The 57,671-nt window shown below is 66.8% G+C and carries 49 protein-coding genes (2 of these 49 only partly in view); 28 read left to right on the top strand and 21 right to left on the bottom strand.

Going from position 1 to position 57,671, the window contains the following annotated elements; genetic code table 11:
- The 8 genes from GTH33_RS02945 to GTH33_RS02910 all read right to left on the bottom strand — a co-directional run.
- Positions 1-812, bottom strand: the 5' portion of a protein-coding gene (locus GTH33_RS02945; RefSeq protein WP_163957025.1) for a hypothetical protein. The gene continues 67 nt to the left of window position 1, outside the view; only the first 812 of its 879 coding nucleotides appear in the window; the start codon lies at positions 810-812; its stop codon lies off the left edge, out of view.
- A gap of 32 nt (positions 813-844) precedes the next feature.
- Positions 845-1,060 carry a CsbD family protein gene (locus tag GTH33_RS02940; protein ID WP_163957024.1) on the bottom strand — a complete coding sequence of 72 codons (216 nt, stop codon included), beginning with the start codon at positions 1,058-1,060 and terminating at the stop codon, positions 845-847.
- Complete coding sequence (locus GTH33_RS02935) at positions 1,057-2,580, bottom strand: PAS domain S-box protein (RefSeq protein ID WP_163957023.1); 1,524 nt, start codon at positions 2,578-2,580, stop codon at positions 1,057-1,059. The genes GTH33_RS02940 and GTH33_RS02935 overlap by 4 nt, the downstream gene beginning before the upstream one ends.
- A 5-nt stretch (positions 2,581-2,585) precedes the next feature.
- On the bottom strand, positions 2,586-2,951 hold the full coding sequence (locus tag GTH33_RS02930; protein ID WP_163957022.1) for a CsbD family protein: 366 nt from the start codon (positions 2,949-2,951) through the stop codon (positions 2,586-2,588).
- 146 nt (positions 2,952-3,097) lie between these two features.
- Positions 3,098-3,304, bottom strand: coding sequence for a hypothetical protein (locus GTH33_RS02925; protein WP_163957021.1), 207 nt, complete (start codon positions 3,302-3,304; stop codon positions 3,098-3,100).
- A 76-nt stretch (positions 3,305-3,380) separates the two neighbouring features.
- On the bottom strand, positions 3,381-3,881 hold the full coding sequence (locus GTH33_RS02920; protein ID WP_163957020.1) for a hypothetical protein: 501 nt from the start codon (positions 3,879-3,881) through the stop codon (positions 3,381-3,383).
- A gap of 31 nt (positions 3,882-3,912) precedes the next feature.
- Positions 3,913-5,688 (bottom strand): SLC13 family permease, encoded by a 1,776-nt coding sequence (locus tag GTH33_RS02915; RefSeq protein WP_163957019.1) that lies wholly within the window; start codon positions 5,686-5,688, stop codon positions 3,913-3,915.
- 105 nt (positions 5,689-5,793) lie between these two features.
- On the bottom strand, positions 5,794-6,597 hold the full coding sequence (locus GTH33_RS02910) for a glycerophosphoryl diester phosphodiesterase membrane domain-containing protein (protein ID WP_163957018.1): 804 nt from the start codon (positions 6,595-6,597) through the stop codon (positions 5,794-5,796).
- A gap of 196 nt (positions 6,598-6,793) precedes the next feature.
- On the opposite strand from GTH33_RS02910, the gene GTH33_RS02905 reads away from it, so the two are divergent.
- From GTH33_RS02905 to GTH33_RS02880, 6 genes are read left to right on the top strand one after another with little or no spacing between them, the layout of a single operon-like run.
- Positions 6,794-7,465 (top strand): DUF4129 domain-containing protein, encoded by a 672-nt coding sequence (locus GTH33_RS02905; RefSeq protein WP_249054984.1) that lies wholly within the window; start codon positions 6,794-6,796, stop codon positions 7,463-7,465.
- Complete coding sequence (locus tag GTH33_RS02900; RefSeq protein WP_249054983.1) at positions 7,453-8,676, top strand: hypothetical protein; 1,224 nt, start codon at positions 7,453-7,455, stop codon at positions 8,674-8,676. Before GTH33_RS02905 ends, GTH33_RS02900 begins: the two co-directional genes overlap by 13 nt.
- A complete protein-coding gene (locus tag GTH33_RS02895; RefSeq protein ID WP_163957017.1) occupies positions 8,673-9,629 on the top strand; it encodes an AAA family ATPase in 957 nt (318 codons plus the stop codon). Before GTH33_RS02900 ends, GTH33_RS02895 begins: the two co-directional genes overlap by 4 nt.
- Positions 9,626-10,942: a DUF58 domain-containing protein gene (locus GTH33_RS02890; RefSeq protein WP_163957016.1), complete on the top strand. Its 1,317-nt coding sequence runs from the start codon at positions 9,626-9,628 to the stop codon at positions 10,940-10,942. Before GTH33_RS02895 ends, GTH33_RS02890 begins: the two co-directional genes overlap by 4 nt.
- Positions 10,939-11,961 carry a stage II sporulation protein M gene (locus GTH33_RS02885; protein ID WP_163957015.1) on the top strand — a complete coding sequence of 341 codons (1,023 nt, stop codon included), beginning with the start codon at positions 10,939-10,941 and terminating at the stop codon, positions 11,959-11,961. The genes GTH33_RS02890 and GTH33_RS02885 overlap by 4 nt, the downstream gene beginning before the upstream one ends.
- Positions 11,939-12,793 (top strand): RDD family protein, encoded by an 855-nt coding sequence (locus tag GTH33_RS02880; RefSeq protein ID WP_163957014.1) that lies wholly within the window; start codon positions 11,939-11,941, stop codon positions 12,791-12,793. The genes GTH33_RS02885 and GTH33_RS02880 overlap by 23 nt, the downstream gene beginning before the upstream one ends.
- Here GTH33_RS02880 and GTH33_RS02875 read toward each other — a convergent pair.
- Together GTH33_RS02875 and GTH33_RS02870 are read right to left on the bottom strand one after the other, a co-directional pair.
- Positions 12,790-14,175, bottom strand: coding sequence for a sensor histidine kinase (locus GTH33_RS02875; RefSeq protein ID WP_163957013.1), 1,386 nt, complete (start codon positions 14,173-14,175; stop codon positions 12,790-12,792). The genes GTH33_RS02880 and GTH33_RS02875 overlap by 4 nt on opposite strands.
- Positions 14,147-14,818, bottom strand: coding sequence for a response regulator transcription factor (locus GTH33_RS02870; RefSeq protein WP_163959551.1), 672 nt, complete (start codon positions 14,816-14,818; stop codon positions 14,147-14,149). Before GTH33_RS02870 ends, GTH33_RS02875 begins: the two co-directional genes overlap by 29 nt.
- 107 nt (positions 14,819-14,925) lie before the next feature.
- Here GTH33_RS02870 and GTH33_RS02865 point away from each other — a divergent pair, with 107 nt between their 5' ends.
- From GTH33_RS02865 to GTH33_RS02835, 7 genes are all read left to right on the top strand, one after another.
- Positions 14,926-16,002: an ABC transporter substrate-binding protein gene (locus GTH33_RS02865; RefSeq protein ID WP_163957012.1), complete on the top strand. Its 1,077-nt coding sequence runs from the start codon at positions 14,926-14,928 to the stop codon at positions 16,000-16,002.
- Positions 15,999-17,492, top strand: coding sequence for an OprO/OprP family phosphate-selective porin (locus GTH33_RS02860; protein WP_163957011.1), 1,494 nt, complete (start codon positions 15,999-16,001; stop codon positions 17,490-17,492). Before GTH33_RS02865 ends, GTH33_RS02860 begins: the two co-directional genes overlap by 4 nt.
- 25 nt (positions 17,493-17,517) lie before the next feature.
- Positions 17,518-18,822 carry a CitMHS family transporter gene (locus GTH33_RS02855; protein WP_163957010.1) on the top strand — a complete coding sequence of 435 codons (1,305 nt, stop codon included), beginning with the start codon at positions 17,518-17,520 and terminating at the stop codon, positions 18,820-18,822.
- A gap of 26 nt (positions 18,823-18,848) precedes the next feature.
- A complete protein-coding gene (locus GTH33_RS02850) occupies positions 18,849-19,496 on the top strand; it encodes an alpha/beta fold hydrolase (protein WP_163957009.1) in 648 nt (215 codons plus the stop codon).
- A gap of 382 nt (positions 19,497-19,878) precedes the next feature.
- Positions 19,879-20,862, top strand: coding sequence for a LacI family DNA-binding transcriptional regulator (locus GTH33_RS02845; RefSeq protein ID WP_420877066.1), 984 nt, complete (start codon positions 19,879-19,881; stop codon positions 20,860-20,862).
- Between the two features lie 348 nt (positions 20,863-21,210).
- Positions 21,211-21,900 (top strand): response regulator transcription factor, encoded by a 690-nt coding sequence (locus GTH33_RS02840; RefSeq protein ID WP_163957007.1) that lies wholly within the window; start codon positions 21,211-21,213, stop codon positions 21,898-21,900.
- On the top strand, positions 21,897-23,207 hold the full coding sequence (locus tag GTH33_RS02835) for a HAMP domain-containing sensor histidine kinase (RefSeq protein WP_163957006.1): 1,311 nt from the start codon (positions 21,897-21,899) through the stop codon (positions 23,205-23,207). Before GTH33_RS02840 ends, GTH33_RS02835 begins: the two co-directional genes overlap by 4 nt.
- Positions 23,208-23,243: 36 nt before the next feature.
- On the opposite strand, the gene GTH33_RS02830 is transcribed toward GTH33_RS02835, so the two are convergent.
- The 9 genes from GTH33_RS02830 to GTH33_RS02790 form a co-directional block, all read right to left on the bottom strand.
- Complete coding sequence (locus GTH33_RS02830; RefSeq protein ID WP_163959550.1) at positions 23,244-25,739, bottom strand: TonB-dependent receptor; 2,496 nt, start codon at positions 25,737-25,739, stop codon at positions 23,244-23,246.
- Positions 25,740-26,036: 297 nt separating this feature from the next.
- Positions 26,037-27,716: a GMC oxidoreductase gene (locus GTH33_RS02825; RefSeq protein WP_163957005.1), complete on the bottom strand. Its 1,680-nt coding sequence runs from the start codon at positions 27,714-27,716 to the stop codon at positions 26,037-26,039.
- Between the two features lie 23 nt (positions 27,717-27,739).
- Entirely contained in the window at positions 27,740-28,573 is an 834-nt protein-coding gene (locus GTH33_RS02820) for a sugar phosphate isomerase/epimerase family protein (RefSeq protein ID WP_163957004.1), read from the bottom strand.
- A complete protein-coding gene (locus tag GTH33_RS02815; RefSeq protein WP_163957003.1) occupies positions 28,570-29,136 on the bottom strand; it encodes a gluconate 2-dehydrogenase subunit 3 family protein in 567 nt (188 codons plus the stop codon). The genes GTH33_RS02820 and GTH33_RS02815 overlap by 4 nt, the downstream gene beginning before the upstream one ends.
- 55 nt (positions 29,137-29,191) lie before the next feature.
- Complete coding sequence (locus GTH33_RS02810; protein WP_163957002.1) at positions 29,192-30,103, bottom strand: hydroxypyruvate isomerase family protein; 912 nt, start codon at positions 30,101-30,103, stop codon at positions 29,192-29,194.
- Positions 30,100-30,489 (bottom strand): c-type cytochrome, encoded by a 390-nt coding sequence (locus GTH33_RS02805; RefSeq protein WP_163957001.1) that lies wholly within the window; start codon positions 30,487-30,489, stop codon positions 30,100-30,102. Before GTH33_RS02805 ends, GTH33_RS02810 begins: the two co-directional genes overlap by 4 nt.
- Positions 30,486-31,637 (bottom strand): Gfo/Idh/MocA family protein, encoded by a 1,152-nt coding sequence (locus GTH33_RS02800; RefSeq protein ID WP_163957000.1) that lies wholly within the window; start codon positions 31,635-31,637, stop codon positions 30,486-30,488. The genes GTH33_RS02805 and GTH33_RS02800 overlap by 4 nt, the downstream gene beginning before the upstream one ends.
- Positions 31,634-32,713, bottom strand: coding sequence for a sugar phosphate isomerase/epimerase family protein (locus GTH33_RS02795; protein ID WP_208403912.1), 1,080 nt, complete (start codon positions 32,711-32,713; stop codon positions 31,634-31,636). The genes GTH33_RS02800 and GTH33_RS02795 overlap by 4 nt, the downstream gene beginning before the upstream one ends.
- On the bottom strand, positions 32,710-33,957 hold the full coding sequence (locus GTH33_RS02790; protein ID WP_243848175.1) for an MFS transporter: 1,248 nt from the start codon (positions 33,955-33,957) through the stop codon (positions 32,710-32,712). Before GTH33_RS02790 ends, GTH33_RS02795 begins: the two co-directional genes overlap by 4 nt.
- A 113-nt stretch (positions 33,958-34,070) precedes the next feature.
- Here GTH33_RS02790 and GTH33_RS02785 point away from each other — a divergent pair, with 113 nt between their 5' ends.
- The 6 genes from GTH33_RS02785 (at position 34,071) to GTH33_RS02760 (ending at position 44,365) form a co-directional block, all read left to right on the top strand.
- Positions 34,071-35,093 (top strand): LacI family DNA-binding transcriptional regulator, encoded by a 1,023-nt coding sequence (locus tag GTH33_RS02785; protein ID WP_163956999.1) that lies wholly within the window; start codon positions 34,071-34,073, stop codon positions 35,091-35,093.
- Positions 35,094-35,755: 662 nt separating this feature from the next.
- On the top strand, positions 35,756-37,903 hold the full coding sequence (locus GTH33_RS02780) for a type I secretion system permease/ATPase (protein WP_163956998.1): 2,148 nt from the start codon (positions 35,756-35,758) through the stop codon (positions 37,901-37,903).
- Positions 37,900-39,294 (top strand): HlyD family type I secretion periplasmic adaptor subunit, encoded by a 1,395-nt coding sequence (locus GTH33_RS02775; protein ID WP_163956997.1) that lies wholly within the window; start codon positions 37,900-37,902, stop codon positions 39,292-39,294. The genes GTH33_RS02780 and GTH33_RS02775 overlap by 4 nt, the downstream gene beginning before the upstream one ends.
- Before the next feature lie 173 nt (positions 39,295-39,467).
- Positions 39,468-40,115, top strand: coding sequence for a hypothetical protein (locus GTH33_RS02770; protein WP_163956996.1), 648 nt, complete (start codon positions 39,468-39,470; stop codon positions 40,113-40,115).
- Positions 40,112-44,098 (top strand): calcium-binding protein, encoded by a 3,987-nt coding sequence (locus GTH33_RS02765; protein ID WP_163956995.1) that lies wholly within the window; start codon positions 40,112-40,114, stop codon positions 44,096-44,098. Before GTH33_RS02770 ends, GTH33_RS02765 begins: the two co-directional genes overlap by 4 nt.
- Positions 44,099-44,191: 93 nt before the next feature.
- Positions 44,192-44,365 carry a hypothetical protein gene (locus GTH33_RS02760; protein ID WP_338054398.1) on the top strand — a complete coding sequence of 58 codons (174 nt, stop codon included), beginning with the start codon at positions 44,192-44,194 and terminating at the stop codon, positions 44,363-44,365.
- Positions 44,366-44,369: 4 nt separating this feature from the next.
- Here the strand turns inward: GTH33_RS02760 and GTH33_RS02755 are convergent, their stop codons facing one another.
- The gene (locus tag GTH33_RS02755) at positions 44,370-44,936 is read right to left on the bottom strand and encodes a TetR/AcrR family transcriptional regulator (RefSeq protein ID WP_208403910.1); all 567 of its coding nucleotides are present in this window, start codon (positions 44,934-44,936) and stop codon (positions 44,370-44,372) included.
- A 126-nt stretch (positions 44,937-45,062) separates the two neighbouring features.
- Between GTH33_RS02755 and GTH33_RS02750 the strand changes: the two genes are divergently transcribed.
- From GTH33_RS02750 to GTH33_RS02740, 3 genes are all read left to right on the top strand, one after another.
- Positions 45,063-45,458 carry a (2Fe-2S)-binding protein gene (locus GTH33_RS02750; protein ID WP_338054397.1) on the top strand — a complete coding sequence of 132 codons (396 nt, stop codon included), beginning with the start codon at positions 45,063-45,065 and terminating at the stop codon, positions 45,456-45,458.
- Between the two features lie 88 nt (positions 45,459-45,546).
- Entirely contained in the window at positions 45,547-46,605 is a 1,059-nt protein-coding gene (locus GTH33_RS02745) for an FAD binding domain-containing protein (RefSeq protein ID WP_163956993.1), read from the top strand.
- Positions 46,598-48,847 carry a xanthine dehydrogenase family protein molybdopterin-binding subunit gene (locus GTH33_RS02740; RefSeq protein WP_163956992.1) on the top strand — a complete coding sequence of 750 codons (2,250 nt, stop codon included), beginning with the start codon at positions 46,598-46,600 and terminating at the stop codon, positions 48,845-48,847. Before GTH33_RS02745 ends, GTH33_RS02740 begins: the two co-directional genes overlap by 8 nt.
- A 122-nt stretch (positions 48,848-48,969) precedes the next feature.
- On the opposite strand, the gene GTH33_RS02735 is transcribed toward GTH33_RS02740, so the two are convergent.
- Positions 48,970-50,367, bottom strand: coding sequence for an oligogalacturonate lyase family protein (locus GTH33_RS02735; RefSeq protein ID WP_249054981.1), 1,398 nt, complete (start codon positions 50,365-50,367; stop codon positions 48,970-48,972).
- A gap of 185 nt (positions 50,368-50,552) precedes the next feature.
- On the opposite strand from GTH33_RS02735, the gene GTH33_RS02730 reads away from it, so the two are divergent.
- From GTH33_RS02730 to GTH33_RS02705, 6 genes are all read left to right on the top strand, one after another.
- Positions 50,553-53,552, top strand: a complete 3,000-nt coding sequence (locus GTH33_RS02730; RefSeq protein WP_163956991.1) for a TonB-dependent receptor — start codon at positions 50,553-50,555, stop codon at positions 53,550-53,552.
- Positions 53,553-53,616: 64 nt separating this feature from the next.
- A complete protein-coding gene (locus GTH33_RS02725) occupies positions 53,617-53,823 on the top strand; it encodes a TOBE domain-containing protein (protein WP_163956990.1) in 207 nt (68 codons plus the stop codon).
- A 1-nt stretch (position 53,824) separates the two neighbouring features.
- Complete coding sequence (locus GTH33_RS02720; RefSeq protein WP_163956989.1) at positions 53,825-54,196, top strand: winged helix-turn-helix domain-containing protein; 372 nt, start codon at positions 53,825-53,827, stop codon at positions 54,194-54,196.
- Positions 54,197-54,288: 92 nt separating this feature from the next.
- Positions 54,289-56,679 carry a TonB-dependent receptor gene (locus GTH33_RS02715; RefSeq protein ID WP_163956988.1) on the top strand — a complete coding sequence of 797 codons (2,391 nt, stop codon included), beginning with the start codon at positions 54,289-54,291 and terminating at the stop codon, positions 56,677-56,679.
- 47 nt (positions 56,680-56,726) lie between these two features.
- Positions 56,727-57,182, top strand: a complete 456-nt coding sequence (locus GTH33_RS02710) for a MarR family winged helix-turn-helix transcriptional regulator (protein WP_163956987.1) — start codon at positions 56,727-56,729, stop codon at positions 57,180-57,182.
- Between the two features lie 5 nt (positions 57,183-57,187).
- Positions 57,188-57,671, top strand: partial view of an FUSC family protein gene (locus tag GTH33_RS02705; protein ID WP_163956986.1) — the 5' portion only. It continues 1,439 nt past the right edge of the window; only the first 484 of its 1,923 coding nucleotides appear in the window; it begins with the start codon at positions 57,188-57,190; its stop codon lies beyond the right edge, outside the window.

Here is a 57,671-nt window from a genome sequence, read left to right as displayed (position 1 = left end):
AGCACGATCACGAACGACGTGCCGGCCGCTGCGCCCGCGGCGTTGTCGGTAGCCGACTTGGCGGTGGCGATAGCCTCGTTCTTGCCGCGGACGAACTGCTGCTTGGCGCGTGTCACCTGAGCCTGGGCCTCGGGACGGCTGATCTTGCGCTGGGCGGCGACGATATCGGCGATGCGGCTTTCTGCCTCACGTCCGTCGGTGCCGCCACGAGCCAGTGCGGGCAATTCCCTGGCGATTTCCTTCTGCGCCTGTTCCGGCGTCATCTGCGCCGGATCGACGGGGGCGTCGGACAGATAGGCGGCGACCTCATCGCGCACATCGCCCTGATCGATGCCGGCGATCGATGCGACCTTCGGCGCCGCTGCGCCGACGCTCGACCCGGCGGCCCCTGCGACGGCACCGACGGTACGGAACGCGCCGCCGATGATGCCACCGACCGCCGAGGTAAGCAGGTAGAGGGTGAGGATCAGCGTTACGCCCCATACGACCAGGCCGTGGACGAGCGCGTCAAACCGTTCGTGCACGCCGGCGACGCGTGCGGCGGCATAGCCGCCCGCGCCGAGTGCCACCACGGTGGTGACCAGCCAATACAGGCCGGCACCGATGCCGAAGCCGGTCGCAGCGGGCGTCGTCCCCTCGACCGGGTCGACCATGGTGAGGCCGATGCCGGTGCCAAGGATGCCAAGGACCAGCTGCACGGCGACGGCGATCACCACGCCGGCGAAGATCGCCCCCCAGGACAGTCGCGTGGGCGTCTTGCCCGGATGCAGGTCGTCGATCGGCAAAACGCCGTTGGTCACATTGGTAGCCATGTTCACTCCTGTTGAAATCAAACGGTTCGCGGTCAGTCCCGTGGTGTCGGGTCGGCGGCGGCACCTTCGGCGGCGCCGGCATGCTTTTCGGTCTTGCCGTGCGCGCTGGCCGCATCGTCGCCGATCAGCTTGCCGATCGCCTCGTGCACCGATCCGCGCGCCTCGCGAGCGGCGGCCGTGTCACGTGCGGGTGTTTCACGTGCTGGCGGGGCGCCCTGCTCAGGCGGCACGTTCCTGCGCCGGCTCATGCCGCGTGCTCCTGTTCGGTGCGCCCGATTGCCGCGCCTTCGCCATCGAAACCGCGCGCCCGCGCCCACGCGACGGCAGCAATGCGGCGGTTTACGCCGATCTTGGCGTAGATGCGGGCGACGTGGTTGCGCACGGTGTTGCCGGCGACGTCCAGGCTGCGCGCGATGCGCTTGTCGTCATAGCCGCGGCAGATCAGCGCCAGCACGTCGCGTTCGCGGGGGGTCAGATCGTCCAGTCCGGCGCCGTCCTGTTCGGTCTGCGGCGCGCGTAACCGGGCGAGCTTTTCCATGATCGAACGGCTGAACCAGCTTGTGTCCTTCATCACCGCCTCGATCGCCTCGACCAGCTCGATCTCGGTGGCCTTGCGATGGGTGATATCCTGGAATGCCCACAGGACGCAGGCATCACCGCCAAGCTGGATCGCCTCGGTCGAAACCAGGCAATCGATCTGGGCCCCGTCCTTGCCGCGAATGCGCGCCTCATGGCCGCGCAGATCGTGGCCGCCATCGATCGCCGCCTCGATCTCGCGGCGCATGTCGATGGTGCCCCACAGTTCGACATCGCCCAATGGCCTGCCGATGATCTCGGTCGTCGCATATCCGGTCAGGTCGACGAAACTCGTGTTTACCTCGCACAGCAGGTGACCGTCGCGCGCGCCGATCGCCATCGGCACCGGTGCCATCTGGAAGGTGCGGGTGAAGCGTTCCTCGCTGTGGCGCAGCGCGCCCTCCGCCTTACGGCGGGGTTCCAGGTCGGCGAACGTGAACAGCATGCATGGCTGATCGCCCATGTCGATGGGTTGTCCGGCGACGATGACCAGCTTCGTACCGCCATCCGGCAATTCCAGTTCCGCTTCCATTTGGGGGATGGTCCGCCCCTCGGCCAGCCGTTCCTTGGCCAAGTCGCGACGATCGCCCTCGCGCAGCACATCGATGTCGTAGACGGTCTTGCACAGCACCTGATCGCGCTGATGCCCGGTCATTTCGAGAAACCCCTGGTTGACCTTGACGAAGCGCAGGTCGTTCAGGCGACAGATCACCGCCGGCGCCGGATTGGCGTTGAACGATTGTTCGAACCGGTCCTCTGCCTCGTAGCGGGCCGAGACATCCTGGATGATGAGCACCAGGCATGACGGTTCGTCGTCGTCGGCGTCATTGAGCACCAGACTGCGCACCTGGTGGACCCAGCGTGGTTCATCCTCCCCCGCAACGGTCACTTCGACCACCACTTCGGAAAACGAATCGCCCGCGACCACGCGGTCGATCGGATAATCGTCGGCCTCCAGCCGATGGTTGTTGCGATACCGCAACTGAAAGCGTGCACGATATTCATCGACGGTCCCGCCCAGATCGGCGAGGTCGCCGACGCCGTGCATGGCAAGGGCGGCGGCGTTGGCCCACAATAAACTCTGGTCGGGATCGATCAGGATCACGCCCTCGTCGAGGCCGACGATGATCTGGCGCAGGTGGCGCAGATCCGCCGTCTCGCGCAGCGTCTTGAACGAGGTGCTCGGCACCATGCGGCTCAGGCGCGACGCCCGTGGACGAACCAGGCGAGCGCATAGCCGCCAAGCGCCGCCGCAAGCGCCCAGAGCGCGGGGGTGTCGCGCACCGTCTCCGCTGCCGCCTTGCCCTGCTTCTGAGCGACGTCGGCAACCTGCTCGCTCGCGGCCTTCAGCCGGTCGCGCGCCTCTTCGGCCAGTTCCGGTGCGCCGTCGATGGCCTCGCCGACGATCGATCTGGCCCGGCCGTAGCCGTGCTGTACGCCGCCCGCTACCTGATCGACGACGCCGTCCACCTGCCAGTCGCGGCTGTTCACCGTATCGCCGACGGCCTTTTCGATCTTGCCGCCGATATAGCGTGCGCCGCCCTTGATTTCGTCTTCGTTCATGTCGTTCCTCTCGCGAAATGAAGATACGCGATCGTGCGCGGCATGGATGCTCCGGGCGGAGCATGCAGCGGCGCGACGACACGACCATTTCGGCCGCATCAACCGATCGTCAGAACAGGCGTTCCTGGTATTTTTGCGCCGGGCCTCTAGTCCTGCTGCGCTAACGTGATGGCGGCGGCGCGTTCCTCATAGAGGTGGCGCAGTCTCCCGTGGATATCGCGAGAGAGATTATCGTGAGCGATTGCAGCCAGTTGCTGGTGATCGGCGGCACGTTTCAACAGATAGTCCCGCTCCTCGGGGCCATTGCGCTGAATGGGCTCGGACGGTGTCGCGGCGTGCGTGAAAACTGGCATGGCACGGCAATATCACTCACCGGCGACGCCCCCTATCCTGCCGATCTACCAATGGCTTGGTAGATCGGCGTGGCAGTCAGGCCCGGGCGCCTTCGATAGCCTTCGCGGGCGGGCTATCCAGGGAGGCGAGGGTTTTGGCGGTGGCGTAGCAGTCTTCGATGTGCGCGTTGCCGGCGAGCTTCATTGCGCCGAAATTGATGGTTGCGGCGACCGCGGAACCGATGAGGGGGACGTAGCGCGCGGCCGATGCGGTGGCGACGCGGACGCCCATCCGGCGCAGCAGGGCGATCACGACACGCTTGGTGACGGCGCGGCCGATGACGTTGTTGCCCATGCCGGCGGCGATCGCCAGCACCTGCTGCGCGCGCGTCGCGTCCATCGTTTCGACCTGATCCTCGCGCAGGCCGAAGCGTTCGCTGATCGCAGGCAGCATGGTCCTGAGGATGCCGACGTCCGCGATGAGGTCGGCACCCGGCACCGGCACCACCGCGGCACCGGCGGACATGGCGGCGCGCCGGGTGACCATGCGGCGGCAATCGTCACGGATGGCGTCGAGTTCGGCGAGGGTATGGGGCATGTCGGCAAAGCTCCTGAAGAAGGGGGGCGGGTCAGTGCAGCGGCCAGGTCCAGATCACCAGCGGGGTGCCGATCAGCACCACCAGCACGGACAGCGGCGCGCCGAGGCGGGCATAATCCCCGAAACGATAGCCGCCGGGGCCGAACACCAGGGTGTTGCACTGATGGCCGATCGGGGTGAGGAAATCGCAGCCGGCACCGATCGCGGTGGCGATCAGGAAGGCTTCGGGCCGGTAGCCGAGGTCGTGTGCGAAGACCGCGGCGATCGGGGCCATCACCAGCACGGTGGCGGCGTTGTTGAGGAACGGCGTCACCGCCATCGCCGCGACCAGGATGAGCGCGACGGCGCCCCACGGCGGCAGCGATGCGGCGACATGCGCCAGCCAGGTCGCCAGCACATCGGACGCCCCGGTGGTGCGCAAGGTGTCGCTGACCGGGATCAGCGCGCCGAGCATGATGAGGATCGGCCATTCGACGCCCTCATACGCTTCCCGCAGCGGCAGCGCGCCGCTCGCCATCATCAATCCGGCCGCGGCGAAGAAGGCGACCGCGACCGGGACGTAGCCGGTCGCGGTCACGATCATCGCGGTGGCGAGGATGGCCAGCGGCAGCCAGCGCCGTTTCGAACTGCCCAACCGCAACGCCCGTTCCGCCAGCGGCAGCGTGCCGAGGTCGCGCATCCGTTCGGGCAACAGGCCGAGCGGACCTTGCAGGACGATGACGTCGCCGGCGCGCAGGCTCGTTTCGCCCAGCTTGCGGGTCAGGCGCTGGCCGGCGCGCGACACCGCGATCAGGTTGACGCCATAGCGCTGCTGCAGGCGCAGGCGGCCGGCGGACTGGTGGACCAATGGCGAACCATCGGTCACCACCGCCTCGATCACCCCGATCTCGTCGTTTTCGCTGCCCTCCGGCGGTAGGCGCTCCTGCCCGGCGAGCGCCAGATAATCGCGGGCGATCACCCGTTCGAGCATGTCGGGATCGCCGCCGAGGATCAGCGTGTCGCCGCCGCGCAGGACGAGGTCGGTCCCCACCAGCGTGCGGATGTCGGCGCGCAGGATGCCGGTGATCGTCACGTCATGATCGTGGCGGGCGACGAAGGCGGCGACGGTTTCGCCGACCGCGGGGGAATCGTCGCAGATCGTCGCTTCGGTCACATAGTCCTTGATGTTCAGCGCCTCGCCCATCGTCGGTGCCGCCCGCCGTTCGCGCGGCAACAGGCGATAGCCGAAGCGCAGGAACACGAGCCCGACGACCAGCAGGCCAAGGCCGGTCGGCAGATAGTCGAACATGCGGAACGGCTGGCCCGTCATCTCCTGCCGCACGCGGCTGACGATGATGTTGGGCGAGGTGCCGACCAGCGTCATGAGCCCGCCGAGCAGCGAGGCGAAGGACATCGGCATCAGGAACACCGACGGACTGCTGTCCGTCTTCTTGGCGGTCTGCACCGCCGCGGGCATCAGCATGGCGAGCGCGCCGACGTTCTTCACCAGCGCAGAGGCGACGCCGACCGAGGCGGTGAGCACCAGCAGGTGCGAGCGGACCCGCGTCACGCGCCGCGCCACCGCGCCCAGGCCGATTTCGATCAGGCCGGATCGCTGCATCGCCGCCGAGATCACCAGCGCCGAGCCGACGATGATGACGATATCGTCGGAAAAACCGGTGAAGGCCTGTTTCGGCTTCACCAGCCCCAGCGCCAGACCGGCGAGCAGCGCAAGGATCGCGGTCACGTCATAGCGGAAGCGGCCCCACAGGAAGAGGCCCATCATCCCGACCAGCAGCGCGACCGACAGGATCTGCGGCGTCGTCATGCCGCCCGGCTCAAGCGCACCGAACCCCGGTGCCTATCGCCATATCCTGCAAGCTCGCATCGTCGGTCATCGTTGCATAACGCCGCGGCCGCGGAAAAGGCTACGTCAGGCGAAGATGTCGGCGAGGCGATCGGCGTCGGGGCCGTCCTTCCAGTGGCGCAGCTCGACGAACAGCGATGTGCCGACCGTCGTGAACCAGGTGAGCACCACCGTCGACACCGCCGCCTGGAGCAATTGCGCGAGCAGGGGCAGACGCGGCGCGGCCACCCGCGCGCCGCTGGCGATGGCGGCATACGTGCCGTTACCCGCGATGCTCGCCACGCCGACCGTGGCGGAGGCCAGGGTGTAGATGACGACCGCCAGCAGCATGATGCCGAACACCGGCCAGCGCGCGCCCTTCGTCAGCGCGCGGCTGCGACCGAAGGCGCCGTACACGCCGGTTCTTTCGGCGACGATGGCGGGCAGCGCCACCGACCACATCACCGCCAGCATGACGCCCGGCACGAACAGCAGCAGCGTGCCGATCGACACGCCGATCGTGAACAGCAGGTAGACGGCGAACAGCGGCAGCGCCCGCGTGGCGCCGACACGCAGCACCTCCGCCAGATCCGCCTTGCGCCCCCGATCGTGCGCTATGGTCGCATGGACGAGCGCGCCGCTTGCGACCAGCCACAAGACGCCGATCACCAGGCCGCCGAGGCCGGCGGTGACGTATAAGCCCAGGCGGGGGGTGTTGGCGAACGTCGTACCCGTTCCGATCAGCCCGAACAGAAGCTGGGGCAGCGCCATCACGAGGAAGCTGGTGCCGAGCGTCGCCACCGGATTGCTGCGGATGACATCGAAGCTGCGTCCGAACACGCTGCCGACCGAAATGCCACGTCCGCGATCGAACGCCGTGTTGCTGGCCATGCCCTTCATTCCCCCCGGATTAGCTGCAGCGATGGTGGCGGGCCGGCGCGCCGCTGTCCAGCACGAACCCGGGAGATGCGGATTCGGCGATTGCGCGCCCGGCCGATCCGGCTAAGTTCGCAGGCGGGGAGCGCCTCATGCCGCGGGGCAGTTGGGCTGGGAGGGTGACATCGCGGCGTCAGCACAGGATCAGGCGGTGGCCGACCGGCTCGCCGCAGCGCATGCCGCGCTGCGCGCCGATCCGTCGATCCAGTTCACGCTGACACGGCCACCTCCGCCGCCCAAGATGCCGGAATGGCTGGAGACGCTGGGCCGATGGATAGAGGCCCTGTTCCGGCCGGTCGGGCGCCTGTTGCGATGGATCGCCGGCCTGATGCCCGATGCGCCTTATGCCCGCATCCTGCTGTGGACATTGCTCGCCGCGGTCGTGGCGGCCGTGATCTGGATGGTGGTGGAGCGCATCCGTTCCGGCGAATGGCGCCTGCCCCGACGGCGCCGTCGCACGGTCGAGACGGCTGTCGCCGAGGACGAGAGCTGGCGTCCCGATGCGGCACCGGCGCGCGCATGGCTGCGCGAGGCGGACCGGCTTGCCGCGGCGGGACGCTTTGCCGAGGCGATCCATTACCTGCTGTTCCATTCGATCGACGACATCGCCCGCCGGCGTCCGCAATTGCGCCGCCCGTCGCTGACGGCGCGCGAACTGGCCTCTGCCACCTTGTTGCCCGTCGCCGTGCGGCCGTCGTTCGCAAGCATCGCCGCGCTGGTCGAACGCAGCCTGTTCGGGGGCCGGCCGGTGGACGATGCCGACTGGCAGGCGGCACGCACGGCCTATGCCGACCTGGCGCTGCCGCAGTCGTGGCGGTCGTGAGCGAGGTCGCGATCGGCAGGCGGGCACGCGCCGACAGCGTCTTCGCGCCGATGACGGTGGCATTGCTGCTGGTCGTCGGTGTGCTCGGGTTCGCCGGATCGCTGCTGCTCGGCGCCTATGCGCCCGACCTGACATCCGGACGCAACGCGGGCGCCCATGCGCTGTCGAACGCCGCGACGGGCTATGCCGGGATCGTCGACCTTGCCCGCGCCACGGGGCGCAATCCCCGGATCATCCGCGCGGAACCGGCCTGGAACACCGAAGACCTGGTCGTGGCCACGCCCGAACACGGCACCGTCGACGTCGGCAAGTTCCTGGACATGCGCCGCAATCGTGCGACGCTGATCGTCCTGCCGAAATGGACGACATCGGCGGACCCAGCCGTCGACGGCTGGGTCGACATCACCGGACTGCTGCCGACCGGGGACCCGGCGGCGATGCTGGCGCCGCAGACGCCGATGGCCGTCACGCGCTGGCGAAGCGGCGCGCGACGCCTGCGCGCGGTATCCTGGGCCCCCCGTTCGCTCGCGGTGGCGGCGCCGCGCCCGTTACAGGCGGTGACATCCCCGTCGCTGACGCCGCTCATCACCAGCGACACCGGGCGGATCGTGCTGGCGCAGGTCAACGGCACCAACACCTATATCCTCGCCGATCCCGATCTGCTCAACAATCACGGCATCCGGCGGCTGGATCGCGCCCGTGCCGCGCTCGACCTGCTCGACTTCGTCAATGCGACCGGGGCGAGCGGCATCGCGTTCGACGTCACGCTGAACGGATTGGGCCGGGGGCGCAGCCCGTTGAAGCTGGCCTTCGAGCCGCCCTTCCTGGCGATGACGCTGGCGATCGTCGTCGCGCTCGTGCTGGTCGGGTGGCAGGCGCTGGTGCGCTTCGGCGCCGCCCAGCCGCAAGCCCGCAGCATCGCGTTCGGCAAGACGGCGCTGATCGACAACAGCGCGATGATCGTGCGCAAGGCCGGGCGGGAGGGCGCGCTCGGCGCGCGATATGCGGCGCTGGTGCGCGAACGCGCGCGATCGATCTTCGGCGTGCCGGCGGGCCTGTCCGACGATGCCGCCGATCGCTACCTCGACACGCTGCGCGGCGCCGGCACGTTCAGCACGCTGGTCGCCGATGCGGCCAGCGCCGAACATCGCGACGACATGCTGGCCGCCGCACGGGCGCTGCACCAATGGCAGATGGAGAAGACACGGTGACCGTTGATGAGGTTCAGGCACTGGGGCGGGCGATCCGTGCCGAGATCGGCAAGGCGGTGGTCGGCCATGACGGCACCGTCGACCTGCTGCTGGTGGCGCTGTTCGCGGGCGGCCACATCCTGCTGGAAGGGCCGCCAGGCACGGCCAAGACGCTGATCGCCCACAGCTTCGCCCAGACGGTGGGGCTGGATTTCGGTCGCATCCAATTCACCCCCGACCTGATGCCCGGCGATATCATCGGTGCGAATCTGTTCAATTTCCAGACATCGACGTTCACGCTGACGCGCGGGCCGATCTTCACCGAATTGCTGCTGGCCGACGAGATCAACCGCACCTCGCCCAAGACGCAGGCGGCGCTGCTGGAGGCGATGCAGGAACGCACCGTCACCATCGATGGCGAAAGCCTGGCGCTGAGCAACCGGTTCATGGTGGTGGCGACGCAGAATCCGATCGAACAGCAGGGCGTCTATCCGCTGCCCGAGGCGCAGCTCGACCGTTTCCTGTTCAAGCAGACGGTCTCCTATCCCAGTGCCGGGGAAGAACGACGGATCGTCGCGACGCATGGGGCGCGGCAGGCGGCGATGTCGCCCGCCGACTGGGGCGTCGCGCGCTGCGCCGATGCGGCGACGATCGATGCCGCGGTGGCAAGCGTCGCGGCGGTCCGGCTGGTCGACGAGGTCACCGACTATATCGTCGCGCTGATCCGCGCCACGCGCGATGTCGCCGATCTGGAAAGCGGCGCATCGCCGCGGGCGGGCGCGATGCTGGCGGGCGCGGCCCGCGCGCGGGCGGCACTCGACGGGCGCGATTTCGTCATTCCCGACGACGTCAAGACGCTGGCGCCGGCCTTGCTGCGCCACCGCCTGATCCTGTCCCCCGCCGCGGAGATCGGCGGTCGCGGGATCGAGGACGTCGTCGCGCAGATCATCGAGACGGTCGAGGCGCCGCGTTGATCTATCCGACCCACATGGCGGTGCTGGCGGCGGCGATCGGGGCTCCCGTCGCGCTGCTGGTCGCCATGCTGTTTCCGGGCAGCTGGTATGCCGGGCTGGGCTGGCCGCTCGCGGTGCTGCTGCTCGTGGGCGCCGATGCGCTGCTCGGGCGGGGCCGGGCGAGCGCGACGCTGGCGCTGCCGCATGCCGCACCGGTGGGCGTGCCGCTGTCCGTGCCGGTCGCGGTGTCGATCGTGGGGCCGATCTCGGGGCAGGCCCGCGCGCCTGTCGCGCAGGTGGCGCTGGCGCCCGACCCGCTGGTGGCGGGGGACCTGCGCATCGACGTGGCGATCGAGGAGGGGCGTGGGGAGGGCGCCGTCGCGCTGACGCCGGTGCGGCGCGGCACTGCGCGGCTCGATACCCTGTGGGTGCGCTGGGCGGGGCCGCTGGGGCTGGCGTGGCGACAGGCGCGGATCGAAGCGGAGCGCGCGCTGCCGATCCTGCCCGACGTCGAGGCGATCCGCCGACAGGGCGCGCAGGTCTTCCAGCGCCACGCGGTGCAGGGCCTGCTGGCGCAGAGCGACCGCGGCGACGGCACCGATTTCGACGCGCTGGTCGAGTTCCGCTCGGGCATGGACCGGCGGGCGATCGACTGGAAGCAGTCGGCGCGGCACAGGAAGCTGCATGCGAAGGAATATCGCACCGAACGCAACAGCCAGATCGTGTTCGCGATCGACTGTGGACGCCAGATGTCGGACCCGGTCGGCGGGATACCGCGCGTCGACCGGGCGGTGTCCGCGGCGCTGCTGACCGGCTGGGTGGCGCTGAAGCTGGGCGACCGGGTCGCTCTCCACGCCTTCGATTCGCGACCGCGCGTGACCAGCGGGTTCATCGGCGGGGCGGCGGCGTTTCCCGAACTGCAGCATCTGGCGGCCGGCATCGATTACAGCGGCGACGAGACCAACTACACCTTTGCGCTGACGATGATGGCGGCGCGGCTGACGCGGCGGTCGATGATCGTGCTGTTCACCGAATTCACCGATCCGACCTCTGCCGACTTCATGGTGCGGGCGGTCGCACGCCTGCTCAAGACGCATCTGGTGCTGATCGTCGTGTTGCGTGACGAGGAACTGGAAACGATCGTCGATGCAGCGCCGCAGCGCCCCGCCGACGTCACCCGCGCGGTCACCGCCGCGGCCCTGCTCCGCGACCGGCGGCTGGTGCTGCTGCGGCTGCGTCATCTGGGCGTGCACGTCATCGAAAGCCCGCACGATGCGGTGCCGGAGCGGCTGGTCGAGGGCTATGTCGACCTCAAGCGCAGGAGCCTGTTGTGACCGCATCCGCCGGGCTCGCGCCGCCGCTGCTCAACGCCAGCCGGTTCCGCGCCGCGCATGCCGCGGAGTGGGAAAGGCTGGAGGGATTGCTGACGCGGATCGAGAAGCGTTCGGTGCGGGTGCTCTCGGACGACGACCTGCTCGCGCTGCCGCTATTGTACCGCGCGGCGCTGTCGTCGCTGTCGGTGGCGCGCGAGACGTCGCTCGACCGCGCGCTGGTCGCGTATCTGGAGCAATTGTGCGCGCGGGCCTATTTCCAGGTGTACGGCGTGTCGGATTCGGCGTGGCGCGACCTGGCGCGGTTCTTCGCCCGGGGGTGGCCGTCGGCGGTCGCGTCATTGTGGCGCGAAACGCTGGTGATGGCGTTCCTGACGCTGGTGGGGACGATCGCGGCCTATGCGCTGGTGCGATCCGATCCGTCCTGGTTCTTCGGCATCATCCCCGAAGGATTGGCCGGCGGACGCGACCCCAGCGCTTCGGCGGCGATGCTGCGCGATACGCTCTATTCCACCAAGCAGGACGGGTTGGGCGTCTTTGCGAGCTTCCTGTTCGGCCATAACGCGCAGATCGCGATCTTCGCCTTCGCGCTCGGCTTTGCGTTCGTCGTGCCGACCGCGTTGCTGGTGGTGTATAACGGGCTGACGCTGGGCGCGATGATCGCGGTGTTCGCGGACAAGGGCCTCGGCCCCAATTTCCTCGCCTGGCTGGCCATCCATGGCACGACCGAGATGTTCGCGATCATGATCGCCGGCGCGGCGGGCATGCGGATCGGCACCGCCATCGCCTTTCCGGGGCAGCAGGAGCGGATGGCGGCGGTCGTCGCGGCCGGACGGACCGCGGCGATCGCCATCGCCGGGGTCGTGCTGATGCTGGCGGTCGCGGCGATCCTGGAAGGGGTGGGCCGACAGGTGGTGACGTCCGACGTCGCACGGCTGGCGATCGGGGGTGCGATGCTGGCGGCATGGCTGGTCTATTACTACGGGATCGGGAGGCGGCATGCGCCTGGTTCGCCGCACTAAGGCGCCCGCGACGCTGCACCGCGGCTTCGTCACCCCCGAAGGCGTCGACCTGCGGCTGGAGCTTGGCGGCGCCGGCACGCGGGCGGCGGCGTTCCTGATCGATCTGGGCGCCATGCTGATCGTGTTGATCCTCGCGACGATCGCGCTGGCCTATATCGACCGGTCGACCGGCGCGGACATCGCCAAGATCCTGTGGCTGATCGGCGCGTTCCTGCTGCGCAACGGCTGGTTCGTGCTGTTCGAGATGGGCGGCCGCGGCGCGACGCCGGGCAAGCGGCTGATGGGCCTGCGCGTGGTGGCACGCGACGGCGCGCGGCTGACCGCGGGGGCGGTGCTGGCCCGCAATGCGATGCGCGAGATCGAAGTGTTCCTGCCGCTGTCGTTCCTGGGGGCGCAGGCGGCGGCGGGAACGGCGGATGCATTCCTGACGATCTTTGCATTGCTGTGGACCGGTATCTTCCTGTTCTTTCCCCTGTTCAACCGCGACCGCTTGCGGGTCGGGGATCTGGTGGCGGGAACCTGGGTGGTGCAGACCGCGATCCGCGCGCTTGCCATCGACCTCGGCACCGCGACCGAGCGTCCGCGCGCCATGTTCCCCGAAGCGGCCCTGGCGCTGTACGGCGTCTACGAACTGCAGACGCTGGAGGACGTGTTGCGCGGCGGCGACCCGGTGGCGATCGGCGCGGTGGCCGCGACGATCCGGCGCAAGGCGGACCTGCCCGACCATGGCGACGACGCCGCGTTCCTGGCCGATTACTACACCGCCCTGTGCGCCCGGCTGGAAAGCGGCCTGCTGGTCGGACGCCACCGCCGGGACAAGTTCGCCGGCTAGAACCGCAGGCGGACGATCAGTCCGGGCGCGGCATCCTCCAGCGCCACGGTCGCGCCGATCCGGGCTGCGGCGGATCGCACCACCGCCAGGCCCAGCCCGCTGCCGTCCGGGCCATGGGTGTCGCCGAGCCGGACGAAGCGTTCGAACACCCGTTCGCGGTCGGCGGCGGCGATGCCGGGGCCATCGTCGCGCACCGACAGCATCGTGGCACCACCGTCGGCTGTGTCGATCGCCACCGTCACCGTCCCCCCGGCCCGGTTGTAGCGGATGCCGTTATCGACAAGGTTGCCGAGGATTTCGACCAGCAGGGTGCGATGCCCGGTGACCGGCACCGCCGTGTCGGGGGCGTCGAGTTGCAGTTCCACCCCGGCCTCGATCGCTTCGCCGATACGGCGGCTGATGACGCGCACTGCCACTTCGCGCAGGTCGACGCGTTCCAGCGGCGGTGCGACGCCGGCCTCTTCGGCGCGGGCGAGCGCGAGGAGCTGGATGAGCAGGCGTTCGAGCCGGGCGACCGCGGTCGCGATCTCGTCCAGCGCCTCGCGCGATCCGCGGCGGGCGAGTTCGATCTGCACCTTCAGCACCGACAGCGGCGTGCGCATCTGGTGCGAGGCGTCGGCGGTGAAGCGCCGCGTCGCCGCGGTCGCCACGTCGAGCCGCGCAAGCAGCCGGTCGAACGCCGCGGCGAGCGGGCGCAGTTCCAGCGGCAAGGGGCCGGCGTCGATCGGCGACAGGTCGGGCGCGGCAGGTCCGTCGCGCGCGGCGACCGCGCCGCGCAGCCGGGCGAGCGGGCGCAGGCTCCATCCCAGCGCCGGCCGCAGCACCAGGATGGCGATGCCGACCAACGCGACCTCTCCGCCGAACAGCGCGATCAGCAGGCGGCGGGTGAGGGCGCTGCGATTGTCCAGCGTCTCGGCGACCTGCACTACCACCGGCCGGTCGATCGCGGGTAACGCACGCCGCACCTCGGCGATGCGGATGCGCTGGCCGCGATAGTCGGCGAAGCGGAAGTGCGGCTGGTCGACCACCAGCGCATCGGGTGCCGGCGCCGGCAGGTCGGCATAGCCGGTCAGCAGGTCGCCGCCGACGGCGATGCGGTAATAGACGTTGTCGCGCTCGCTATTCTCCAGCATGCCGAAGGCAGCGGGCGGCAGGTCCAGCGTCACCTCGCCGCGTTCGACCTGCACCGTTTCCGCGATCGCGCCCAGCGCCCCGCCGAGCACGCGGTCGTTGGTGCGGCGCACGACATCGGCGATCAGTGCCGCGCCGGCGATGCCGAGCAGCACCGCCACGCCGAGCAAGGGCCCGAGCATCGCGACCAGCAATCGCGTTCGCAGCGCGATGGCGCGGCCTTCACCCATCGCGCGTCGGACCGGCGGCATCCAGCAGATAGCCGACGCCGCGGATCGTGCGGATCTGCGGGCCATCGGGGGCGAGCTTGCTGCGCAATCGGGTGACGTTGACCTCGATCGCATTGGGGCCGACCGGTTCGTCATAGCCGAACACCTCGGCCAGCAGCAGTTCGCGCGGCACCACCTGGCCCGCCCGCGTCGCGAGCGCGTCGAGGACGGCATATTCGCGGCGGCGCAGATCGAGCGTGCGGCCCGCCACCGCCACATGGCCGCTCGACCGGTTGATCGTCAGCGCGCCGATCGTCACCGCCGCCGCGGGATCGCCGCCGCGGCGGCGCCCCAGCGCCCGCACCCGCGCCTCCAGCTCGACCGGCTCGAATGGCTTGCGCAGGTAATCATCGGCCCCGAGGTCCAGCCCGCGCACCCGGTCGTCGAGCGCATCGCGCGCGGTCAGCATCAGCACCGGCACCCGCTCGCCGCGCCGCCGCAGCCGTTCCAGCACGGTGAAGCCGTCGATGTCGGGCAGGCCGACGTCGAGGATGAGCAACGCATAGGGCTCGCCCGACACCAGCGTCAGCGCCTCTTCGCCGCTGGCGGTATGGTCGACGGCATGGCCGCTCGCCCGCAGCAGTGCTGCGATGCTGCGGGCGAGCGCGGCATCATCCTCGACCATCAGGATTCGCACGGGTGCGTGCCGTGAAAGGTTGCTGACAGGTGCGCGGCGTATCCCACGGTGGCAGCTTATCCGATCACAGAAGCGGAAAAGCGAGAGGAGCCGGGATGAGGTCTATCCTATTTCTGATGGTCGCATGGCTGGTCGCAGCCGGCGAGGCGCATGCGCAGCAGCGCCCGGCGGGCTATCCCCGGTCCTATGACGCCCTGATCGCCACCGCCAGGGCGGAGCGTGGCCTGACAATCTATGGCAATGCCGATTCGGCCGAACTGGTCGGCGTCGTCGCCGCATTCCACCGCGCCTATCCCGGCATCGCGGTACGCTATGCCGATCTCGGCTCGATCGACATCTACCGCCGGCTGGTCAGCGAGACGCGGGCGAAGCGCCCCTCCGCCGACCTCGTCTGGTCGTCGGCGATGGCGTTGCAGGTCAAGCTGATCAACGACGGCTATGCGCAAAGCTATGCCAGCCCGGAAAAGCCGGCGCTGCCGCCGCAGGCGGTGTGGAAGAACATGGGCTATGGCGTCACCGCCGAGCCGATCGGCATCGTCTACAACCGCCGCCTGATCCCCGATGCGCGGATGCCGCGCAGCCATGCCGCGCTGGAGGCGATGCTGCGCCAGCGCCGAAGCGCGTTCACCGGAAAGGTGACGACGTTCGATCCGGCGCGATCCAACGTCGGCTACCTGTACCTGGCGCAGGACATGGCGATCACCCGCGACAGCCGCGGGTTGCTGCGCGCGATCGCGGCGACGAAGCCGGTGCTGCAGGCCAATACCGAACCGATGCTCGCAGCGGTCGCCGCGGGGAAGCAGGCGATCGCATACAACGTCATCGGGTCGTACGCGCTGGAACAGGCGAAGCGCGACCCCCGGCTGGGTGTCGTCCTGCCGAGCGACTATACCATCGTCACCTCGCGCATCGCCTTCATCGCGCGCGATGCACGGGCGCCGGCCAGCGCGCGGCTGTTCCTCGATTTCCTGTTGTCGCGTCGCGGGCAGAGCCTGCTCGCCGCGCGCAGCCTGTGGCCGGTACGCCCCGACGTGCCCGCCCGCCGTTTGTCCGCGACGCAGGCCCGCCCGATTCGCGTCGGGCCACAATTGCTCGTCCACCTCGACCGCATCACCTGCCAGCGCTTCCTGCGCGACTGGCAGGCGATCCTTGCCGGAGCCCCGACCCCATGATCCTGCGTACCGGAAGCGCCCTGTTGGCGCTCGTCATCGCCACGCCCGCGCTCGCGCAGGTGCCGAGCCAAGGCGACCTTGCCGACCTCGTCCGCGCCCAGGCGGCGGAGATCGCGACGCTGAAGGCGCGGCTCGACCGGCTGGAAGGGCAGCAGGCGGTGGCGAGCGCAGCCGCTGTACCCGCGGAACGGCAGCCGGCCGCGCCGCAGGTCGCGCAAAACACCCCGGTGACGCCGCCGGAGGCGCGACGGACGATCCCCTTCGCCCCGCAACTGGTTCCGCCGGGTCCCGCCGAACGCAGCGTCGCGCAGGCGGACGCGGCACGAACCAATCCGTCGGGCCTCACCACCGAATGGGGATCGGGCCTGCCGGTGTTCCATTCGGCGGACGGCGTCTACACGTTCAAACCGCGTGGCCGCATCCTCGCCGACGTCAGCACGTCGTTCGGATCGAAGTCCGATACCCGCAATCTCACCACCACCGGCATGCGCGCGCTGCGCCTCGGCCTGGAGGGCGGCGTCGGCACGCACTTCTTCTACCAGATGGAAGCGGATTTCTCGGAGAACGAGGTCGACGTCGTCACCGCATTCATGGGTTGGCGCGACCGTATCAGGCCGGGCCTCGATTACGACGTGCGGGCCGGCCACCTGTTCAACGATCGCGGGTTCGAAGGATCGACCGGGTCCGATTCCACGCCGTTCCTCGAACGCACCACCGTCGCCACGGCGATCATTCCGCAACGCGGCTTCTACGGCATCGGCATCATGCCGCGGCTGTTCTGGAAGACCGGCCACGCATCGCTCACCGTCACCGGCGACCGGGTCGACGGGACGCAGGCGGTCAGCGACGGCCGCACCGTGCTCGGCCGCGTGCACTGGAACCCGATCAAGACCGCGGATACCGTGCTGCACCTCGGCGCGTGGGGCTTCGATGAAAGCCTGTCGCCGGCGGCGACCGTGCTGACCCGCAACACGGTGATCGGCGGGCGTTTCAACGGTGGCCTGCGCGTGTCGACCGGCCCGCTGCTCGGCGGCACCGGCACCACCGGTTACGGCGTCGAATTCGGCGGCTATCGCGGGCCGGTATGGCTGATGGCCGAAGCGGGCCGCCGCAACGCGCGGCTCGATGCCGGGCGCCCCGATTTCACGTCGAAGGCGTGGAGCCTTTCGGGCGGATTCTTCATCACCGGCGACCTGCCGCCGTACAACCCCCGCCTCGGCAGCTTCGGCCAGCCCAAGGTGCTGCGGCCCACCTTCGACGGCGGTCCCGGCGCGATCGAGCTGACCGCCCGCTACGAAAACCTCGACTACACCGACCTCGTCACCGGTGGCGAGGGGTGGGCGGGGACGCTGGGGGTGAACTGGTACCTCAACAGCTTCACCCGATTCCAGCTGAACGCGATCCACTGGAACACCGACAATCGCGCCGGCGCGGTGACCGGCAGCGACGACGGCGAAACCGTCAGCGCCCGCGTCGCCGTCACCTTCTGATCCCACCATTCGAGGATACACGCCCATGAACCTGGCGCTGCTCGGCTTCCTGATGGTGGCCACCTTCATGACGCTCATCATGACCAAGCGGATGACGCCGCTGGTCGCGCTGATCGTCATCCCGACGATCTTCGGCGTCGTTGCCGGCCAGGCCGCGGGCCTTGGCGACATGATGATCGACGGGATCAAGAACCTTGCGCCGACCGGCGTGATGCTGCTGTTCGCGATCCTGTTCTTCTCGACGATGACCGACACCGGGCTGTTCGATCCGCTGGTCGGGCGGCTGATCCGGCTGGTGCATGGCGACCCGACCCGCATCCTGCTCGGCACGGTCGTGCTGTGCGCGCTGGTCAGCCTGGATGGCGACGGATCGACGACCTACATCATCACGATCGCCGCGCTGCTGCCGCTCTACAAGCGGTACGACATGAACCGATTGTACCTGTGCTGCCTGTTGATGGCGACCAGCGGCATCATGAACCTGACGCCGTGGGGCGGGCCGACCGCACGCGCGGCGAGCGCGCTGAAGCTCGATCCCGCGACGCTGTTCCTGCCGCTGATCCCCGGCATGATCGCCGGCCTGGCCAGCCTGCTCGCGCTCGCCGTGTGGTTCGGCCGCAAGGAGCGCGCGCGCATCGGCACGGTGCAGGCGCGCGAGGACACCGAATTTACCGGCATGGCCGTCTCGCAATATCCCGAGGCGCGTCGGCCCCGGCTGATCTGGTTCAACGGCCTGCTGGTCGTCACGCTGTTGACGCTGCTGGTCTGGGGGCTGCTGCCGCTGTCGGTGCTGATGATGATCGCCTTCGCCATCGCGATGATCGTCAACTATCCCGGCGTCGCCGAGCAGAAGGAACGGATCGCCGCGCATGCCGGCAACGTGCTGTCGGTGGTCTCGCTGATCTTCGCCGCCGGTATCTTCACCGGCATCCTCGGCGGTACGGGCATGGTCGAGGCGATGAGCAAGGAGGTCGTCGGCATGATCCCGCCGGCAATGGGGCCGTATATGGCGCCGATCACCGCCGCCCTCAGCCTGCCGTTCACCTTCTTCATCTCCAACGACGCCTTCTACTTCGGCATGCTGCCGATCCTGGCGGAGGCGGGGGCGCATTACGGCGTGTCGCCGATGGCGATCGCCCGCGCATCGCTGATGGGCCAGCCGGTGCACCTGCTCAGCCCGCTGGTGCCCTCGACCTATCTGCTGGTCAGCCTGGCGGGGATCGACCTTGCCGACCACCAGCGCTTCACGCTGCTGCCGGCGACGATGGTGTGCGTCGTGATGACCCTGGTGGGCATGATCGCGCTCGCCTTTCCGTTCGTGGCGGGTTGATCGTGGCGGCCCTGCGGAGAGGCGAGATGCGCCGTACCCCCCTGATGCTGTTGCCGGCGATGGGTTGCGACGGGCAGCTTTGGGCGCGGCAGATCATGGATCTGGGCGACGTCGCCGAGCCTGAGTTCGGCGACCTGTCGCAGGACGGGACGATCGCGGCGATGGCGGCGCGGGTGCTGGCGAGCGCGCCGCCCCGCTTCGCCGTCGCCGGGGTCAGCCTGGGCGGGTACGTGGCGCTCGAGGTGCTGCGGCAGGCGCCGGCGCGCGTCACCCGCATCGCGCTGTTCGGCACGCGCGCGTCGATGGAGGCGCGGACCCGCTCGGTCGCCGACCAGGGGTCGATCGCCACCGCGCCGCATGCCGATCCGCAGCTGTCGGCGATCGTCAGCGGCCCTGCGGCCGCGATGGCGGAGCGCGTCGGCCCCGCCGTCTTCGCCCGCCAGCAGCGTGCGTTGCTGGCCCGGCCCGACATCGCCGAAGCGATTGCGGCGATCCGCGTGCCGACGCTGGTCGCGGTGGGTGACCGCGACCGCATCTGCACGCCCGACGATGCGCTCTCGCTCACCCGGCTGATCCCGCAGGCGCATTTCCACATGCTGCGGTCGTGCGGGCACCTGTCGCCGATGGAGCGGCCGGGCGAGGTCACGCAATTGTTGCGCGACTGGTTGCGCTGACCGTCGGCGTCGCGTGGTAGGCGGACAGCAGCGGCACCTGCCGCCCGCACGCTCGCAAGCTTCTGGCCGGTGAGGTCGCCGGTCGTCCGCAACCGGAGGTGGTCCGGCGAGTAACACCGCGACGGGTGTGGTGACGCTGGCATGGCGGGCCACCGATGCCGTGGCAGGCCGATGGCGAAGCATCCCCGTTCGGCGGATGGTCGCGGCGTCTGCCGCCATGCTCTTGATGTGCCTGCCACTTGCGTCCATGCGCATGGTTTCCTTATCGGATTGGCCGAACCGCCGCATGCGCTCGATCCCTGCCACAACGCCACGTTCCTCTCGCCGGTCGGGGTCGGCTCCGACGATCAGCGACGTGGCGAAGCGTGCAGGCGTGTCGCCGATGACCGTGTCCCGCGTCATCAATGGCGAGACCAACGTCCGTCCGGCGACGCGCGAGGCGGTGAATGCGGCGATCACCGCGCTGAACTATGCGCCCAATCCGGCCGCGCGCAGCCTGGCGGGGGCGGGCCCATCGCGCATCGGCCTGCTGTACAGCAATCCGAGCGCCGGTTTCCTGAGCGAATTCCTGCTCGGCAGCCTGGATCAGGCGAGCCGCAGCGACGTGCAGATCGTCATCGAGAAATGCGACCTGGGCGACCATGAGCTGGAGGTGGCCCAGCACCTCGTGAACGGCGGCATCGACGGGATCATCCTGCCCCCGCCGCTATGCGAGGCGCCGGCGCTGCTGGCGCTGCTCGCCGCCGCCGGCGTCCCGACCGTCGCGGTGGCGACCGGCCTGCCCGCCGAGCGCCAGCTGGCGATCCGCATCGACGACCGCGAGGCGGCGGCGACGATGACACGGCACATCATGGATCTGGGCCATCGCCGCATCGGGTTCATCAAGGGCAATCCCAACCTGTCGGCCAGCCACCAGCGGCTGGAGGGCTATCGCGAGGCACTGGCCGCGGCCGACATTGCGGTCGACCCGGCGCTGATCGTCGATGGGCTGTTCACCTATCTTTCCGGCCTCGACGCGGCGGAGCAATTGCTGGAACAGGCCGATCCGCCGACCGCGATCTTCTCCTCCAACGATGACATGGCGGCCGCGACGGTCGCGGTCGCGCATCGCCGCGGGCTGGACGTGCCGGGCGACCTGACGGTGTGCGGGTTCGACGACACGACGCTGTCGACCGCGATCTGGCCGGAACTGACGACCATCCACCAGCCGATCGCCGACATGGCGCGGGCCGCGGTGGAACTGCTGGTCGGCACGATCCGCCGGCAGAAGGGCGGCGAAGGCATCCCGCAACAGCAGGTGCTCGACTATACGCTGATCCGGCGCCAGTCGGACGCGCCGCCGCGGCGACGCCCGCGCGCGCGCTAGGCCAGCCGGCTGCTGGCGCAACCGGAGGCGCGGCGTACTTCCGGCCTGCTGTTTCGCGCCGCCACGATGACGGTGATGAGGTTGTCCACCATCGGATCGCCCGCGTTGCCCGACCGATGTCGCGTGTCCGCGTGGCTTGAGACGGCGGGAACGGGAACAGGGGCAGTGCCGCGGCAACCCGGTGGACTCGATCGTGCAATCGCAGGACGACGACATGTGGCGAATGCTGGGGCGTCCGTAGCCACCGCCCTGGCCGGTCGCGGACACACACGCCCATACCGGAAAGTGCTTGACCTCGGCGTGGCGAGTCCGCGTTAGCGTGGCAGCGTTCGGCTGCCGGAACATGCGATGACCCTCGACCTCCTCCTTGTCGAAGACGATGCCGATTACGCTGCGGCGCTGGCCGCCGAACTGCGCGACATCGGCCATCGCGTTGACATCGCAGGCGATGGCCGGGCGGCGATCGCGGCGATGAACGCACGCGCGTTCGACGCGGTGGTCCTCGACCGGATGATGCCGCGGCTCGACGGCATGTCGGTGCTGCAGAAGCTGCGCGACGGCGGCATGACGCTGCCGATCGTGATGCTGACCGCATTGGGTGCGTCGCAGGACAAGGTCGAGGGGCTGGAGGCGGGGGCGGACGATTACGTCGTCAAGCCGGTCGCGGCGATCGAGCTGCATGCGCGCCTGCATGCGGTGCTGCGCGGCCGGCAATGGAGCGGTGGCGCGGGCGCCAGCGGCGACACGCTGCGCGCCGGTGACATCGTGGTCAGCCCGACGACGTTTCGCGCCTGGCGCGATGGCGTGCCGCTCGACCTCGCCAAACTGGAGCTCAAGCTGCTGGTCGAACTGGTGCGCAACGTCGATGCGGTGCTGACCCGCGCGATGCTGATCGAGCGGGTGTGGGGCTATGACTTCATGCCCGACACCAATATCGTCGATGTCCACATCCGGCGGCTGCGCCTGAAGCTGGGCGAGAGCGGCGGCGAGGACCGGATCCGCACCGTGCGCGGCATCGGCTATATGCTGCGGGGATGAAGCCTGGCCTGCGCGCGCTGACCGTCGGGTTCCTGGCGGCGTTTCTGATCGCGACGGCGGGGACGGGGATTGCCCTCCATATGGTGACGCTCGGCACGATCGCGCGGCTGGTCGACCGGCGGATCGAGAATGTCAGCGCGATCGTGGGCCGCGACCCGCGCGCGACGGTGGTGCTCGCGCGGATCGCCGCTTTGTCGCAACGGCGCGATACCGGCGACATCGGTTTTCTGCTCGCCGATGCACACGGGCGACGGCTGGGTGGCAACATCGACGTGCGCCGGCGGTTCGCGCCGGGCTATGCCGAGGTGCGCAGCCGCGACCGGATCGCCGGCCTGTCGGCGGGACGCGCCTATACACGGCGGATCGGCGGCGACCTGACGCTGACGACGATCGCCGAAACCGAGCCGTTCGACGGTTATCGCGCGGCCCGGCTGCGCATCTATCTGTTCGGGTTCGGATCGATCGTGCTGATCGTGCTCGGCGGGCTGGTCGTTTTTGCCGTGACGATCGCGCGGCGCTTTGCCGAGACGCGGTGCACGGTCGATGCGATCGTCGCGGGCGACATGCGGCGGCGCGTGCCGGTGATCGGGACCGACGACGAATTCGACCGGCACGCCATCGCCTTCAACCGGATGCTGGATCAGATTGCGGGATTGATGGACGGGCTGCGCAACGTGTCCAACGACGTCGCGCACGACCTGCGGACGCCGCTGGCGCGGTTGCGCGCGCGGTTGGCGGCGATCGCGACGCGTAGCGATGATGCGGACATCGCTGCGGCGATCGAGGATTGCGACCGCATCCTGGCGATGTTCGCCGCCATGCTGCGCATCGCCGAGGTCGAGGCGGGGCTGCGGGTCGCGGGGTTCGTGCCGTTCGACCTGGCGGTGGTGGCGAGCGACGTGTGCGAGGCGCTGGCCCCGGTGGCGGAGGACGGTGACCGCACGCTGCGCTGGCGGCTTGGCAACCCGCTGCCGATGCGGGGCGATCCCCGGCTGGTCGAACAGATGCTGGTCAACGCGATCGAGAACGCACTGCGCCACACGCCGCCGGGAACGACGATATGGGTCGAGGGCATGGCCACCGGCGACCGTGCGGTGCTGGCCGTCCGCGACGATGGTCCCGGTATTCCGGCGGATCAGCACGCGCTGGTCCTGCGCCGCTTCGGACGGCTGGAGGCGAGCCGCAACCGGCCGGGCCACGGGCTGGGCCTGCCGCTGGTCGCCGCGATCGTGCGGTTGCACGGCGGCACGCTGGCGCTGGAGGATGGCGAGCCCGGGCTGACGCTCAGGCTCGCCTTTCCGGCTTAGGGGCTGTTCGAAAACGTGCCGAGGCACGTTTTGCGACTAGAACTTGACCGATGCTTCCAGGCCATAGGTGCGCGGCGCGTTGAAATTGCCGTAATCGCCCAGCACGTTGTTGATGTTGCCCGCCGTCGCGGTGGCGGACGTCGGCGCCGCGGGCAGGCTGTTGGAGGGATCGCGGCGGAAGATATATTGGGTGTCGAACAGATTGCGGACCCAGGCCGAGATGGTGAGCTGGTTCGAGCCGCCGACCTTGATGTTCGACAGCGCGACGCGGCCGTTGACGATGAACGAGGCATCGTTGTGGGTCGCGAACTGGTCGAACGCCTGCGTCGATTGCGCGTAATTGCCGTCCAGATGGAACTTCAGGTCCATGTCGTTCAGCGGCATCACATAGTCGATGGCGCCATTGGCGGCATTGCGCGGCGTGAACACGATGAAGAAGTCCTGCAGGACCCCCGTCGAGGTGATGAGCACCGGCGGGATCTTCGTATAGGTATAGGCATAGCCCGCAGTCAGCGTCAGGCCGGTGACCGGCTGCACGGTCAGGTCCGCCTCGATCCCGCGGATCTTGGTGATGCCGGGGGCATTGATCGTCACCAGGTTGTTGAAGTTGCCGGTCGCGGTCGGCTGGATCGAGCTGATATCGACCTGGCTGTTCTTGCGATCCATGATGTATCCGGCAAGGTTCAGGCGGGCGCGATGATCCCAGAAATCGGACTTCATGCCGATTTCGTACGACTTCACGTCCTCGGGGTTGAACGGCAGGTAGTTGGCGGTACGCGAACTGGCCCCGCCGGCGCGATAGCCGGTGGCATATTTCGCGTAGACGTGGACGTTGTCGCTGGCATCATAGGCCAGCGTCGCCATCGGGTTGAAGCGCTTCCACGTCCGGTCGAGCGGCGTATAGCCATTGGTCGCGGCGGCGGCGGTGTTGATGTCGTAATTGATGTTGCGCGAAAAGTGTAGGACGCCGCGCTTGTGGTCGCGGGTATAGCGGCCACCCAGCGTCAGGTGGATCGCGTCGGTCGCGTTCCACGTCGCCTGGCCGTAACCGGCATAGCTCTTCGACCAGACTTCCGAGGCGCGATCGATCGACCGGCAGCCGGGCTGCGAACCCGCGGGGCTCGTCGTCCCGCCGACCGGCAGGCCGCCGACGATCGTGAAGCCGGTGGTGACGGTGGCGCAGGGATCGACGATGCTGATGACGCCGGTCGTCGCATTGTAGAAATTGGAGTTCGGCGTCGCCGCGTCGTCGCTGACGTGTTCGTTGAAATAATACAGGCCGGCGACGTAATCGATCTGGCCGACGGTGCCGACCGCCTGGAATTCCTGGCTGAACTGGTTCTGGTGCAGGTCGGCGAGCGAATAGCGGCTGAACAGGGTGCCGTTGGCCAGCTGGCCGTTGACGACGACGTTGGTGGGATTCAGCACCGGTACGCGATGCGCGCCGCCGCTATTGTCCCACTGCGTCGAATTGACGCCGCGCCATGCGCTGATCAAGCGCAGCTCGATCTCGGGCGAGACGTTCCAGCGGATGTTGGAGGTGAAGCCGTGCGTCTTGTCGATGCTGGGCTGCTGCGGCACGCCGATGTCGGTCGTCTTCTGGCGGCTGGTGCCGTTGACGATCGTACCGGGGATCAGCGATTTCACCGTGCCGGTCAGCGTGGTGTAATTGGTGCCGGGCAGGAAGCACCTGGGCTGCGCGGCCTGCGTGCCGGCGACGCAGCCGTTCGGGTTGTAGTTCAGCAGCTGGCTGTAGAAGGGCGTGTTCGCGTCATAGCCATTGTCGTAGCTGAAGTCGGCGGTCATGCCATCGACCGGCTTGATCCGCGCCGTCGCCTTGAAGCCGCGGCGATCGAAATAGTTGAAGCCCGACTGGCCGGCGAGCGTATTCTTGGTCGTCGGCCCCTGATACTGGACGACGCCGTCCAGCTTCAGGCTGACGCCATAGGTTTCCGGCAGGTCGAGGCGCAGCGCACCGTTGTAGCCGCCGTAATTGGCGATGCCGGCGGTGACGCTGCCGTCGAACTTGCCGGTCGGCGCCCTGGTGACGAGGCTGAGTGCGCCGCCTTCGGTGTTGCGGCCGAACAGCGTGCCCTGCGGACCTTTGAGCACCTCGATCCGCTCGATATCGAACAGCGCGGCGTTGAGGCCGTGCTGGCGGCCGAGGTAGACGCCGTCGATGTAGATGCCGACGCCCTGTTCGCGCGCGGGCTGGTTGGCGTCGAGCGGCACGATACCGCGGATGCCGATCGTCAGCGCGCTCTGCCGCGCCTCGAACGTCGCGACGCGCAGGCTGGGCACCGCGCCGTCGGCAAGGTCGTACAGGCTCTGTACGTGGCGATCCTGCAGCGCGGTCGCGGTCAGGACGTTGATCGCGATCGGCGTTTTCTGGAGGTTGGTTTCGCGCTTGGTGGCGGTGACGACGATGTCGCTCAGCTGCCCGCCGTCCGTCGTGGGGTCGTCGCTGGCGATCTGCGACGGCGCGGCCACGGGCTGGGCCTGCGCCAGGACCGGCGCCGGTGCGAGCGCCATGCCGGTGACGCCGGCGAGCAGCAGCGACTTGATGTACGAAGAGCGAGACACGGAAACTTCCCCCTGAATTGGACTCCAGGGGCGCTAGGATAGAAAAAGGTAACGCCGGTGACCGATCGGTGACGCCGGCCGAGCGGTCATGTCATCCTGCGTTCATCCAGCCATGCGCCGTCCGGCGGGGGGAGGGGCGCATGTCGGCGGTGCCGGCCATACCCGGTCCCGGCCGCCCGCGGATCGTTCCGGACACACGGGCGAAAGGTACGCCGTGGGCGCCGTCGCCATTGTTTGGACGACCGCCTAGGCCTTGCGGGCCTGCTTCACCGCATGGTCCACCGCGCGGGCGGTGAGCGCCATGAAGGTGAGCGATGGATTGACGCAGGCGACCGACGCCATCTGCGCACCGTCGGTGACGTAGAGGTTGCTGGCCGCATGCGCCTGGCTCCATGCGTTGAGCACCGATATGCGCGGGTCGCGGCCCATGCGCGCGCCGCCCATTTCGTGGATTGCATCGCCCGGAACATGCTCGCCCGCATTGCTGGTGACGTTGGTGAGGCCGGCGCCGCGCAGCATCGCCTCGCCCTGCGTCCGCGCATCCGCCATCATCCGCAATTCGTTTTCGCGGAAGGTGACGTCGAAGCGCATCAGCGGCACCCCGAAGCGGTCGACCTTGGTCGGGTGCAGCGACACGCGATTGTCGGCATAGGGCAGGCATTCGCCGAACGCGCCCATCCCGAATTTCCATGGCCCGTATCGGCGCATGTCGTGCTTCATCTTCGCGCCGAAGCCGACGGGACCCATGGGATCGCGGAATGCGCTGCCCTGATAGCCATAGCCGCGCTTGAAGCCGAGGTCCCGTTCGCTGCCGCCGATGTTGCGGAAACGCGGGATGTACACGCCGCCGGGACGACGGCCGTATTCGATCAGGTCCTGCATGCCCGGAATCTCGCCGCTGATGCCGACGCGGAAGATATGGTCCATGACGTAACGACCGAGCGTGTTGCTCGTGTCGAAGTGGCTGCGGCCGCTGGCGGCATCACGCGAGTTCATCAGGATCTGGGTCGAGGCCATCGCGGATGCGCACAGGAAGACGAGGTCGGCGCGGACGGTTTCCGCCAGCCCGGTCTTGGCATCGACGAAGCGGACGCCGGTGACGCGCTTGCCGTCCGCGTCATAGTCGAGGTTGGTGACGACCGCGTCCGATCGCAGCGTCAGCCGGCCGGTGGCGCGGGCGGCGGGCAGAGTGACCGCCTGCGTCGAGAAATAGGCGCCGAACGAGCAGCCGTTGCTGCACTGGTTGCGGAACTGGCATTTGGTACGGTTCTGGTCCGGCTTGTCCTCGGTCATGTTGGACAGGCGGGTGTTGATGAGCTTGCGGCCGGGGAATTGCGTTTCCAGCCGCTGCTTCAGCCACTTCTCCGCCACGTTCATCGGCATCGGCGGCTGGAATTCGCTGTCGGGGAGATAGGGCAGGTTTTCGTGGGAGCCGGATACGCCGATGTAGTTCTCGACGTAGCTGTACCATGGCGCGACATCGTCATAACCGATGGGCCATTCGCCATCGATGCCGTCGCGTTTGTTCGCGGTGAAGTCCTCGGGCGCCCAGCGGAACGTCCAGCGGCCCCAGATCAGCGACTTGCCCCCGACCGCGCCGGGGCGGATCCAGTAGAACTTGCTGCCCTCGTCATAGGCATAGGGGTTGAGCCGGTCGTCGTTGTAGAAGGTGCGGTTGCTGGGCGCGACATAGCCGTGCGTGGCGATGAAATAGTCGCTGTCGATCAGCGGCCTGGGCATGATGTTGCGCGCCGGTACCTCATAGGCGGGCTTGCCGTCATAGGGGTAGCCTTCGGCGTGCTCGACCATGCGGCCACGGTCGAGCATCAGGACGCGCATGCCCTTTTCGGTCAGTTCCTTGGCGGCGAACCCGCCGCTGATGCCCGATCCGATGACGATCGCGTCGAACCTGTCGGTGGCAGCCATGGTGATCCCCTCCAAGGATGTCGTTAGGAGCGCAGCGCGCGAAGCGTCTGGAAGCTGGTGGTGACGTCGGGCAGATACGGCGCCGGCGCCTGATCGTTCTCGACATAGAAATGACGGACGCCGGCGGCACCCTTCAGCCGGAACAATCTGGCGAAATCGGTCTTGCCGGCACCCACCGCGGCCATGCTGCCGTCGGCGCGCGTATCCTTGACGTGGAAGGCGTAGAGGCGGCGACCGAGCCGGTCGATCAACGCCGCCGGATCGACCCCGGCATGCGCGACCCAGTAGAGGTCGAGTTCGACCTTCACCAGCGCAGGGTCGGTGCCCTTGAGGAACCGGTCGTACAGGCTGATGCCGCCGGGACGGCCGGTGAATTCGAAATCATGGTTGTGATAGGCGAAGCCGAGCCCGGCCTGTTTCAGCTGGCCGGCGATGCGGTTGAAATTGGGCAGCGCCGCCTCCCATGCCGCTTCGCTGCGATGCTCGTCGGTCATGTAGGGCAGCACGACGGTGTCGGCGCCCAGCGTCTTCGCCATCGCCAGCGATGCATCGAAATTGCCGAGCAGCGCGTCATAGCCGATGTGGACCGAGGGCGCCTTCAGCCCGAGCCGGTCCATCGTCCGGCGCAGCATCGCAGCGTCCATGGTGTCATAGCCACCGCCGCCGAATTCGACCTCGCGATAGCCGATGCGGGCGACCGCCTCCAGCGTCGCCACCGGATCCTTCTGGAACAGCTCGCGCACCGTATACAGCTGGAGGCCGATGGCGCCGAGCCGCGCCGCGGCGGCGGCACCGGACAGCGACAAAGCGGGCAGCGCGATGGCGCCCGCGATCAGATGCCTGCGATCAAGGATCATGCGCTATACACCTTGTTGACCTGAGAATACGGGAAGGCGCCGTTATATTCGCCCGGCACCGGCAGATATTCGCGTTCCTGCGTGATCCCGATCTCCGACGTGTAATAGCCGGTGATGACGAGCTGGCGGAAAGCGTTGAAGAACGGTCCGCCGCCGGGGATGGCGTCGTTCATCGCGAGGGTGAGCAGCGCGTCCTGCTGCGCCGGCGTCGCCTGCGCAGCCGCCACCGTGTAATCCTGGCGACTGCGGGCATCGAGCGCATCGAGGCCGGCGAGGATCGGTACGCGATCGTCGGGGCGCGACCAGTCGGCGAGCAGTTTCTCGATGAACGCCGGCACACCTGCCGCGATCGCGCCGGGCGTGTCGGTGGTGGGGATCACGCGTTCGCTGAGCGCGGTCACCAGCGCGCGCTGGGGCGCGGTGAACACCGCAGCGCTCGGCGGCCCTTCGCTGATGGTCGGCAGGGTGCCGGGAACGAGGCCCGCGGCACGGGCGATCGGGGCGAACAGGGTGGTGCCGAACAGCGCGGCGACACCGGCGAGTGCGGTCCTGCGGTCGATCATTGCGGCGCTCCGATTATCCTGTGGTCCGTCGTCGGACCGGTCGTGACGTGTGGCATCATGCCTGGTCGATCATGCGATAGGCGGCGATCAGGCGGTCTTCCCCGGCGCGGCCGGCGATCGAGTTGCCGTGTTCCATGCCGATCACCCCGGTATAGCGCTTGCGACGCAGCCATTTGACGATGTTGGCGAAATTGATCTCGCCCGTGCCCGGTTCGTTGCGGCCGGGATTGTCGCCGAACTGGATATAGCCGACCTCGTCCCAGCACATGTCGAGCGTGGGGATGATGTTTCCGGACTGGATCTGCTCGTGGTAGAGATCGGCGAGGATCTTCACCGCCGGGCTGTTGGCGCCGCGCGCCACCGCATACCCCTGCGCGATCGACTGCATGTAGACGCCGGGATGGTTGGTGCGGGTGTTGAGCGGTTCCATCACCATCGCGATGCCATGCGGTGCGACGATGTCGCCGGCGCGGCGCATCACGTCGATGACGCGCGCGGTCTGGATATCGTGCGGTACCTTGGCGTCCATGAAGCCGGTGACCACCGTCATCCGCGTCGCGTTCAGCCGCTTCGCGACGGGGATCGACGCGCGGATGTCGGCCAGGAACGCCTCTCGCTCGGCACCGTCGTTGGCGCCGAGCAGCGGGCGCGATTGCGACCATTTCGGCATGCTGGCGACGAACACGCCCATCGCCATGTTCCGCTGGCGCAGCGCCTTGGCCATCGCCTCCTGCTCGGCGACCGACCGGCCCGCGGCCTCGTTATCCTCCCACGCGGTGAAGCCCTGGTCGGCGGCGAAGGCGATCTGTTCCAGCCGGTCGCCACGGCTCGCGAAGCTGCCCTCGTGCGGGGCGAAGCCGAGCGAGAAACGCGCGGCGTTCGACCCGCGACCCTGCGCCGCGCCGACGCCGGAGGCGAGCGTCGCGGCAGCGCCGGCGGCGATCAGGGTGCGGCGGGACAGGGTCACTTCGCGCCTTCCGCCTTGAGATAGGCGATCAGCGCGGCGCGCTTCGCCGGATCGGGCGTGGCGATCGGCATGCGGGTGCCGGGCACCAGCTTGGCCGGACCGGCAAGATAGGTGTCGAGCGTCTTGTCGTCCCAGCGCAGCTTGCTGGCCTTCATCGCAGGCGAATAGTTGAAGCCCGGCACCGACGCGGCGGGCCGGCCGACGACGCCATACAGATTGGGGCCGATGCCGTTACGTCCGCCCTTGTTGACGGTGTGGCAGGCGCGGCAGGCGGCGAAGGCGGGTGGTGCGGCGGACGTCGCCGGCTGGGCCAGCGTGGGGGCGGCGACGGCGAGCAGCGCGGCGGCCGACGTCGTGCCGATGCCAAGGGCGATGAGCAGCTTCATACGGTGTCTCCCGAGGGGATAGGGGTCCATTTGACGTCGCCTGCGGCGTTGGCGACGATGGCTTCGATGAATGCCATCGTGCGCAGGCCGTCGACGACGCCGGGATACCGGGCGTCGTCGCCGCGGATCGTTGCCGCAAAGGCGCGATAGAGATTGGCGAACGCCTCGATATATCCTTCCGGATGGCCGGATGGCGTGCGCAGCAGGGCGAGCGTGGCGGGATCGAGACCGGGGCCGCCGGCACGGATCGTCTCCGTCGGGCGATCGAGCCAGCGGATGGTGAGCGTGTTCGGCTCCATCTGCGCCCATTCCAGACCGCCGCGGGTGCCGTGGATGCGCAGCTTGAGGCCGTTTTCCTCGCCTGCCGCGACCTGGCTCGCCTTGAGCAGGCCGCGCGCATCACCGTCGAAGCGCAGCAGTGCCGACACGTCGTCGTCGAGGCGGCGGCCGGGCACATGCGTGGCGAGATCGGCGGCGACGGATGCGACGCGCAGGCCGGACACGTGTTCGGCGAGGTGGAAGGCATGCGTGCCGATGTCGCCCAGGCAACCGCCGATGCCGGCCCTGGCGGGATCGGTACGCCATGCGGCCTGTTTGTTGCCCTGATCGTCGATCGGCAGGCTGAGCCAGCCTTGCAGATATTCAACCTGCACCAGCCGGATCGTGCCGAGGTCGCCGCGCGCGATGCGCAGCCGCGCCTCCTCGACCAGGGGATATCCGCTATAGGTGAAGGCGAGGGCGAAGCGGCGATCGCTCGCCTGCGCCGCGGCGGCGATGGCCCGCGCCTCGTCGATGCTGATGGCCATCGGCTTTTCGCAGAAAACGTGGAATCCCGCCTCCAGCGCGGCGATCGCCATGGGGGCGTGGAGGTGGTTGGGGGTGACGATGGCGAGCGCATCGATGCGCGCATCCTCAGGCAAGGCGCGTTCGCCGGCGATGAGCGCATCGAGCGAGGCGTAGGCGCGGGTCGGGTCGAGGCCGAGCGCCGCACCGCTGCGCCGGCTACGCCCGGCATCGGTGCTGAACGCGCCGGCGACCAGCCGCCAGTCGCCGTCCAGTGCCGCCGCCTTCTGGTGGATGGCGCCGATGAAGGCGCCCTCGCCACCGCCGGCCATGCCGAGCCGCAACGGATGCCGGATCGCGGTCATCGCTCGCCCTCGGGCAGGCCGAGGATCGCGCGGATCGAGGCGCGATCGATGCCGCTCGCGGCGAAATCATCGAAGGGGTGGTCGGTCAGCTGGATGATGTGATCCCGGATGAAGGGCGCGCCCTCTGCCGCGCCGTCCTCGCTGCGCTTGAGCGCGCACTCCCATTCCAGCACGGCCCAGCCGTCATAGCCATATTGCGCCAACTTACTGAAGATAGGCGTAAAATCAACATGGCCGTCGCCGAGGGAGCGGAAACGGCCGGCGCGGTCGACCCAATTCTGATAGCCGCCGTAGACGCCCGAACGGCCGGTCGGGTTGAATTCGGCGTCCTTGACGTGGAAGCAGGAAATCCGGTCGTGATAGCGATCGATGAAGTCGAGATAGTCGAGCTGTTGCAGCACGAAATGCGACGGATCGAACAGCAGGCGCGCACGGGGATGGCCGCCGACCGCGTCGAGGAAGCGTTCCCAGGTCGCGCCGTCGTGCACGTCCTCGCCCGCATGCACCTCGAACGCGCAATCGACGCCGGCATCGGCGAAGACGTCGAGGATCGGCAGCCAGCGACGGGCGAGTTCGGCGAACGCCTCTTCGACCAGCCCGGCCGGGCGTTGCGGCCAGGGATAGACATAGGGCCAGGCGAGCGCGCCCGAGAAGGTGGCGTGCGCCGTCAGGCCAAGGTTGGCGCTGGCGCGGGCGGCGAGCTTCACCTGTTCGACCGCCCACAACTGGCGTTCGGCGGGGCGGCCGTGCACCTCGGGCGGCGCGAAGCCGTCGAACAGCGCATCATAGGCGGGGTGGACCGCGACCAATTGCCCCTGCAGGTGGGTCGAGAGTTCGGTGATCGCGATGTCATGCCGGGCGAGCATGCCGACGAGATCGTCGCAATAGCTCTGGCTTTCGGCCGCCTGGCGCAGGTCGATCAGCCGCGGATCGCACGGGATCTGGACACCGACATAGCCGAGGCCCGAGGCCCAGCGCGCGAGGTTTTCCAGCGTGTCGAACGGCGGTGCATCGCCGAGGAACTGGGCCAGGAAGATGCCGGGACCGCGCATCCTGGGAACCGACGTCGCCGTCATGCCGCAACCTCTCGGGACTCGTTCTTGAAGGTGAACTGGAACAGCAGCGCGATGCAGGCGGCGGCGATGGCGGGATACCACCACATGGCATGCCAGTCGGCGATCGTCGGGTTCGCGGGCAATTGCGCGTAGAGCGCGGCGCCGATCTGCGATCCGAGCAGCATGCCGACGCCATAGGTGAACAGCGTCAGCATGCCCTGCGCCTGGGCATTCACCCCCCTGGGCGTCGCGATCGTGCCGGTGTAGATCGCGCCCGCGACGAAGAAGAAGTCGTAGCAGACGCCGTGCAGCGCGACGCCGAGGTACACCGCCCACAATCCGCCGCCGCCGTCACCGATCGCGAACAGCGCATAGCGCAGCGCCCAGGCGATCATGCCGACGAGCAGCAGCGGCTTCACCCCGAAGCGGCGGTACAGCCACGGCATCGAGAACATGAAGACGAGTTCGGACATCTGACCGATCGCCAGCGTGCCGCCGACATTCTCGATCCCCGCCGCGCCGACATAGGGAGAGGCATAAGCGTAATACATCGCCAGCGGGATCGAGATCAGCGTCGCGCACACGATGAAGACCAGGAACGAGCGCTGCCGCATCAGGCCGAACGCCTCGACGCACAGCACCTGGCGCAGCACGCTCTCGTCGCGGGGCGCGTCGGCGGCGACGTTGGGCAGGGTGAAGCTGTAGAGGCCGAGCGCCACCGAGACGACGGCGGCGACCTGGAAAATCGCGGGACTGGCGGACAGTCCGGCCCAGCCGATGATGAGGCCGGCGGCGATCCAGCCCAAGGTCCCGAACGCGCGGACGAAGGGGAAATTGTCCGTCCGCTCGCCGAAGCTCTTGAGCGCGATCGTGTTGGCGAGGCCGACGGTCGGCATGTAGAGGATCATGTAGCCGAGCAGCAGCCAGACGAAGGTGGCGCCATGTTCGGGCGTCACCAGCGCGGGCAGGGCGAACAGGATCGCGCCGCCGACGAGGTGCAGGATCACCATCAGCATGCGCGGCGCGACATAGCGGGCGGCGGCCATGCCGAGCAGGAACGATCCGACGATCGACGCGATCGGGCCGACCGAAAAGGCGTTGCCGATCAGGCTGCCGATACCGACCGTCTGCATGACGAGGCCGAGCGTGACGTTCCACGCCCCCCAGACGAAGAACTGCATGAACATGAGGGCGCTGAGCCGACCGGTCAGCCACCCGTCCGTCGGACGTTCGGCCGCGATTCCCGTATCTTGCGCCATGGCCATCGCCATCCCCTCCACCGCAGTTCACCTGCTTGATGATCGCGAGGCTAGGCAGGTCGGATGACGATGTAAAGGATTACATCGACATCGGCGCCGGAACGATCCATGACCGGCCGATGCCGACGATCATCGACGTCGCCGCCAGGGCCGGGGTCTCCACCGCGACGGTATCGCGCGTGCTGAGCCAGCCCGATCGCGTTGCGGAACCGACCCGTCACCGGGTGCTGGAGGTGGTGCGCGCGCTGGATTACCGACCCAATGTCGCGGCCCGGACGTTGCGGACGCTGCGCGCCGCCAAGATCCTGCTGACCGTGCCCGACATCTCCAACCCGTTCTTCGCGAGCGTCATCCGCGGCGCGGAGGAAGCGGCACGCGACGCCGGCTATGCGGTGGTGGTCGGCGACACGCGACACGACCCGGAGGTGGAGGACCAATATGCCGAGATGCTGTCCCGGCGCGAGGTCGACGGCCTGATATTCCTGGGCCATCGCCTGCCGGTCAGCCTGGCGCCGCTGCTTGCGCGGCAGGGGGGCGCGGCGCCGATCGTCAACGGGTGCGAATACAGCCCCGACATCGGTGTCCCGAGCGTCCACATCGACAATGCGGCGGCGAGTGCGGCAATGGTCGGCCATCTGGTCGGGCTGGGCCATCGCGCCATCGGACTGATCACCGGACCGACGATCAGTCCGATCAGCCGCGACCGTCTGGCCGGCGCGATGGATGCGGCGGCGCGGGCGGGACTGGCGGGCGGCGTGAGCGTGCGGACCGGCGATTATTCGGCGCGATCGGGGTTCGAACAGGCGGACGCGCTGCTGCAGCGCGGCGCGACGGCCCTGTTCTGCTTCAGCGACGAAATGGCGCTGGGGGCGATCAGCGCGGTGGGCGCGCGGGGCCTGTCCTGCCCGCGCGACGTGTCGGTGGCGGGGTTCGACGACCTGCCGCTCGCCCGCTATTTCCAGCCGGCGCTGACCACGATCGCGCAGCCCAAGGCGATGATCGGCCGGCGTACGGTCGAACTGCTCGTGGCGATCCTGCGCGAAGTCGAGGGGCCGAGCCGGCACGTGACGCTGGACCACGAACTGGTCGTCCGGGGGAGTACCGGCCCGGTGCGCGCGGGGCTTCGGGCGCCGCGGTCCTGACACCGATGGCGGGCCAAGGCAGCGCGCCGGCTGTGGCACGGCGGCAACAGGTGCGCGCGTCACCGTTCTGACATGCGCGGGTTTTGACCCGGCGAGAGAGAGAGACGCGGTCACATTGGCTGCATCGATGCGCGCCAGCGTGTCGATAGAGCCGTACCCGGCAGCGTTGCGTCTCTACCGCAAAGACCTGCGCAGCGCAGGGGGGGCGGCGGATACCGGCGCTGAGCAACCCGGTGAGGGTTTCGACCGGCGTCTCCGGCCGCCAGCAATGGAACGGCCAGGCAAGCGTCCGCGTGCGAAAGCGCTGGGCTGATATGGTTGCAGAGTATCGGTCAGCGGTAGGATCCATATGCAGCGGAAAACGGATGAGCGGCCTCTACGCCGCGCCACGCTTGCAAAATGATGTCCGCCTCATCAACACCTGTGGTAGAAGAGGCGATCAAAGTGAACGACGACACTGGAGATGTCGATCAGGTAAGATTCTGAAGATCGCTATCTCAAACTCAGTAACGTATTAGCATTGCCAATAATATTTGCTGTGTCATGAATATGAAATAAAAGATATTACTGATATGTCCGTTTCGGGTTGACTGTAATCGCAGATCGCGCCAGTTCTCTGCGGGAGATTCACTTGGGGGTCGGATCGCACCGGGGGACATTGCGTGGATGGGACAGGGCGCGACCGATTGGCCGGTCATTCCGAAACGGGCCTCGTCGCGCTTGCCACGCTGCTTGCCGTTCATAAGTATGTCGCCGATCCCGACCAATTGCGTCATGAGCTTGGCCACGACCGGCCGGTCGATGCTGGCGATGTTCTTCGCCTCGCCAAACGTCGCGATGGCGTGCGGGCGAAGTCTATGGAAGCCGACTTCGCCAGTCTTCATCGCCTGCCGTTGCCGGCGATGGCCAGTGGACCTGAAGGCTGGTTTGTCATCGGGCGCGCTTCGGCAACCGAAGTGCTGATCCATCGTCCGGGCCATGCGATCGAAAAGCGAACGCACAAGGCACTTGCCGAAATCTGGTCGGGACAGCTCGTGCTGGTCACGACGCGTGAAAGCGTCGGTGGCGTCAGCGGCCGCTTCGACGTCACCTGGTTCATCCCGCAGATCGTGCGTTACCGCCGGCTGATCGGTGAGGTGCTGCTGATTACACTGGCGTTGAATGTGTTGGGCCTGGCCGCGCCGTTGTTCTTCCAGAACGTCATCGACAAGGTGCTGGTCCACAACACGCTGGCGACGCTGCAGGTACTCTCGATCGGCTTTCTGGTCGTATCGGTATGGGAGACTGTCTTCGGATGGCTGCGCACCCGGCTTTATTCGGAAACCAGCCAGAAGCTCGACGTGGAACTGGGCGCCAGGCTCTTTCGCCATCTGCTTGGCCTGCCGCTGTCCTATTTCGAAGGGCGCCGCGTCGGAGATACCGTTACCCGGATCCGGCAACTGGAATCGATCCGCGAGTTTCTCACCAACGCGTCGCTTTCCGTGCTCGTCGATCCGGCCTTCACCATCGTCTTCCTCGTGGCGATGTGGATCTATTCACCGCTACTCTTCTGGATCGTCGCTGCGACCATTCCTGCTTACATCACCGTATCCCTCCTCGTGACCGGACCATTGCGACGGCGCCTCGATGAGAAATACGAGCGCGGTTCCGCGAACAACGCCCTGCTTGTCGAAAGTGTGTCCGGTATGCAGACGGTCAAGGCCGCCGCAGTCGAACCGCAATGGCAGGATCGCTGGGAACGTCAACTTGCCGGTTATAGCGCCGCCAACCAGCGCGTGATCAATCTCAGCAACACCGGCAGCCAAGGGGTCCAGCTCATCTCGAAACTGAGCCTGGCGGCAATATTGTTCTTTGGCGCACGCGAGGTCATCGGCGGTGCACTGACGGTGGGTGGGCTCGTTGCGTTCAACATGTTCGCGCAGCGCGTGTCTGGCCCCGTGATCCGCATGGCGCAGCTGTGGCAGGATTTCCAGCAGGTGCGGCTGTCGATCGACCGGCTGGGCGATGTTCTGAACAGCCCTGTGGAGCCCGGTGCCGGATCGCGGGTCGCGCTGCCGGCACTCAAGGGCGCGATCCGGTTCGACGCCGTGAAGTTTCGCTATGCGCTGGATGGCCCCTGGACGCTGGAGGATATCAGCTTCGATCTGCCGCCCGGCGGCACGCTCGGGATCGCCGGATCGTCGGGGTCGGGCAAATCGACGCTGACCAAGCTGCTCCAGAGGCTCTACACGCCGGCCGGCGGCCGCATCCTCATCGACGGCGTCGACATTGCGCAAATCGATCCCGCCTGGCTGCGGCGCCAGATCGGCGTGGTGTTGCAGGAAAATTTACTGTTCAACCGCTCGATCCGCGAAAATATCGCGCTCGCCAACCCAGCCATGCCGCTCGCCAATGTCATGGCGGCGGCACAGCTTTCGGGAGCGCACGACTTCATTCTCGCGCTGCCGCAGGGCTTCGATACGATCATCGAAGAGCGCGGCGTCAACCTGTCGGGCGGACAGCGACAACGGATCGCGATTGCCCGCGCGCTTGTCACCCAGCCGCGTATCCTGATCCTCGACGAAGCCACCTCGGCGCTTGATGCCGAGAGCGAGGAGATCATCCAGACGAACCTGAAGGCAATGGCGAGGGGCCGCACCGTGCTCATCATCGCCCACCGCCTCTCCGCGATCCGGCAATGCGACCGGATCATGACGCTGGAGAAGGGCCGGATCGTCGAGACGGGCAGCCATGACGAACTGCTGCGGCAAGGCGGTCGCTATGCGAACCTGCACCGCCGGCAGATGGGGCAGCAAGGACGTGCAGGGTGAACGCGCTACTTCGCCACTGGGACGTCGTCCGGTCTGCGCTTGCCGATGAGAAGGAGCGCGCGCGCAATTTGGTGCGGTCGGACGAGGTCTCGTTTCTTCCGGCGGCGCTCGAGATCATTGAACGACCGGTTTCTCCAACGGCGCGTGCTACGACCTGGACGTCCCTGATACTCCTGGTCCTCGCGGTGGCGTGGCTCGTGTTCGGCCGGGTCGACATCGTCGCCTCGGCTCAAGGCCGCCTCATCCCGGCCGATCATGTCAAGTTGATACAGCCGGCGGAAGCAGGCGTCGTCCGCGCCATTCTGGTATATGATGGTCAGCTTGTGCGAAGAGGACAACCGCTTGTCGAATTGGATCCTACCGTGTCGGCAGCGGAAGCGGTGCAGGCGCGCCGCGCGCTGGAGGCCGCCGAACTCGATGCGGCGAGAGCGCGCGCACTTCTCTCGGCACTGGATGGCCACGGCCTGATTTTCAACGCGCCTCAAGGCACATCCGCCGGGATCGTCGCGGATCAAACGGCGCTGGCGCGTGCGCGGCTGGATGACATTCTGGCGACCGCGGCGGGACATGCGGCTGATCGCCAGGCGGCGGTCGCCGCGCGCGGGGAAGCAGACATCCAGGCCGCGAAATTGTCCGAAACGCTGCCATTGCTCGACGAACAGGTCGCCGCGAACGAGCAGTTGCTGGCCAAGGGGTTCGTGTCCAAACTGAAGGTGATCGAGATGCGGCGGCAACGGCTTGCCGCCGCGCGCGATCGGGACATGGCGGTTAAAACCTCAGCGAAGGCTGCGGCGCAAATAACGCAGGCCGGCAGCGGCATGGACCAGTCGCGCGCCGCGGCTCGCGCACTGATCCTGACCGACCTGACCAAGGCCGATGCGGACGTGCGGCTGAGGCGGGAGGAACTGACAAAAGCGGCTCAGCGCTCGAGCCTTCGGACCATGACGAGCCCTGCGGACGGTACCATCGCCCAGCTGGCCGTGCACACGGTGGGTGGGGTCGTGGAGCCCGCCCAGCCGATCATGGTGGTCGTCCCCAGCACCGGCGCGATCGTGGCCGAGGTAAGCGTGCTCAACAAGGACGTCGGCTTCGTTCGCGCGGGCCAGTCGGTTGCCGTCAAGCTCGAAGCATTCCCGTTCACCCGATACGGCACCCTTCCAGGGCGCGTGCGCAGCATCAGTTCCGATGCCGTTGAAGACCCGAAACTCGGGCTGGTCTACACCGCCCGCATATCGCTTGATCGCACCAGCATCGATCGTGACGGAACGAATGTTTCCGTCACCCCAGGTATGGCCGCTACCGCCGACATCCGTACCGGGACGCGGCGGATCGTCAGCTATCTGCTCAGTCCGATCAATGAAGCGCGCAAGCAGGCGGGGCGTGAACGATGACGTGCACAAGTCGAATTGCTTGGCAGACGATCCGATCGGAAGGCCGAGCAGCGAAGACAATCTATAGAAAATTGAGGCAGCGTCGTACCCCGAAGTCAGCTGGCCTCACTACATTAACTCTCGGACTCTGCATCATGCTCACATCCTGTACTCGGAGCAGCGACTGGGCGGATATGAGGTTCAGCGTCGATGCAGTTGTGGACGGACGCCGGGTACATACCAGCACACTTTGGAAGACGAGGTTCATCGATGGTTGGCCGAGCGGCGGACGTGTGGAAGCACGGGGCTCCGCTCTAGTCCTCCCCATCGCCGAGAACAGCTACGTCTACGGCTTATTCAACGCGCTCAACGGGGACATGATCGAGGGCTGGAGCGTTCTGCCGACCGGTCTTGACGTCTTCGTGTCCGACGAGGACAGACATTTAGGGCGCCCCACCGTCCCTGACACATCTCGTGCCCTCTTTCGCAACTACGTGATCGAACGGCTCAAAGGTCGGCAGATTACCTTCTGCCTCCCACGCGGAACGGGCTTGGCGGGACAGGACCGATGCCCGATATTCGTATTCTATAAAGACCTAAACGATCCAAACTCACTGGTCATGGTGCGTCCTGGGGTGGCAACGACCCTCAACGGCCATAGTATTCGGATCACGCGGGTCAGCTTCACCTTCGAGAAGGCCGAAACTTTCCGGATCGAGCGCGATGAGCGTCTTCCGTCTTTCACAAATGCTTTCGACACCAAAGCCGGACAACTGCCTGAGGGACTAGTGACCGATGGGAGTAGGCAGCTTTACGGCCGTGATTTCAGGAGCGATAAATGAACACTGTCTTACAGCGCGCAATATTGGCACTTGATGCTTATAACCGTGGCAGGCCCGACGACGTCGGTCTTCGAATGCCAACTAATCGGGTCGCTGGTGCGATAGTGTCTATACTATCCACCGAGAACCCGGCCTACAACAGCGCTTTCGCGGCCACGAGTTATAACCTTGTAGCACCGGGTGCAGGAACCGTCATCGCGTATCGCGGAACTGACCATCTGGGCGGTGATCTATTCACCGGCTATGCGCAAGGGGCTGGCGGATTGGATCCTCAGGCGATCGATGCGATCAATTTTTACAACGCGACGAAACAATCGATCGCGAACTCGCCCGGAGCAAATTCGTCAGCGTCAATTGTGACAACCGGACATTCGCTAGGTGGCGGGCTCGCGGGCCTCGTGTCCGCTCTTTATGGCCTCGATAGCACTATCTTCAATAATATGCCTTTCCAAGCCGCGGCCGAGAATTATAACGTTCAGGCGCAACTGGCGGGCACCGTAAACGCGACACAGTACAGCCAGCCATTAAAGGACCTCATTTATGGATCCGGGACGGTCGGGTCGATATTTAATAATAACCCTGTCACGTATTCCAACGCGCATGATTTCCTCGGGGTCTTTCGTCACCTTGCTACTAATGTGGAGCATGAACTCGAAGCCGGTGACGGTCCATGGATTTCCACACCTGTGCTAGGTCATAGTATGGCAACACAGGTTGCGCTTGTCTATGCATCCACCAATAATCTCACGTCGTGGCTTCCTGCGTCCGGCTATCTCTGGAATGCGTTTATTTCAACAGATGTAGCAGGTCGTGTCGGAGGATTAGACTCCTATCGCGGAACAAGCGACAGAAGCTCTGCCCTGAGGACCATAATTGCTTACTCTGCTGTGGACGCGGGACTCACAAGTGCCGACAAGCCTTTTGGAGACACCGGCATAGCTGCTATGTTCGATGACACCGCCGATATGGCTGCTGCGGTCAATGGCGAGACCAATAGCTCGTTCACTAGGGGAGTGAACTATATCGCTAGCCTTGCCGTCCTGAATGCCGGAAATCTTGCAGTTCAGGGCGTCATGCAGGCCGCCCAATCTTCCGCCGTCGACGGGGTCCTTGATAGGGGCGTAAACTCCGACGTCTTCAGCATAGACCTTACCCAGAATCGCTGGAATATTGGATCGTCTAACGCGCCGACTGATTATGTAAGGGCGATCATTGACTTAGGCTTAGCAAACGTTAGCCGCGCCAGTGACCTAAGGTCAGCGCTGTCGGCTTTCGGCAAAGACGCGTCGAACTATTCGGACATAAGCTCGATTTCGTATCAAACGAGCCTGACTACAATTGGTGCAGGACCCTCGGTACCTCCGGCGAGTGTAGAGTTTACCTTCCTCGCGGACGCAAGCTCGGGTGCGGACACCACCAATGCGCCAACTGCTACTGTGCGAGCGATAGCCACGGCAATTTCTAGTAGTCAGCAAGTTATCGGGCACGACGAAGACGATATTTTTTTGGGTGGATTGGGCAACGACTTGCTTATTGGAGGCGGTGGAAGAAACGCCCTGTTCGGGAGAGAGGGCAACGACATCATTAGTACAAGCGGGACCAATGATATAATTTCAGGTGGCTCGGGAAATGACCTGATACGGTTGTCGTCCGGATCGACGGCGACCATCACTTTCGGTCGCGGGGACGGCAAGGACGTCGTCAGATACGCATCGGGCCAGGCTGGATACAATCTCCGCCTGGACAATCTCTCCATCAACGACATCAGCATCATCGTTGGCGGATCGGATAACAGTTATCAGGCCTATGGTGATGTTGGTAGCGCCAACGTTCAGTTCCTCGTTTTCAAGATCAAGGCGACGGGTGAAACGATCACGCTTGCGCAACAGGACGCAGATATCGGCGCGGTGTCCTCGACCTCTTTTCAAAAGAACGGGCTAGCCTACGCCGCCGCGCAAAACCCGATATCTTCCGTCATGTTCAAAGGCGGCATTACCTGGTCTGCCAGTCAGTTGTGGGCGTATATCGGCGGCCATGCATTGCATGGCAATGTCACCTCCCACATGATGACAAGCTTCGACAGGACGAGCGGTTACGGTTTTACGGGACAAAGGGCGAAGGCCGCAAAATATCTACATGACATAAATGAACAGTATTTTCTGGTCGATCCCGTCAAGCCAGCACCCGTCCGCATCCCCGGCACGTCGTCACCCGACTACATCGTGGATGACGGGGGAGATGACGTCATCGATCCAGGACTGGGCGACGACACCGTCGAGTTGGGTGCGGGTAATGATACTGTCTTGTGGAATATCAATTCGGGCAAAGACTCTGTCGTCTCGTTGGGAGAGTATAATGGCAGTGATGTCATCAAGATGGGGATCGGTGTCGCCCGGAGCAATTTGACCTATACGGTCGACAATTATGGTAGCATCACGATAGCTGTCGCTGAAGCAGGTGGCTCCCTGACGCTTCAGGGGCAGTATTTCGCCACCTCGGGTAATGGCGACGTCTCGCTCGAACTGGCGGATGGAACGCAGATCAGCCATGCGCAGATGATGGCGGCCGCTGCCACATCGATACCAGCGAACCATCAGGTCATCAGCGGTACGAATGGAGACGATACGATCAATCTGCCGACCTTCAACTTCACGTATGCAGGTGCAAAGGGCAACGACACTATTTATGCGGGGAGTTCCACGACGAGCCTTGTTGGATCAGGAGGGGAGATCCGCTTTGCGACCGGAGACGGCAACGACATTTTCGATGGCGGTGCCGGCAGGCAGGACGGTCTCTTTCTTTCGGACAGCTTGCCGTCAGACGTAAGCCTGAAAGCGATCAGGCCTCGATATTATCCCTTCTCCTATTTCGGTGGCGTCGTGGTTGCCCTTCCGGGCGGCGACACGTTTACCATCAACGATCAGTTCGCGCTGGCATCCGGGGGGCAACCCGAGGGCATCGGCGCGATCCGGTTCGCCGATGGTACGGTGTGGGACCGCGCGGCTATCCAGTCGCACACGGCGTTCGGCCCGACGATCATGGGGACGCCCTATGACGAGGCGCTGACCCTGGCATCCGACTATGCGCGGGTCGATGCCGGCAAGGGGGACGATTACATCGCCGTGTCGGGTAACGGCGGCGGGGAGATCATCTTCCGCGCGAACGACGGGCACGATATTCTCGACAATCCCGGCTCGGGTTTCCATCGGTCGGATACGCTCGCCCTTCAAGACCTGAATCCTGCCGACGTCTCGTTGATGCGAACCGGCGAGCAGATGAGTTTGACCGTGCTGGCAACGGGCGCGGTCTTCGACGCGCAGTTCCAATTCTGGGAAGGGGGACGGGACCAGGGACTCGATTTCATTCGCTTCGCCAACGGAGCGGTCTGGAACAGATCGGATATGCTCTCCCAGATCGCCTCGAATCCCACCGTCATGGGAACGCCGTACGGCGAGGCGCTAACCCTGGCTTCCGATTATGTTCGGGTCGATCCGGGCAAGGGGGACGACTACATCGCCGTGTCGGGCGAGGGCGGCGGTGAGATCATCTTCCGTGCGAACGATGGGCACGATATCCTCGACAATCCCGGATCGGGTTTCCATCGATCGGATACGCTTGTCCTGCAGGGGCTGAACCCTGCCGATATCTCCCTGAAGCGAACCGGAGACCAGATGAGCGTCACGGTCCTGGCAACGAACGCGGTCTTCCACGCGCAATTCCAATTTTGGCAAGGTGGCCAGGATCAGGGACTTGACTTCATCCGCTTCGCCGATGGAACGACGTGGGATCGTACTCGCTTCGAACAGGAGGTCGTCCCGCCAGCAACTGGCGCGACGTATGATGCACGACCTCAGGTTCTTGCCAGTCAACTCGTGCAAGCCGCCTCCGCTTTCGATCAGAGCAGGGGGGCAATCGAGTTCAGTATGTCAAACTATAACAATAAGGGATTTGATACGATGTTTTTTGCTCGGGAAGCAGCGTAAACTGCCGACTATATCGGCCGCCGCTACGCGACCTATACCAACGAACTGAAGGTCGGGGGCTATTTCACCCTGTCCGGCCGGATCGGGTTCGACATGCCGGTGAGCGGGCAGGGGCTGGCGAAGCGCCTGTCGGTCAGCGTCAACGTCACCAACATCACCGACAAGAAGGCGGCATCGACGCTGAGCGTGGGTGCCGCGTCCGGAACCTACAATTACTTCCCGGTCGCGCCGCGACAGGTGTTCGCGACGATCGCAGCGGGGTTCTGACGGGTCAGCCGGGCGCCTGCGCACCGCGGTCGGTGCGCAGGCCGTCGACCAGCGTGTCGATCAGGCGAAGCACGCTCGCCTGCCAGCCGGGCTGGTCGCGGAGCATGCACATCCCGACGACGGCGAGCAGCAACTCCTCGCCGCGGACGTCGCCGCGGACCTCGCCGGTGCGGATCGCGCGGTACAGCAGCGCATCGAGCGCAACGGTCAGCGATCCCGTCCAGCGCGCCGAGATGGCGGAGGTTGTGTCCGCCGCCAGCGCAAAGGCGGCGATCATGCCCTTCTTGGTCGCGACCGTGCCGACCATCGCGTGCAGCCAGCGGCGCAGGTCCTCGACCGGATCGACGCTGTCGGCCGCGGCCTGGCCCAGTTCGACCAGCCGTTCGATATCGCGGCGGTAGACCGCCTCGTACAGCGCCTCTCGCGTCGGAAAGTGGCGATAGAGCGTGCCGATGCCGAACCCCGCCTCGCGCACCACCGCATCCAGGCTGGCCGCGGCGCCGTCGCGCGCGAACACCGTCTTGGCGGCGGCGACCAGCGTGTTGCGGTTACGCGCCGCATCGGTCCTCATCCGGCGTTTGGGGCGTGTCGGCGCCGTTTCCATCCCTGATCCGTTCCGCGCCATTGTAAAGCGGAGGGGTCCTCCGTATAAAGTGCATCAGCATCCTTGCTATCACACCTCGATCGGAGTCGCGGCATGACTTTCTCCATCGGCCTGACGATCAACCACCAGCATCACGCGATCACGCTCGACGATCCGCGGGTGACCTTGCTCGACCTGGTGCGCGAACGGCTGCACCTGACCGGCACGAAGAAGGGCTGCGACCGCGGCCAGTGCGGCGCCTGCACGATGCTGGTCGATGGGCGGCGGATCAATTCCTGCCTGGCACTGGCGCTGAGCCATGACGGTGCCGAGGTGATGACGATCGAGGGTGTCGCCAACGGTGCGGAATTGCACCCGGTGCAACAGGCGTTCATCGCGCACGACGGCTTTCAGTGCGGTTTCTGCACGCCGGGCCAGATCATGAGCGCGATCGGGCTGATCGGCGAGGCGCAGGCGGGCGACGATCGCGAACGGGTACGCGAGGGATGAGCGGCAATCTGTGCCGCTGCGGCGCCTATAAGGGCATCACCGAGGCGGTGTGCGCCGCACAGCGCGCGATGGCGGAGGAGACGGCGGCATGAACCGGTTCGACTATCACCGTCCCGCCAGCATCGCAGAGGCGGTGGCCGCCGGCGCGACCGATGGCGCGGTGTATCTGGGGGCGGGGACCAACCTGCTCGACCTGATGAAGGGCGGGGTGACGCGGCCGGTGCAGCTGGTCGACCTGACGAAGCTGCCCGGGCTCGACGGGATCGAGACGCTGGCAAATGGCGACGTGCGGATCGGCGCGCTGGTGCGCAACAGCACGCTGGCGTTCGACGCCCGCTTCGCGCGCCGATTTCCGGCGGTCGCGGAGGCGCTGCTGTCGGGCGCATCGCCGCAATTGCGCAACGCCGCGACGGTCGGCGGCAACCTGCTGCAACGGACGCGCTGCGCGTATTTCTACGACACCGCCAGCGCCTGCAACCGGCGCGTGCCGGGATCGGGATGCGACGCGATCGGCGGCGAGAACCGGATGCATGCGGTGCTCGGCTGGAGCGAGCAGTGCATCGCGACCCACCCATCCGATTTCTGCGTGCCGCTGGTGGCATTGGGTGCGATCGTCGAGATCGAGGGGCTGGACGGACGCCGCGACGTGCCGCTCGCCGACCTGCACCGTCTGCCGGGCGATACGCCCGCGGTGGAGACGGTGCTGGCGCCGGGCGACCTGATCGTCGCGGTCCGGCTGCCCGCCGAGGCGCAGGCGTTCGCCGCGCACCAGCGCTACATCAAGGTGCGTGAGCGGACATCCTATGCGTTTGCGGTGGTGTCGGCGGCGGCGGCGCTGGATATCGCGGATGGCCGTATCGTGTCGGGGCGGCTGGCGTTCGGCGGGCTCGCCGCCAAGCCGTGGCGCGCCGCCGAGGCGGAGGCGCTGCTTGCCGGCGGGGCGCCGGAACGCGCGACCTTCGAACGGGCGGCCGCGGCGGCACTGGTCGATGCGCGTGCGTCCGGGGACAATGCGTTCAAGATCGATCTGGCGCGGCGCATCGCGGTGCGTGCACTGATCCGCGCCGCGGCGGGGACGCCCGATCGCCTGCCGCCGCTACCCGCTTCCCCCTTCGCCGCTGCTGCCGGAGAAATCGATCATGACTGATCTGACGCTGACGCCCGCACCGCTCCACCGCCGCCACGGTTCCAACATCGGCCAGTCGCTGACGCGGGCCGAGGGCGCGCTGAAGGTGACGGGGCAGGCCGCTTATGCCGCCGATGCGCATCCGGCCGGCATGCTGCACGCGGTGATGCGGGTGGCGACGATCGCCAACGGTCGGGTGGCGAGCATGGATGTCGCGGCGGCAAAGGCGCATCCCGGTGTGGTCGCGGTGATGACCCCTGGCAATCGCCCCGCATTGGCGATGGACCCGGACGCGAAGGAACATGGCTTCATGTTCCGGCTCGATCTGTTGCAGAACGACCGCGTCCGCTATCCCGGACAGGCGATCGCGGTGGTGATCGCCGACAGCCTGGAAGCGGCGACGGAGGGGGCGGCACTGCTGGCGCCCACCTATGACGAAGAGGCGCCGCTGATCGGGCTGGATGCGGGCGTGCCGTTCGTGCCGCCGGTCGTCGGCGCGGGCGCGCCGGCAGAGGCATCGACCGGTAACCTGTCGGGCGGGCTGGGCGAGGCCGCGGTGCGTGTCGAGGCGACATACGAGACGCCCGCGCAATATCACAACCCGATGGAACCGCATGCGATCGTCGCCGCCTGGGACGGCGACACGCTGTCGATCGACATGCCGAGCCAGGGGATGGCGATGGCGATCGGGCGGATCGCCGGCCTGTTCGGAATCGATCCCGCCGGCATCCATATCCGCAGTCCGTTCCTGGGCGGCGGCTTCGGGTCGAAGGGCATGATCGCCGGGCCGATGGTGCTGGGCATCCTCGCCGCGCGTCTGGTCGGGCGGCCGGTGAAACTGGTGTTGCGCCGCGAGCATATGTACGGGCCGGTCAGCCATCGCGGCCAGACCCGGCAGGACCTGCGGATCGGTGCGGATGCCGATGGCCGCCTGACCGCGCTGGGCCACCACACGCGCACCGTGTCGAGCGTGTTCGACGACTTCTTCGAACCGTCGTCCAACACCAGCCAGTCGGTCTATGCGGCGGGTGCGATCGCAACCAGCCACGACGTCGTCCGCGTCCATGCCGGCACGCCGGGCTTCATGCGCGCGCCGGGCGAGGCGAGCGGATCGATCGCGCTGGAATGCGCGATCGACGAGGCGGCCTATGCCTGCGGCATGGACCCGCTGGCATTCCGCCTGGCCAATTATGCCGAGGTCGATCCGCTCGACGGCAAGCCGTTCTCGTCCAAGGCCTTGCGGGAATGCTATGCGCAGGCGGCCGCGCGGTTCGGCTGGGCCGGGCGGCCGTTGCAGCCGCGGACGATGCGCGACGCCGACGGCCTGCTGGTCGGCTGGGGCATGGGGACGGCGATCTTCCCGGCGCTGATGTTCGAGGGCAACGCGCGCGCCGTCATCCGCGACGACGGGCGTGGCATGGTGGAGATCGGCGCGCACGACATGGGGCAGGGCGCGTGGACGGCGCTGGCGCAGATCGCGGCGGACAGCCTGGGGCTGAATCTTGCCGAAACGGAGTTCAGGTCTGGGAGTTCCGACCTGCCCGATGCGGGGATCGCCGGCGGGTCGGGCCACACCGCGACCGCCGGCATGGCGATCCACGAGGCGGGCGCGGCGGTGATCGCGGAACTGGCGGCACTGGCGGTCGATCGCGCCGATTCGCCGCTCTACGGCGCGGGGAATACCGGCGTCGTCGCCCGCAACGGCCGCCTGCATCGCCGGGACGACGAGAGCCGCAGCGAAAGCTATGCCGAGATCCTGCGTCGCGCCGGCAAGGCCGAGGTGGAAGGCAACGGCCACGCCGCCGCCGACCCGGCGAGCGAGGCCTATTCCAAGCACGCGCACGGCGCGGTGTTCGCGGAGGTGAAGGTCGATCCGGATCTGGGCCAGGTGCGGGCGACGCGGCTGGTCGGCGCCTTTGCCGCCGGTCGTATCATCAATCCGCGGATGGTCGACAGCCAATTGTACGGCGGCATGATCTGGGGCGTGTCGTTCGCGCTGCATGAGGCGGCGGTGGTCGATCCGCGCACCGGCCGGGTGATGAACCCCAATCTCGGCGAATATCACATACCGGTGAATGCCGACGTGCCGTCGCTGGAGTGCATCCAGGTCGCCGAGGAGGATGTCCACGTCAACGCGCTGGGCATCAAGGGCGTCGGCGAGATCGGCATCACCGGCAGCGCGGGTGCGGTGGCGAATGCGGTGTGGCACGCGACGGGCGTGCGGCCGCGCAGCTTTCCCATCCCGATCGAGACGTTGCTGTAGGCCAAGGGGTCCCGCACTCACCCTCACCCTTTCGGCACAACGCGCCTTTTCTCCTCTCCCGCCGGGAGCGGGAAGAGACGGCGCAGCCGGCGACAGGGTGAGGGTGAGCGGGGAACGCCGGATCAGCGCGGCTTTGCGACCTCTACCGCATAGACATGGCCCGGCCCCCACATGTTCGACCGGAACACCAGCCACTTGCCGTCCGGCGTGAAGCTCGCATTCGGTTCCGACCGGTAATCGTGGTTGCGCAGGTCGACCAGTCGTTCGGCATCGAAGGCGCCGGGCGTGATGAGGTCGGCGCTGTTCGCGGCATGGATGCCGGCGACGTCGGGGATCGCGCGCGGGCGGAGCAACTGGATGTATTTGCCGTCGGGTGCATGGGCGGCCATTTCGGGGTCGCCGCCGTCGCTGGCGAACAGGCTGCCGTCGGGCGAGCTGTTGAAGTGCACGCCCCAGGCGTTGCGATCCAGGTGGTACCAGCGTCGCTTGCCGGTCGCGACCTCGTAACCCGCGACCCAGAAATCCTCGCCGCGCGGCGTCTGCAGGTCGTACCAGACGGTCTTGCCGTCCTTGCTCCACCATTCGTGGCCGGCGATCTCCATGTTCATCGTCCGGGTGTGGAGCAGCCGGGGCGTATCCGGCCGGTCGACGCGGACCAGCCACAGCCGGTCGACCACGTGCCAGTTGCCCTCGTGGCAATAGAGCAGGACATTGGGATCGGTCGGCGAGAATTGCAGGTGGTTGAGCCAGTCGGTCGATGCGGTGATCGTCTTTTTGGCCCCGGTGCGGATATCGATGGTGAAGATCTCCATCGGTATGCGCTGCATCAGGCGTCGGTTGATCTGCACCTCGCGCCCCTCGGCATAGGTCAGCTTCTCACCGTTCGGCCCGAGCTCCGCGGCGGGATCGCGGCTGGCCATCACGCTGCCCGGGTTCACCCCGGCGCCGGGGCCGTCGCCGGTGTTGCGCGCACCGGCGAACAGCGTTTCGTCGGCATTGATCGTCGCGATCGAGTACCCCGGCTGAAGGTCGGCGATCCGGCGGCTTTTCCCGGATGCGATGTCATAGCCCATGATCGCGCGCGGGCCGCGCTCCGCCTGTGGCTGACGCGGCTTGGCACCGGGGACGAAGGCGGCGTTGGCGTCGTGTCCCTGCGTCTGTTCCAGCGCGGTCAGGTAATAGACGGTGCCGGTACGATGGCCGACGAATTGCAGGCTGACCCGGCCGGGGACGATCAGTTTCGACCGCCAGGTCTTGAGATCCAGCGCCATGATCCCGGCAGGTGAGCTATACGCCATCCAACGCCCGTCGGGCGTATAGCTGTTGACGTTGAAATAGTTGCTGCTGCTGCCCGGCTGGTCGGAGATGCGGACGACACGGTGACCGGTCGTCTGGTCGATCCACGTCTTGGGCGGAACGGCTTGCGCGTCGGGTTTGGCCATGAGCACCGGCGGCTGCTGTGCACTGGCGGCCGTGGCCCACATGAGGGCGGCGGCGGCGATCCATGTCGTTGGCTTCACGGGCTTCCTCTCGATGCGACGGGCGACTCTGACAGGTCGCGTTCGCCGAGTAAGTTCCACATTATACCGGTATGGTCCACCATTTATCGCAAAGATGCGGTAGCAAGCTTGACATAGCTGCAAAATCGGCGGAATTTCACTTCGCAAGAAACGATACCATAATGTGGATTTTAGGAGGGGAGTCGATGACCGGCCTCACGAACACGCTGCTGATACGTAGCTCGATGCTGGCATTGTCGATGGCGGCTGCGCCCGTCGCGGTGGCGGCACAGACGACGCCTACCCCCGCGAGCCCCGCTCCCACCACGCCCGTCGCGGCGCAGCCGCAGGATGCCCCGGCGCAGGACGCGGCGGCGACCGCCGCCGCCGCCGGTGCGGGCGATCAGGGCGAGGATATCGTCGTCACCGGATTCCGCCGCAGCCTGGAATCGGCGATCAGCATCAAGAAGCAGTCGTCGGGCGTGGTCGATGCGATCAACGCCCAGGATATCGCCGACTTCCCCGACGCCAATCTCGCCGATTCGCTCCAGCGCATTCCCGGCATTTCGATCGAGCGCGACGGTGGCGAGGGGCGCAGCGTCACCGTCCGCGGCCTGGGCGGCGATTTCAGTCGGACCCGCTTCAACGGGCTGGAGGCGATTTCGGCGACCACCGGTTCGACGCTCGGCGCCGGCGTCAACCGCGGCCGCAGCTTCGACTTCAGCGTATTCGCATCGGAACTGTTCAACTCGATCGTCGTCCGCAAGACACAATCGGCTGAGGTCGACGAGGGGTCGCTCGGCGCGACGATCGATCTGCAGACCGGGCGCCCGTTCGACAACCCCGGTTTCCAGGCGGCGATTTCGGCGCAGGGCGCCTATTACGACATCAACGACAACGTCTCGCCGCGTCTGGTCGGCCTTATCAGCAAGACGTGGGACGACGACCGGTTCGGTCTGTTGCTGTCGGCGGCGTACAACAAGCGGACGGTGCAGGAAGACGCCTATTCCAACACCAGCCTTGCCGATTTCGCCGACGTCAACAACGGCTTCTGCCCGGTCGTGCCGGGATCGCAGACGACGCCGGTCAACCCGCTGGTCGGAACGACGCCGCGCGCGACCTTGTGCATTCCCGAAGCCGGCGCGGTTCCCGGATCGACCCCGGCGGCGTACAACACGGTCAACCAGCCCGGCGTGTTCGTCGCCAAGCTGCCCGGCTATGGCCGCTTCACCAACCGACAGGAGCGGCTGGGCCTGACCGGCACGTTCCAGGCGAAGCTGACCGACACCTCGGTCATCACCATCGATGGCGCCTATTCGCGGTTCAAGCAGGACAAGAACGATCTGGCGACCAACCCGATCAGCCTCAACCGCGCCAATGGTGCGGCGGCGGCGGGGCTGACCGCGGCGCAGCTCAGCGGTCGCCCCAATATGAAGATCCGCGACGCGCAGGTCGATGAGAACGGCTATCTCGTCTACGGCGTGTTCAACGACACCGATTTCTCGGTGACCAACAGCCACGACATCTCGACCACCACCTTCTACCAGGCCGACATCAAGATCGAGCAGAAGCTGGGCGATCGCGGCAACGTCGAGGTGCTGTACGGCCAGTCGGATTCGGTGTTCGACAATCCCTATTCGCGGCTGGTGACGTTCAGCCGTTTCGACAGCGACGGCTTCATCTACGACGCGCGCGGCGATCGGAAGCGGCCGGCGCTGATCTATGGCTTCGACGCCACCAATCCGGCGAACTGGCAGTATCAGAACGGCTACGACCAGATTCGCGAATTCACGTCCAAAGTGACGAACCGCCTGCGCAACCTGAAGGTCGATTTCAAATACGACCTGTCCGACGAATATACCGTCAAGGCCGGCATCGCGGCAAAGCGGTTCAACTTCATCTCGGCACGGCAGCAGCGCATCGCCTCGACCGCCGCGATCCCGGCGCTGTCCTCGGCAGGGCTGACGATCGCCGACGTCAGCCTGAAGCCGATCACGATCGACACGATCGGCCTGCCGTCCGGTGCGACCAACAGCTTCATCGTGCCCGACATCGACAAGATCATGAGCGCGTTCAACGTCGACTGCTATTGCGTCAACCAATATGGCGATTTCCGCATCGGCAGCATCGGCACGGGGTCGCAGGGCGACAACCGATCGGTGATCGAGCAGGACATCAGCCCCTACGTCCAGCTCGATTTCAAGCTGCCGTTCAGCAACGGCATGACGCTGCGCGGCGATGCCGGCGTGCGCTATGCCAAGACCTACCAGCAGTCGAACGGCTTCGTCGGGATCGGCACCGCCCTGCAGGTCAAGCGCGACTATGACGACTGGTTGCCCGCACTGAACCTGGCGCTCGATCTGACCGACCGGTTGACCGTGCGCGCCGCGACCGCGCGGGTGATGTCGCGGCCGTCGCTCGGCTTCCTGACGCCGGGCGGATCGATCGGCACCGCCAATCCGCCGTTCACCGCGACGGTCGGCAACCCGTATCTCAATCCCTATCGCGCGACGAATATCGATGCGACGGTGGAATGGTATTTCCAGCCCGGCGCCGTCCTGTCGCTCGCCTATTTCCACAAGACGGTGGACAGCTTCGTCCAGCAATTGTCGACGCAGACGACCTATGCCGCAGCCGGCCTGCCGCTCAGCCTGCTGACCCCGTCGCAGGACCCGAATACCCTCACCTCGATCACGTCCTACGCCAATACCACCGGCGGCAAGATCGACGGCGTCGAGGTGCAATACCAGCAGCCCTTCACCTTCCTGCCGGGCGTGCTCAGCAATTTCGGGACGCTGCTGAACTATACGCACATCAAATCGAACATCAGCTACATCCTGACCACCAACGCGAGCGGGCCGACGTTGCTGGCACCGCTGGTCAACGTGTCGCCCAACGCCGCCAACGCGACGCTCTATTATGAGGACAAGCGTTTCTCGGCGCGCGTGTCGCTCGCCTATCGCGACGAATATCTGCGGCAGGTGCCACTGCGGTCGGGGCTGGCCGACGTCACCGGTTCCTATTCGACCACCAACCTCGATGCATCGATGTCGTACAAGATCGGCGACCATCTGACGCTGACCGCCGATGCCATCAACCTGACCAATCAGCCGACCAGCTATTGGGACGGCGACAAGCTGCGCGACCAGCAGGTGTACAGCTCCACCGGCCGCCAGTTCTTCGTCGGCGCGCGCTACAAGTTCTGAACCGTCCCGTGTTGGCGGCGATGGCGGATGCGCCTATCGTCGCCGGCACATTCAGGAGGTCCAGATGAAGCTCAGTGCGCGCAACCAGATTCCCGGTACGGTCGTCGGCATCACGCCGGGGGCGGTGAACGGGACGATCAAGGTCGATATCGGCAACGGCATCATCGTCACGTCCAGCATCACCGAAGAGGCGATCGCCGATCTGGCGCTGGCCGAGGGCGACCGCGTCACCGTCGTCGTCAAGGCGAGCGACGTGCTGATCGGCAAATGACGTGAAGGTCGGCGCGCTCAAGCTGAAGCTGCAACTCGCCTGCGGCGATGCCTATGCGCTCGGCCCGGGCAAGGCCGACCTGCTCGATGCGATCGGACGGGACGGATCGATCTCGGCGGCGGGCCGCACGCTCGGTATGAGCTATCGCCGCGCGTGGCTGCTGGTCGATGAGATGAACCGCTGTTTCGCCGCGCCGCTGGTCGAGACGTTGCGTGGCGGCGGGCGGGAACGCGGTGCGCGATTGACGGCGGCGGGAACGGACATGCTCGCCGCCTATCGCGAGCTGGAGGCGGCGATGGCCGATGTCGCCGATCATCCCGCCTATCGCAGGCTTGCCGCCGCATTGCGCGATACGCCGGCCGATCCTTCGTAAAATCCTCGCGCCGCGGGCTGTTCGCCGATGGCTCTCTGTGTATACGCTCGGATATAGAGATTCGCCACGTGGGCGAAACAGGGGGTCGATCGATGCGTTTCGGAAGTAGCCTTGCGGCGGTGGCGGTGTGCCTGGCGATGACGCCTGCGATGGCTCAGGCACAGGCTGGGCAGGCAAGGGGCGCAGAGCCGGCCACCGCGGACGACGATGCGATCGACGACGTCATCGTCACCGCGCGGTTGCGCAGCGAGAATGCGCAATCGATCCCGACCTCGCTGTCGGTGGTGGGCGGCACGCTGCTCGACCGCAGCTATACGGTGAATACGCAGGGGCTGACGACGCTGATCCCCAGCCTGAACTACAGTTCGGCCAACCCCCGCAACACCGCCTTCACCATCCGTGGCCTCGGATCGAGCGTGGTCGCGGTCAGCCAGTCGAACGACGGGCTGGAGCCCGGTGTCGGCTTCTATGTCGACCAAGTCTATCACGCGCGGCCGGCGACCGCGGCGTTCGACTTCGCTGACGTCGAACGGGTCGAGGAACTGCGCGGTCCGCAGGGTACGCTGTTCGGCAAGAACACGACGGCGGGTGCGATCAGCATCACCACGCGCGCGCCAAGCTTTACGCGCGAAGGATTCGCCGAACTGTCCTATGGCGACCACGATTTCGTCCAGGCGCGCGGCTGGGCCTCGGGGCCGATCAGCGACAGCGTCGCCTATCGCGTATCCGGGGTTTCGACCCGGCGCGACGGCGTGCTCGACAACGTGCGCACCGGGCGCGCGGCGAACACGCTCGGCACGCAGGCGGTGCGGGGCCAGTTGCTGTTCAAGCCCGACGACGTCATCCAGATGCGGGTCAGCGCCGACTTCACCAATTTCCAGGCCTATTGCTGCACCCAGGTCTATTACGGCGTTTCGGCGAGCCGCCGTCCGGTGGCGCGGCAATATGCGGCGCTCGCGGCCGGGATCGGCTATCGCGTGCCGAGCACCAATCCCTACGACCGGCTGACGGATATCGACGGCCCGCTCGGCGCCGACACCAACGAGGGCGGGGTGAGCGCGATCACCGATGTGACGCTGCCGTTCGGCACGCTGACTTCGGTCACCGCCTGGCGGTTCTGGAACTGGGATGCGGAGAACGATCGCGATTATATCGGCGTGCCGATTCAGCTGTCCCAGCACATCCCGTCGCGGCAGGACCAGTATAGTCAGGAATTGCGGCTGGCATCGGACGGGGCGAAGCCGGTCAGCTATGTCGTCGGCCTGTACGGCTTTCGCCAGCGGATCACCGGACGGCCGATCAGCATCTATGGCCCTGCCGCTGCCTATTGGCTGATCGGTCCGACGGTCACGACGGGGACGGCGCCCAACCAGACGGTCACCGCCGTCCCCGGCAATCTGCTTGACGGTTATGGGCAGGACGGACGCACCGATTTCCGCACCGCCAGCTATGCCGCGTTCGGCGAGGTCAACTGGCGGATCGTGCCGACGCTGACGCTGACCGGCGGCCTGCGCTACACGCATGAGGACAAGGACGGCTCGTATGCGACGACGGTGTCGGGCGGGCTGGCGACGACCAACACCGCGCTGGTGAACGCCAAATTGTCGATCCTGCGCCCGCAGAGCTATACCGCGCACGACAGCGACGGCAGTCTGTCGGGCCGTGGCAACATCGCCTGGGCGATCACCGACGGCGTGCTCGGCTATGCCAGCTATGCGCGCGGCTTCAAATCGGGCGGCATCAACATGTCGGGGCTGCCGCTCGACAACCAGAACCGGCCGGTGCTGGCGACCGCGGTGGTGCGGCCGGAGCGCAACACGACCTATGAGGTCGGGCTGAAGACGCAAGTCTGGGATCGCCGCATCGTCTTCAACATCGACGGCTATTACACGCAGGTGCGCAATTTCCAGGCGACCCTGGTCGATTCCAGTCAGACCGTGGCATTGCGCGGCTATCTGTCGAACATACCCGAAGTGACGGTGAAGGGGATCGAGGCGGATGCTGCCGTCAACCCGCTGAGCGGTCTGTCGCTCCGTGCCGGCCTGGCCTATGCCGATGGCGAATACAGCGACTATCCGGCCGGGCCGTGTCCGCTGGAGGTGCAGACCGCGACGACCGCCGCCTGCAACCTCAGCGGCCGGCGGCTCGCATCGCTGCCGCGCTTCGCGGTCACCGGCGGGCTGGATTATACCCGGCCCGTCGGCGACGGCGCGGTCTTCGTTCATGTCGATACCGCGTCGCGGAGCGGCTTCAACGGCGATCCCAGCCTGTCGCGCGCGACCTACATCCGCGGCTATAATCTGACCAACGCCAACCTCGGCTACCGCTTCGCCGACGGTGTCGAGGTGGCGGTGTTCGCGCGCAACCTGCTCGATGCGGATTACATTCAGAACGTCACCGTGCAGGCGGGCAATTCCGGCCTGATCCTCGCAACCCCCAGCGATCCGCGGACGATCGGGCTGACGCTGCGCTTCCACAGCTGACGAGAAGACTCTTGAAGCAAGATAGATAGGCATCTATCTATCTTGCGATGACGATCGATCTTGCCTTGCTGCACCGCCGATTCGCGGCACAATTGGTGCCAATGGCGCGGGCGTATCGCCGCCACCTCGATCGCGGCATGGCCGGGCTGTCGCTTTCGCACACCTCGGCGCTGGCGGTGATGCTGATCGGGCGGGCGGACTGCGGCCTGCGGCAGGGGGGGCTGGCGGACCAGCTCGGCGTCGAGGCGCCATCGGTCGTGCCGCTGCTCGACCAGCTGGAGCGCGGCGGACTGGTGGAGCGCCGCGTGGATGCTGCCGACAAGCGCGTTCGCACCCTGCACCTGACCGATGCCGGCCGCGCCATCGCGGCGGAGGTCGAGGCGCGTACCGCCGAGATCCGCCGCGACCTGTTCGCCGGGATCGACCAGGCGGACATGATCGCCGCGACACGCGTGCTCGACCGCCTGCATGCCGCGCTGGCGTCCGGCGAAGCGCAGGACTGATCGCGGTGCCAAGGGTCGGCCTGCGCGAGACATTGTTCTCGGCCAATTGCTTCGTCGCGGCGATGCTGGCGCTGTTCGTGTCCTTCTCGCTCGGGCTCGACCGGCCGTTCTGGGCGATGGCGACCGTCTATATCACCAGCCAGCCACTCAGCGGCGCGGTGCGATCGAAGGCGGTGTACCGGATCGCCGGTACCACGGTCGGCGGGCTGGTGACGGTGATCCTGGTGCCGGCGCTGGTGAATGCACCGGTGCTGCTGAGCCTGGCGCTGGCGCTGTGGGTGGCGGGATGCCAGTTCGTGTCGCTGCTCGACCGCACGCCGCGCGCCTATCTGTTCATGCTGGCGGGCTATACGGCGGCGCTGATCGGTTTTCCCGCGGTGACGCATCCGGAGGCGATCTTCGACATCGCGGTGCTGCGCGTGCAGGAGATCGGCATCGGCGTGCTGTGCGCGTCGCTGATGCATTCGCTGGTGTTCCCGCGCAACGTCA

Origin of the sequence: Sphingomonas insulae, assembly GCF_010450875.1 — a bacterium.
Classification (GTDB): Bacteria; Pseudomonadota; Alphaproteobacteria; order Sphingomonadales; family Sphingomonadaceae; genus Sphingomonas; species Sphingomonas insulae.
The sequence above is the reverse complement of the archived record's forward strand: the minus strand, read 5'-3'. Positions and strand labels throughout refer to the sequence as shown.

Excerpts from the sequence above, each read along its gene's own strand:
- GTH33_RS02940 (WP_163957024.1), bottom strand. The coding sequence starts at position 1,060 with ATGAGCCGGCGCAGGAACGTGCCGCCTGAGCAGGGCGCCCCGCCAGCA.
- GTH33_RS02935 (WP_163957023.1), bottom strand. The coding sequence starts at position 2,580 with ATGGTGCCGAGCACCTCGTTCAAGACGCTGCGCGAGACGGCGGATCTG.
- GTH33_RS02930 (WP_163957022.1), bottom strand. The coding sequence starts at position 2,951 with ATGAACGAAGACGAAATCAAGGGCGGCGCACGCTATATCGGCGGCAAG.
- GTH33_RS02925 (WP_163957021.1), bottom strand. The coding sequence starts at position 3,304 with ATGCCAGTTTTCACGCACGCCGCGACACCGTCCGAGCCCATTCAGCGC.
- GTH33_RS02920 (WP_163957020.1), bottom strand. The coding sequence starts at position 3,881 with ATGCCCCATACCCTCGCCGAACTCGACGCCATCCGTGACGATTGCCGC.
- GTH33_RS02915 (WP_163957019.1), bottom strand. The coding sequence starts at position 5,688 with ATGACGACGCCGCAGATCCTGTCGGTCGCGCTGCTGGTCGGGATGATG.
- GTH33_RS02910 (WP_163957018.1), bottom strand. The coding sequence starts at position 6,597 with ATGGCCAGCAACACGGCGTTCGATCGCGGACGTGGCATTTCGGTCGGC.
- GTH33_RS02880 (WP_163957014.1), top strand. The coding sequence starts at position 11,939 with ATGCGCCTGGTTCGCCGCACTAAGGCGCCCGCGACGCTGCACCGCGGC.
- GTH33_RS02875 (WP_163957013.1), bottom strand. The coding sequence starts at position 14,175 with ATGCCGCCGGTCCGACGCGCGATGGGTGAAGGCCGCGCCATCGCGCTG.
- GTH33_RS02870 (WP_163959551.1), bottom strand. The coding sequence starts at position 14,818 with ATGGTCGAGGATGATGCCGCGCTCGCCCGCAGCATCGCAGCACTGCTG.
- GTH33_RS02865 (WP_163957012.1), top strand. The coding sequence starts at position 14,926 with ATGAGGTCTATCCTATTTCTGATGGTCGCATGGCTGGTCGCAGCCGGC.
- GTH33_RS02860 (WP_163957011.1), top strand. The coding sequence starts at position 15,999 with ATGATCCTGCGTACCGGAAGCGCCCTGTTGGCGCTCGTCATCGCCACG.
- GTH33_RS02855 (WP_163957010.1), top strand. The coding sequence starts at position 17,518 with ATGAACCTGGCGCTGCTCGGCTTCCTGATGGTGGCCACCTTCATGACG.
- GTH33_RS02850 (WP_163957009.1), top strand. The coding sequence starts at position 18,849 with ATGCGCCGTACCCCCCTGATGCTGTTGCCGGCGATGGGTTGCGACGGG.
- GTH33_RS02845 (WP_420877066.1), top strand. The coding sequence starts at position 19,879 with ATGACCGTGTCCCGCGTCATCAATGGCGAGACCAACGTCCGTCCGGCG.
- GTH33_RS02840 (WP_163957007.1), top strand. The coding sequence starts at position 21,211 with ATGACCCTCGACCTCCTCCTTGTCGAAGACGATGCCGATTACGCTGCG.
- GTH33_RS02835 (WP_163957006.1), top strand. The coding sequence starts at position 21,897 with ATGAAGCCTGGCCTGCGCGCGCTGACCGTCGGGTTCCTGGCGGCGTTT.
- GTH33_RS02830 (WP_163959550.1), bottom strand. The coding sequence starts at position 25,739 with ATGGCGCTCGCACCGGCGCCGGTCCTGGCGCAGGCCCAGCCCGTGGCC.
- GTH33_RS02825 (WP_163957005.1), bottom strand. The coding sequence starts at position 27,716 with ATGGCTGCCACCGACAGGTTCGACGCGATCGTCATCGGATCGGGCATC.
- GTH33_RS02820 (WP_163957004.1), bottom strand. The coding sequence starts at position 28,573 with ATGATCCTTGATCGCAGGCATCTGATCGCGGGCGCCATCGCGCTGCCC.
- GTH33_RS02815 (WP_163957003.1), bottom strand. The coding sequence starts at position 29,136 with ATGATCGACCGCAGGACCGCACTCGCCGGTGTCGCCGCGCTGTTCGGC.
- GTH33_RS02805 (WP_163957001.1), bottom strand. The coding sequence starts at position 30,489 with ATGAAGCTGCTCATCGCCCTTGGCATCGGCACGACGTCGGCCGCCGCG.
- GTH33_RS02800 (WP_163957000.1), bottom strand. The coding sequence starts at position 31,637 with ATGACCGCGATCCGGCATCCGTTGCGGCTCGGCATGGCCGGCGGTGGC.
- GTH33_RS02795 (WP_208403912.1), bottom strand. The coding sequence starts at position 32,713 with ATGACGGCGACGTCGGTTCCCAGGATGCGCGGTCCCGGCATCTTCCTG.
- GTH33_RS02790 (WP_243848175.1), bottom strand. The coding sequence starts at position 33,957 with ATGGCCATGGCGCAAGATACGGGAATCGCGGCCGAACGTCCGACGGAC.
- GTH33_RS02785 (WP_163956999.1), top strand. The coding sequence starts at position 34,071 with ATGCCGACGATCATCGACGTCGCCGCCAGGGCCGGGGTCTCCACCGCG.
- GTH33_RS02770 (WP_163956996.1), top strand. The coding sequence starts at position 39,468 with ATGAGGTTCAGCGTCGATGCAGTTGTGGACGGACGCCGGGTACATACC.
- GTH33_RS02765 (WP_163956995.1), top strand. The coding sequence starts at position 40,112 with ATGAACACTGTCTTACAGCGCGCAATATTGGCACTTGATGCTTATAAC.
- GTH33_RS02760 (WP_338054398.1), top strand. The coding sequence starts at position 44,192 with ATGCCGGTGAGCGGGCAGGGGCTGGCGAAGCGCCTGTCGGTCAGCGTC.
- GTH33_RS02755 (WP_208403910.1), bottom strand. The coding sequence starts at position 44,936 with ATGAGGACCGATGCGGCGCGTAACCGCAACACGCTGGTCGCCGCCGCC.
- GTH33_RS02750 (WP_338054397.1), top strand. The coding sequence starts at position 45,063 with ATGACTTTCTCCATCGGCCTGACGATCAACCACCAGCATCACGCGATC.
- GTH33_RS02745 (WP_163956993.1), top strand. The coding sequence starts at position 45,547 with ATGAACCGGTTCGACTATCACCGTCCCGCCAGCATCGCAGAGGCGGTG.
- GTH33_RS02740 (WP_163956992.1), top strand. The coding sequence starts at position 46,598 with ATGACTGATCTGACGCTGACGCCCGCACCGCTCCACCGCCGCCACGGT.
- GTH33_RS02730 (WP_163956991.1), top strand. The coding sequence starts at position 50,553 with ATGACCGGCCTCACGAACACGCTGCTGATACGTAGCTCGATGCTGGCA.
- GTH33_RS02725 (WP_163956990.1), top strand. The coding sequence starts at position 53,617 with ATGAAGCTCAGTGCGCGCAACCAGATTCCCGGTACGGTCGTCGGCATC.
- GTH33_RS02715 (WP_163956988.1), top strand. The coding sequence starts at position 54,289 with ATGCGTTTCGGAAGTAGCCTTGCGGCGGTGGCGGTGTGCCTGGCGATG.
- GTH33_RS02710 (WP_163956987.1), top strand. The coding sequence starts at position 56,727 with ATGACGATCGATCTTGCCTTGCTGCACCGCCGATTCGCGGCACAATTG.